Genomic DNA, 46,244 nt, shown 5'->3' with positions numbered 1-46,244 from the left:
GCATCGCCTTCGCTCACGGTCACGTTGTTCAAACCAGCGCCGTCACCAACATGCGTTACAAGAGGGACACCCGGGGTACCGCCATCGTTATCGAGGATAATACCGGTACCGGTAACGCCGCCCACAGCCAAACTGAACTGCTCGGTGGGCTCGGCAAGCGAGTCGTTTAGCGTTGGGACACTGACGGTAAAGCTGGTGACACCAGCAGGTACCACAATGCTGCCGTTGGCGTAGACAACACCACTGGAGAAACTGAGACCGTCGGTGTAATCCACCCCTAATGCCGCACTGCCATCCATTAGCGCGAAAGTCAGAGTCATCGGCGCATTGCTGGCTTGAGACAAGTTGACTGTAAATACGGCAGTGGTCCCCTCCGTAACGGTTACGGAATCTACATTGGGATCATCCCCCCCTACATGAGTAACCGAAGGCTTCAGGTCATTGTCCGTAATGGTGCCAACACCCGTAACCCCGCCCACACTTAAAGTAAACTGCTCCGTTGGCTCGAAAACGCTGTCATCCACTGTAGGCACAACGACCTGAAAACTCACCACTCCTGGGGGTACCGTCACCAGGCCAGTGGCCGCGTTGTAGGTCACTCCGTTGCTAAAGGCCATTTCCCCCGTGAAGTCCGCCCCCATCAGAGCGGTCCCTCCTGCCAGAGTTAGAGCAAAGGTACTCGGAGTGCTACTGGCATTGGAGAGGCTCACGGTAAATGCTGCGGCCGCTCCTTCCGGCACCGTCACCGAATCGATACTGCCCCCCGCCCCACCCACATGGGTCACTACCGGCGCTTCATCATTGTCAGTGATCGTACCAATGCCAGTTACCCCCCCCACCTGGAGGTTGAAGGTTTCCGGCTGTTCGTAGATGGTGTCGTCGGTGGTCGGCACCGCTACCGTGAAGCTGGTGACGCCAGCGGGCACAGTGATCTTGCCGGTGGCCGCATCGTAGCTGACGCCGTTGCTGAAGCTCAGGGCATTGGTGAAGTCCAGGCCCAGGGTGGCCGTGCCACTCGTCAGGTTCAGGTCGAAAACCGTATCCAGCAGGCTGGGGTTGGACATCTCGACGGTGAACACCGCCGTCGTCCCTTCGGGCACCACCACTCCATCCAGAGCCGGATCGGCGGCTCCCACCCGGATGATCGCGGGGATATCGGCGTCATCGACAATGGTCCCCGTACCGGTCACGCCGCCCACGGTCAGGCCGAAGGTCTCATTGCCTTCATAGACATTGTCGTCCAGGGTCGGCACACTGACGGTGAAGTCCGCCACCCCCGGAGGAATGGTGATCAGGCCGGTGGCCGGATCAAAAGTCACCCCGTTGGAAAAGCTCATGCCTGCAGCGTAGTCGCTACCCAGTAAAGCAGATCCATTCACCAGAGACAGGGCAAATACGGTAGGGGTGCTACTGGGATTGGAAAGGGTCACCGTAAACACGGCTACATCGCCCTCAGGCACCAGCACCCCGTTGATGGCGGGATCGCTACCGTCGACACTGACCACCTCGGGAGGCGCATCGTTGTTCACGATGGTCCCCGTGCCGACCACGCCGCCCACCGTGAGGGTAAGCCCTTCATCGGGCTCGAAAACATTCTCTTCCACGGTCGGCACCGACACGCTGAAGCCGTCCACCCCGGCAGGCACGGTCACCAGCCCGGTGAGGGGGTCGTAGGTCACGCCGTTGGTGAACACCAGACTCCCGGTGTAATCCTCGCCGAACGCAGCCGTGATATCGGTCAGCAGCAGGGTGAATGAGGTCGGCTCCCGTGTCTCGCCAGACAATGTCACCAGGAACACCAGATCTTCCCCCTCCAGGGAGATCGGGCTAGACACCCCTTCTACAACGATAGGCGGGATATTTTCCACCGTCGCAGCGAGCTGAGCTTCACCCGTCCCCCCCGGGGTTTCAAACTGGAACTCCAGGGGATCCACCGTTTCCGTGATGCGCATCAGGCGCACGAAGGAGTGGCCGCTGTCCCCGGCGCTACCGGCGGCACCCGCCGCCGTATCCTCGACCACGGCATCCAGGTCGCCACCTTCATTCAGGGCCTGGACAATCTTGTCCACATCGCCACTTCCTGCCAGCAGGGCACTGTCCGTCGCATCCGGCTTGGTCTCGGCCGCCACGGAAACATCCAGGAACAGGGTCTGGTTGCTGCCCAGCACCATGTCCCGGCCATCCTCGAAAGCCACCTGCACCTGGGCGCCACTGCCCGTCACCAGGGTTTCCCCCTCGCGCAGCGGCTCTCCCGCACGGGCCCGGCGACTGTTGCCGGCTCCATCACGGATGAATGCTTCACCGCTGACGAAAACGATTTTTGCGATGACTTGGGCCATGACCATGCTCCAGATACAGGTTTAGGAATTTGCAGTATAGGCAGCCCCGTCCCGGCAAACATCGCACCAAAGTACAGGTTCGACGCTGCCGGACGAACGGGACTGAATCAGGGCCAGAGGCCGTTGATCTTGAGGGAAAGCTGCAGCCGGTCGCGCACCTGCAGCTTGCTGAAAATAGTGCCCAGATGGGCCTTGACGGTCCGCTCGGTGATGCCCAGGCGGGAGGCGATTTCCCGGTTGCTGGCGCCGGCGGCCACCAGCCGGGCCACTTCCAGCTCCCGCTCGGTCAGCGCGTCCAGCTCTTCCGCCCCGGTGGCACGGGGCTGCTGCCGGGCCAGCAGGGTGGCGGCGCTGCCCATCAGGCGTTGCAGCAGGTCGGCGCCCAGCCACAGCCCCCCCTGGGCCACCACGGCGGCAATCTGCTGCAGCACGGCCGGTGCGGCGTGGGTATTGCAGTAGCCGGAAGCTCCGGCGGCCAGGCAGGCGGCGGCCTGGGATTCGCACGGCTGGTCACTCAGCACCACCAGAGGGGCAGGGCTGGCCTCCCGTACCTGACGCAACAGCAATTCCACCCCCTGGGCCGGCAGGCGCAGCCAGAGGATGCCCGCGGCCAGGGTCTCCTGCCCCAGGAACGCAGCAGAAATCTCCCGGCTGTCCGGGAAGGCTTCCCGCCAGGTGCTGACCGGCGCAACAGACGAATTGATGAAGAGATGTGTCATGGAGGAGACGCCGAGCTCAAGGATTTAGGAAACCATCCAGCCCCCGAGTGTAGGAAACCCGGCCCTCCCTGAACATTGCACAAAAGTACAAGCATATGACCTTGGGCATATCAGCGCTCCGACAGGGCATAGGCTTTGGCCCGCAGGATGGGCTTGAGCAGGTAGGAGAGCACGCTCTTCTTGCCGGTCATGATATCCACGTCGGCCACCATGCCCGGCATGATGGCCAGGTTGGCATTGCCGAAATCCGGCCGGGTGGTGCGCACCCGCACCACGTAGAAGGCGTTGCCCTCATCATCGGTCACCGTGTCGGCCCCGATGTGCTCCAGGGTGCCCTCCAGGCCCCCATAGACGGCGAAGTCATAGGCCGTAAACCGCACCAGGGCATGCTGCCCGGGGCGCAGGAAGGCGATGTCCTTGGGCTGGACCCGGGCCTCCAGCAACAGGGCATCCTCCACCGGCACGATCTCCACCACCTCCTTGCCCGGCTGCACCACGCCCCCCACGGTATTGACCAGGAGCCGCTTCACCGCCCCCTTGACCGGGGAACGGATGGCTGAATGCTTGACCCGGTCGGACAGCCCCACCTCGGTCTCGGAGAGGGCATTGAGCTTGCCCATGGTTTCCGAGAGCTCCTTGCCCGCCTCGTTGCGGAAGGTCAGCTCCCGTTCCTCGATCTTGCGCTGGGCCTCGCTGATGGAGGCCTGGATGCGGGCGATCTGGGCCCCCGCCATGTCCCGCTCCCCCCGGTAGCGGACCACGTCCCGCTCCAGACGCAGCAGTTCCACCTCGGACACGGCGCCGGACTGAATCAGGGGGCGGGTCACCGCCAGCTCCTTGGAAGTCAGTTCATAGCCCTGGGCCGCCTGATCCCGCTTGGCCCGCACCTCGGCCAGCTCCTGCTGGCGCTGGGCCAGCTGCTGCCGGGCGATGGCGATCCCCGCCTCCAGCTCGCTGCGCCTGGCCTCATAGAGCTGCTCCTCCTGATGTACCGTTTCCGGGTCCTCCTTCAGGACATCCTCGGGCGGCACGAAGGGCAACCCGTCGGCCAGGGCCCGCAACCGCGCCGCCCTGGCTTGCAAGGACAGGTACTGGGCCCGGCTCTCGCGCACGGAAGACACGAATCGGGTCTGATCGATCTGCATCAGCAGTTGATCCTGCTGCACCAGATCTCCTTCCTTCACCAGGATCTCCGAAACGATGCCCCCATCCACGCTCTGGATGATCTGCACCTGCCGGGAGGGAATCACCTTGCCGGAACCCCGGGTCACCTCGTCCACCTGGGCCAGGGCGGCCCAGACCAGGAAGATTCCTATGGCCCAGGCGATCAGGCGGATCAGGATGCGGGCCCGCAGGGGTTCCTGCTGCAGGATGGCGGCTTCCCCATCCCGACTGAAATCCACCAGCCCCACCTCCTCTTCCCGGGGCAGGCGTCCGAGGAGCCGCTCCAGCAGGGGATCGGCCAGACGCTGGAGCCGTCCCAGCACCGCCTTGAAGAAATTCACCAGCGCCATCATCCGGCCCTCCCCACCCGGCCGCTCTGCAGGGCCTGGATGACCTGATCCCGGGGACCGTCAGCCACCACCCGGCCGTCGTCGATGACGATGATCCGGTCGGCGATCTCCAGCAGACTGTTGCGGTGGGTGACCACGATCACCGTCTTGTGGGCCCCGTGGCTGCGCAGGCGCTGCTTGAAGGCCTGCTCGGTGGAATGGTCCATGGCGCTGCTGGGCTCGTCCAGCAGCAGGATGGGCGGGTCCATGAGCAGGGCGCGGGCAATGGCCACACCCTGGCGCTGGCCCCCCGAAAGGGACTCGCCCCGTTCGCCGATCAGCATGTCGAAGCCCTGGGGATGACGGTTCACGAACTCGGACAGCCCCGCCACCTCGGCGGCCGCGACGATAGCCGAATCGTCCGCATAGGGCGCCCCGATGGCGATGTTGTCCCGCAGGGTGCCGTAGAACAGCACCACGTCCTGGGACACATAACCCACATTGCGACGCAGGTCGGCGGGATCCAGCTGGCGCAGGTCCACCCCGTCGATGGAAACCGCGCCCCCGGTGGGTTGATAGAGGCCCAGGAGCAGTTTCTGCAGGGTGGTCTTGCCCGAACCGACACGGCCGATCACCACCACTTTCTCCCCGGCCTTGATGCGGAAGCTGACCCCCTTCAGGGCCGCCACCTGCTGCTCCGGATAAGCAAACTCCACATCCCGGAACTCGATGTCGCCCTTGAGCTCGGGCCGATGCACGAAGCTGGCCTCGGGAGGCCGCTCCACCGGACGCTGCATCACCTCGTTGAGGGAATGCAGGGCGGTCTTGCTGCCCTGGTACTGCATCAGCAGCCCCACCAGCTGCCCCAGGGGCGCCACGGCCCGGCCGGACAGCATGGTGCAGGCGATCAGCCCGCCCATGGTGAGCTCCCTGGCACTGATCAGATAGACCCCGATGATGATCACCACCAGATTCACCAGCTGCTGCATCTCCATGGCCCCGTTGGTGACGCTGGCCGAGAGCAGGCGCATCTTGCGCCCCACATGGCTGAGGAAGGCCGAGCTCTTCTCGAAGCGGGCCTGCATCACCCCTTCGGCCCCCTGGGTCTTGATGGTCTCCAGGGCCGTCAGGCTTTCCACCAGGGTGGCGTTGCGCAACGCCCCGGCCCGGTAGGAGGTTTCGGACAGGGCGTGCATCTTGTGCTGCACCACATAGGCGTAGAGCCCCACCACCAGGCCCACCGCCAGCACAGGAAAGATCAGGGGCCAGGAAATGAAGGCGATCACCAGCAGGAACAGCAGGGCGAAGGGCAGATCGATCAGGGCCGTCATGGTGGCCGAAGTGATGAAGTCCCGCACCGATTCGAAGGAGCGCAGATTGGAGGCAAAGGCCCCCACGGCCTGGGGCCGGGCCTCCATGCGCAGCCCCATGACCCGCTCCATGATCAGGGCGCTCAGGCGCAGATCCACCCGGGCCCCGGCCATGTCGATGAAGTAACCGCGCAGCAGCCGCAGCACGAAATCCAGCAGGATGACGAGTCCCACCCCCAGGGCCAGGACCCACAGGGTCTCCACGGCCCCGTTGGGCACCACCCGGTCATACACATTCATGGTGAACAGGGGCATCACCAGGGCGAACAGGTTGATCAGCAGGGCCGCCCACAGCACATCCTTGTACAGGGGCCACTGCTCGGCCATGGCACCCCAGAACCAGTGGCGCTGGGGAATGTCGCCGATTTCGGGGGTGCGCTGATCGAAACGGAAATGGGGGCGGGTGAAGATGGCCACCCCCTGGTAGCGGGCCTCCAGGTCCGCCCGATTCAGGCTGACCCGGCCCTGGCCGGTCTCGGGAAAGAGGCAGGAAGCCTGCTCCCCGGCAGCATCCCAGCCCAGCAGTACACAGGCCTGGTTGTCCTTGAGCAGCAGGATCACCGGCAGCAGGGAGGCATCCATCCGGCCCAGCTCCCGCCGCACCACCCGGCTGGCCAGACCGGCCCGGCTGGCGGCCCGGGCAAAAAGGCTGGGGGTAAGCCCCTCCTTCTCCACGGGCAAACCGGCCACCAGGGCCGCCCGGGTATTGGGGCGCCCCTGGATGCGGCTCACTTCGACGAGGCAATCCAGCAAGGGGTCGCAGTGCAGGACATCCTCCCGCAAACGCCCTCCCGCCTCCCCGACAGGGCTCTCACCAGACTCGATCATGGCGTCTTTCTTCTAGGCAATAAGCCCGGATTCTAACGCTGAACCAGACCCCGTTCCGGCGAAAGCTCTCTCAAAAACACTCACATCATCAAGGGCACGATCATCAGGGCCACGATGTTGATGATCTTGATCAGGGGATTCACCGCCGGACCTGCCGTGTCCTTGTAGGGATCCCCCACCGTGTCACCGGTCACGGCCGCCTTGTGGGTATCGGAACCCTTGCCTCCATAGTGACCATCCTCGATGTATTTCTTGGCGTTGTCCCAGGCACCGCCGCCGGTGGTCATGGAAATGGCCACGAACAGGCCGGTGACGATGGTGCCCATCAGCATCCCGCCCAGGGCCTTGGGGCCCAGCATCAGGCCCACCAGCACCGGTGCCAGCACCGGCAGCAGCGAGGGCACGATCATTTCCTTGATGGCAGCCTGGGTCAGCATGCCCACGGCCCGGGAATAATCGGGCTTGGCACTGCCGTCCATGATGCCCTTGACCTCCCGGAACTGGCGCCGCACCTCCTCCACCACCGAACCGGCGGCCCGGCCCACGGCCTCCATAGCCATGGCCCCGAACAGGTAGGGAATCAGGCCGCCAATGAAGAGGCCGATGATCACCATGTGATCGGAGAGATCGAAGGCCAGCTTCTGGCCTGCCGCCTCCAGGGCATGGGTGTAGTCGGCAAACAGCACCAGGGCCGCCAGACCGGCAGAACCGATGGCATAGCCCTTGGTGACGGCCTTGGTGGTGTTGCCCACCGCATCCAGGGGATCGGTGACGGCGCGCACCGACTCGGGCAGCTCCGCCATCTCGGCAATGCCCCCGGCATTGTCAGTGATGGGCCCGTAGGCATCCAGGGCCACCACGATGCCGGTCATGGAGAGCATGGCCGTGGCAGCGATGGCGATGCCATACAGCCCCGCCAGGTTGTGGGCCACCAGAATCGCGGCGCAGACGGACAGCACCGGCAGGGCGGTGGACTTCATCGACACCCCCAGGCCGGCGATGATGTTGGTGGCGTGCCCGGTCTGGGAGGCCGAAGCCACGTGCCGCACCGGGCCGTAGTTGGTGCCCGTGTAGTACTCGGTGATCCAGACCAGGGCGCCGGTCAGCACCAGGCCCACGGCTGCGGCCCCGAAGATGGCGCCGGAGCTGATCATGCCCCCATCGGGCAGAGGGATTCCGGCCCCCAGCATCCAGGTGGTGACCGGGTAGAAGGCCAGCAGGGCCAGCCCCCCGGCCACCGCCAGGCCCCGGTACAGGGCCGCCATGATCCGTCCCCCCTGGGAGGCCTTGACGAACAGGCAACCGATGATGGAGGCGATGATGGATACCCCGCCCAGGGCCAGGGGATACACCACCAGCCCGTCGTCGGCGCCGGGCATGGCCTTGAGCATCAGCGCCCCGAGCACCATGGTGGCCACCACGGTCACCGCGTAGGTCTCGAACAGGTCGGCCGCCATGCCGGCGCAGTCGCCCACGTTATCGCCCACGTTGTCGGCGATCACCGCCGGGTTGCGCGGATCATCCTCGGGAATGCCGGCTTCCACCTTGCCCACCAGGTCGGCCCCCACATCGGCCCCCTTGGTGAAGATGCCGCCCCCGAGGCGGGCGAAGATGGAAATCAGGGAGCCCCCGAAGGCCAGCCCCACCAGGGGCTCCACCAGATGGTGGATATCGGCCGCGGGACCGGCCTGAGCCTTCAGGAAGGCGTAGTAGCCCGCCACCCCCAGCAGCCCCAGCCCCACCACCAGCATGCCGGTGATGGCGCCGCCCTTGAAGGCCACGTCCAGGGCCGCGGCGATGCCCTGTCGGGCCGCCTCCGCGGTGCGCACATTGGCGCGGACGGAGACATTCATGCCCACATAACCGGCCATGCCCGAAAGCAGGGCTCCGATCAGGAAACCGATGGCCGTATTCCAGGCCAGGGCGAAACCGATCAGGAAGAACAGCACCGCGCCGACCAGGGCGATGGCGGAGTACTGCCGGTTGAGATAGGCGGATGCCCCCTGCTGGATAGCCTGGGCAATCTCCTGCATGCGGGCATTGCCCGCCGGCAGGGAAAGGATCCATTTGCTGGAAACGGCGCCGTACAGCACCGCGATGACGGCGCAGACCAGCGCCAGAACAAGACCTGAAGACATAGTGACTCCCTCTTGCTAAGCAGGCCGAAGTTATATCCACCCGGACCCGGGCGGGCTTCGGTCAGAAACATCAAGCCAGGGGAGCCACCGGCAGCACTACACGGCAAACTCCCCCAGCTTCCGGACCACGGACTGATTGCGCAGCCGGACATAATCGGGCAGGCCCTGACGGAACGGCGGGAAAGCCTCGCCGACGATCAGGGGCTGGAGATAGCGGCGGCAGGCCTCGGTAATGTGGAAGCCGTCCGGGGTGATGAATTCCCGGGGCATCTTCTTTTCCACATTGGCCACTTCCCCCAGGTCCGCCACGGCCACCTCCCAGGCATAGGGATCGTCCGCCAGGCGCCGGATGGCGGGCATCACCGCATTACGGCCCGCCAGGGCCAGCTCCACCGCTTTCACCCCGACAGCATACGCCTGCTCCAGGTCGGTGCGCGAGGCCAGATGCCGGGCCGAACGCTGCAGGTAATCCGCCAGGGCCCAGTGATACTTGTGCCCAAGCCGGTCCTTGATGAGCTGGGCGATGATCTGCCCCACCCCGCCCAGTTGGGCATGGCCGAAGGCATCCTGGCTGCCCATGTCGGCAATCAGGCGGCCATCGGCCGCGTGCAGCCCCTCGGAGACGGCCACGGTGCAGTAACCGTAGCGCTCCACGCAGGTCTGGACCCGGGCCAGGAACGCCTCGGGATCGAAGGGAATTTCGGGAAACAGCAGGATGTGGGGCGCCTCTCCCTCGGCCTCGGCGGCCAGGCCGCAGGCGGCGGTGATCCAGCCCGCGTGGCGGCCCATGACTTCGAGCACGAAAATCTTCGTGGACGTGCGGGCCATGGAGGCCACGTCGTAACCCGCCTCGCGCATGGAAGTGGCCACGTACTTGGCGACGGAGCCGAAGCCCGGGCAGTTGTCGGTGACGGCCAGGTCGTTATCCACGGTCTTGGGGATGCCGACGCAGACCAGGGGGAAACCCATGCGCTGGGCCAGCTGCGACACCTTCCAGGCGGTGTCCATGGAATCGTTGCCGCCGTTGTAGAAGAAGTAGCCGATGTCGTGAGCCCGGAACACCTGCATCAGGCGCTCGTACTGGGCCCGGTGTTCGTCCAGGGACTTGAGCTTGTAGCGGCAGGAACCGAAGGCGCCGCCGGGCGTGTGCTTCAGCCGGGCGATATCCGCATCCGTTTCCAGAGAGGTATCGATGAGATCCTCGGTCAGGGCGCCGAGGATGCCGTCCCGGCCGGCCAGCACCTTGCCGATCCGGTCCGGATGCTGCCTGGCGGTCTCGATGAGGCCGCAGGCAGTGGCATTGATGACGGCCGTCACGCCCCCCGACTGCGCGTAGAAGGCGTTCCGGGCCGTCATGGGGACTCCTTACTTCAGGGCGTCGAAGGCGCGGGTGGTGATTTCTTCCACGCTGCCCACGCCGGCGATCTTCTTCACCTTGGGAGCCTTGGCATCGCCGGTGGCGGCCCAGTTGCCGTAGAAGGTCACCAGGGGCTTGGTCTGGGAGTGGTACACCTCCAGACGCTTCTTCACGGTTTCTTCCTTGTCGTCGTCCCGCTGGATCAGGTCCTCACCGGTCTCGTCGTCCTTGCCTTCCACCTTGGGCGGGTTGAACTTGACGTGATAGGTGCGGCCGGAGGCCAGGTGCACCCGACGCCCCGCCATGCGGGTGATGATGTCCTCGTCGGGCACATCCACCTCGAGCACGAAATCCAGGGCCACACCGGCTTCCTTCATGGCTTCGGCCTGGGGAATGGTGCGCGGGAAGCCGTCGAACAGGTAGCCGTTCTTGCAGTCGTCCTGATTCAGCCGGTCCTTGACCATGCCGATGATCACGGCGTCCGGGACCAGACCGCCGGCATCCATGTGTTTCTTGGCCTCCAGCCCCAGGGGGGTGCCGGCCTTGACCTGAGCGCGCAGCATGTCACCGGTGGAAATCTGGGGAATGCCGTACTTCTCGGTGATGAATTTGGCCTGGGTCCCCTTGCCGGCGCCGGGAGCGCCCAACAGAATCAGTCGCATGTGTAGTCCTCGTTGGTTTTATAGGGTGAAGCTAGGGTGATGAACTGCGGTGAATTTGTCTCGTATGGTTTTTTTGTGCGGGGTGCCTTGCGCCCACCTGCATCGGCGAAAAATTACCCGCAATCGCCGGGCCGGTCAAACAGTTTGCGCATGCGCTCGGCGTCCTCGGGGGTATCCACCCCCGGGGGCGGCGCCCCATCCACCTCCAGGACCCGGATCCGGTAGCCGTGCCACAGGGCCCGCAACTGTTCCAGGGACTCGAACTGTTCCAGGGGTGAGGGCGCCAGATCCGCATAGGCCTTGAGGAAGGCGGTGCGGTAGGCATAGAGGCCCACGTGGCGGAACAGGGGCAGGCCCGGCGGCAGCGCCTCCCGGGAAACGGCGAAAGCGTCCCGGGCATAGGGAATGGGGGCCCGGGAAAAATACAGGGCATCCCCGTCGGCCCGGCACACCACCTTCACCACGTTGGGGTTGAAGCAGTCCGCCGCACTCGTCAGGGGATGGGCCAGGGTGGCGATGTCGGCGCCGCTATCCACCAGGCAGGCAGCGGTACGGGCGATCAGTTCCGGCTCGATCAGGGGCTCATCGCCCTGCACATTCACCACCGGCACCTGGGGGCCCCAGCCGCGCAGGGCGGCCACTTCCGCCAGACGGTCGGTGCCGCTCGGATGGTCGGTGCGGGTCATCAGCACCGGCAGCCCATGGGCCTCGGCGGCAGCGCGCACCGCCTCGTGATCGGTGGCCACCAGCACCTCCTCGGCCCCGGAGGCCAGGGCCCGCTCGGCCACCCGCACCACCATGGGCTTCCCCCCCAGGTCCAGCAGGGGCTTGGCTGGCAGACGGCTGGAAGCGTAGCGGGCCGGAATGACGACCTTGAAGGGGATCATCCCTGGCTCCTGTTCCGGAGGAAAGGGAGCCGGAGCATCAGAGCTCGTCCGCTTTCAGGGGACGGGCCTCTTCTTCCAGCATCACGGGAATGTCGTCCCGGATCGGGTAGGCCAGCTTGCAGGGCTTGCAGACCAGTTCCTGCTCGACCTTCTTGTAGATGAGCTCCCCTTTGCACAGGGGGCAGACGAGAATATCAAGGAGCCTTGCGTCCATTCAGTATCTCCAGCAGGACTTCGATCAGTTCCGGCGGCAGGCAGGCCTCCACCGGCAGGACCCAGGCTTCGCCCAGGTTGAGGCGGGCGCATTTTACCGCATCCTTCTCGGTCATCAGGATCACCTCTCCGGCCGGAAAGGCCAGCTCGTCGGCGCTGTAGGCATGGTGATCGGGAAAAGGATGAGGCACGAACGCCAGCCCCAGCTGCTCCAGGGTGCGGAAGAAACGGCCCGGGTCGCCGATGCCGGCCACCGCATGCAGCCGGCGCCCGGCCAGCTCCGCCGCCGTGCAGCGCTGCTGGGGCTGGCCCAGCCGGTAGAAGGAACCCGGCTCCAGGGTCATGCCGTAATCGGGCAGGCTGGGGGCAGCGCGCAGCACCCGGTGGTCCGGAGCCCCGTTGAAGACCAGGGCCTGGACCTGGCGCACCCGTCCCAGGGGCTCGCGCAGGGGACCCAGGGGCAGCAGACAGCCGTTGCCGGCACCGCGCCCATCGAAGATGGCCACCTCCACGTCGCGCCGCAGCCGGTAATGCTGCAGCCCGTCATCGCAGAGGAGCAGGTTCACTTCCGGGCAGGCTTGCAGCAGGGCCCGCCCCGCTGCCACCCGGTCCCGCCCCACCCATACGGGCAGGCCGCTGCGGGCGGCCAGCAGCACCGGCTCGTCGCCCACCTGCTCCGGGGTCGCCGCCGCCGTGACCGGTTGGGGCTCGGCCTGGCTGCCGCCATACCCCCGGCTGACGATGCCCGGCCGCCAGCCCCGCCCGGCCAGGGCCTGGGCCAGCCACAACACCAGGGGCGTCTTGCCGGCGCCGCCGACGGTGAGATTGCCCACCACGATCACCGGCACCGGCAGGGCCTGGGAGGCCAGCCAGCCGCGCCGGTAGGCCAGGCGACGCAGGGCCGCCAGGAGGGCGAACAACAGGCTCAGGGGCGCCAGGGGCCAGAGGGCCGGGGACAGCCTACGGGCGTACCAGCGCGCCTGCAACCATGCCATTACTGGGAGGTTTGGGACTGGGTCGTGAAGGAAATGCGCGGATAACCGGCGGACTGGGCCGCCTGCATGACGTCCACGACGCTTTGATGGGTCGCCTTGGCGTCGGCGCTGATGATGATCACCGGATCGGCCCGGCCTTCCGCCGCCCGGGTCAAGGCCTCGCTGATGAAGCGGACCTCGCTGTTCTGCAGAGGCTGCTGGTTCACCACCACCTGCCCGGCTGCGGTCACTGCCACCTCGATCTCGTTGGGCAGCTCGTTGCGCTGGGCCGCATCAGCGGAGGGCAGATTGATCTCCAGCCCGGAATAACGGGCATAGGTGGTGGTCAGCATCAGGAAGATGATCACCACCAGCAGCACGTCGATCAGGGGAATCAGGTTGATTTCCGGCTCTTCCCGGCCACGGCCCCGGTTGAAATTCATGATCTGGACCCCGGCTTACTTGCGCTCGCCATGGATGACTTCCACCAGGCGGATGGCCTGCTGTTCCATATCCACGACGAAGCTGTCGATCAGGGCACGGAAATGGCGCCAGAAGATCATGCAGGGAATGGCGATCAGGATGCCGAACCCGGTGTTGTACAAGGCAATGGAAATGCCGTGGGCCAGCTGATGGGGATCGGCGCTGCCGGGCACCTGGGCGCTGAACATCTCGATCATGCCCACCACGGTGCCGAACAGGCCCATCAGGGGAGCGATGGAGGCGATGGTGCCCAGGGTGGTCATGTAGCGTTCCAGCTGATGGGTGACGGCACGGCCCACCTCTTCGATGGACTCCTTCATCACCTCCCGGGAAGTCCCTGCATTGCGCAGGCCGGCGGCCAGCACCTGGCCCAGGGGGGAATGACGCTCCAGGTCATTGACCAGTTGTTCATTGGCGCTACCCTTGCGGTACTCCGCCACCACCCGCTGCAACAGTCCCTGGGGCACGATCCGGGAACGGCGCAGGGCCACGGAACGTTCGATAATCAGGGCGACCGCAATCACCGATGCAAAGAGCAAGGGCCAGATGGGCCAGCCCGCAGCCTGAACGATAGCAAACACGCAACCTCCGCTGGTTTCTAATAGCCGGACATTCTGCATCCAGCCCCCATCCCAGAGCAAGCCCGGGCACAAAAAAACCTTGCATACGGCATTAATCCAGCAACGGCGCGGCCCCCGGCGCTTATCCACAAAAGCTGTGGATAACTTTGTGGAAAGCCTGTCACAAAACGGACAAAATCCAGGCGGGACAAGGGTTTTCCTTACCCTGCCCAGAAACGAGGCAACCTTTCAAAACCATTAAAAATCAACAACATGAAAACAAACACCCCCTGTCAACAGGGCGACGCAGAAATTTGCATCCATGACGCCGGCGCCCCCTCCCGGCTTGTGGAGTAAACTTCGCCCCCATGCTTGACAACCTGCCTCCAAACCGTTCCAACCCGGTCCTCAGCGTCACAGAACTGAATCAGGTCGTGCGCGGCCTGCTGGAAAGCCAGCTGCCCCTGACCTGGGTGGCCGGGGAAATCTCCAATCTCACCCGGGCCGCCTCCGGGCACATCTACTTCACCCTCAAGGACCCGGGCGGCCAGGTGCGCTGCACCATCTGGCGCAACAAGGCCCAGCTGCTGGGCTTCCGCCCCGAAAACGGCCAGAAGGTGGAGGCCCGGGCCCTGGCCACCCTCTATGAAGCCCGGGGCGACTACCAGCTCAATGTGGAAACCCTGCGTCTGGCCGGCCAGGGCCGGCTGTTCGAACGCTTTCTCGAACTGAAGGCCAGGCTGGAACAAGAAGGCCTGTTCCGCCCCGAGACCAAGCGCCCCCTGCCCGCCTTTCCCCGCCGCATCGCCATCGTCACCAGCCCCCAGGCCGCCGCCCTGCGCGACGTGCTCACCACCCTGGCCCGGCGGGCGCCCCAGGTGGCCCTCACCCTGTTCCCCACCCCGGTCCAGGGCGAAGGGGCCGCGCCCCAGATCGCTCAGGCCCTGGCCCAGGCCTCTGCCGCCGGGCCCGACCTGATCATCCTGTGCCGTGGCGGCGGCAGCATGGAGGACCTATGGGCCTTCAATGACGAAGCCGTGGCCCGGGCCATCCGCGCCTGCATTCCCCCGGTGGTAAGCGGCATCGGCCACGAAACCGACTTCACCATCGCCGATTTCGCCGCCGACCTGCGCGCCCCCACCCCCACTTCCGCCGCCGAACAGGCCTGCCCCGACCGGCAGGCCCTAGCAACCCGCCTGGAAAACCTGGCCCGGGGCCTGCGCCGTCCCCTGGAAAACCGCCTGCGCCAATGGGAGCAGCGGCTGGACAACCTCGCCGCCCGACTGCCCTCCCCGGGCCGCCAGCTGGCCACCCGCCGGGAACGCCTGGACGAACTGGCCCAGCGTCTGGTCCGGGCCCGGCGCCAGCACCAGGAAACCCGGCTGCGCCAGCTGCAGCACCTGGCCTATCGCCTCGACCATCAGCGCCCGGAGCTGGGCGCCCGCCGGGAAGCCATGGACATTCTCGCCCTGCGCCTGGGGCACGCCTGGCAGCAGCGGCAGCAGCACTGGGCCGGGCGACTGCAGCAGGCGGCCCAGGGCCTGCGCCAGCTGGACCCCCATGCGGTCCTCGCCCGGGGCTATGCCATGGTTTTCGACGCCGCCGGCCAGGCTGTGCGCGATGCCGGGGAACTGAACAGCGGCGACAGGCTCCAAGTGGTTCTTGCCCGGGGCGAGGCCCAGGTTCAGGTGACCCAGGTTGCCCCTCCCCGGGAAGCCCAATAGAATCCTCTGGCTCACAACCCTAATAAACGGAGAAACATAAGATGGAACATCAACTGCCCGCTCTGCCCTACGCCCAGGACGCCCTGGCGCCGCACATCTCCAAGGAAACCATCGAATACCACTACGGCAAGCACCACAACGCCTACGTGGTGAACCTGAACAACCTGATCAAGGGCACCGAATACGAAGCCCTGGATCTGGAAGCCATCGTCAAGAAGGCCCCCGCCGGCGGCGTCTATAACAACGCCGCCCAGGTCTGGAACCACACCTTCTTCTGGAACTGCATGAAGCCCGCCGGCGGCGGCGAGCCCAGCGGCGCCCTGGCGGCTGCCATCAACGCCAAGTGGGGCTCCTACGAAGAATTCAAGAAGGCCTTCCAGGCCTCCGCCGTGGGCAACTTCGGCTCCGGCTGGACCTGGCTGGTGAAGAAGGCCGACGGTTCCGTCGACATCGTCAACATGGGCGCCGCCGGCACCCCCCTGACCACCGGCGACAAGGCCCTGCTCTGCATCGACGTGTGGGAACACGCCTACTACATCGACTACCGCAACCTGCGGCCCAAGTTCGTGGAAACCTTCCTGGCTTCCCTGGTGAACTGGGACTTCGCCGCCAAGAACTTCGCCTGATCGCCAGCTTCAGGCCCCAGCAAACCCCGGGATGCGTCCCGGGGTTTGCTGTTTTCAGGCATGACAAAACCATCCCCCCGAGGCAAACCGGGGGAAATCAGCGAAAATACCTGGCCCCACGGCATCCCCGAACAAAACCAGCCTCGCCCATGACCCAGGAAACCAACAACCTCGCCGCCGACTTGTGGACCCTCGCCGACCTGCTGCGTGGCGATTTCAGGCAAAGCCAGTACGGCCGCATCATCCTGCCCTTCACCCTGCTGCGCCGGCTCGAATGCGTCTTCGCCGCGAGCAAGGCCGCCGTGCTCAAGCAGCTGCCGGTGGTCGAGGCCATGAAGCTGCCGGAAGAGGCGCAGGAAAAGATGCTGCTGCGCGCCACCAACGGCCTGGCCTTCTTTAATACCTCGCCGATGGACCTCGGCAGCCTCGGCGAAGCCGGCATCAAGGCCAACCTGGAACGCTACATCCAGTGCTTTTCCAAAGACGCCCGCGAAATCTTCGATCACTTCAAGTTCGCCGAATTCATCGGCCTCCTCAACGACGCCAACCTGCTCTACAAGGTCGTGCAGAAGGTCCGCACCATGGACATCAGCCCGCAGGCCGTTTCCAACTACGAGATGGGCCTGGTTTTCGAGGAACTGATCCGGCGCTTTGCCGAAAGCTCGAACGACACGGCGGGCGAGCACTTCACCCCGCGCGACATCGTCCGCCTCACCACCTCGCTGGTGTTCATGGAAGACGACGCGGTGCTGACCAAGCCCGGCATCATCCGCACCATCTACGACCCGACCGCCGGCACCGGCGGCTTCCTGTCGGCGGGCATGGAATACGTGCATGAGCTGAATCCGCAGGCGGTGATCCGCGCCTACGGGCAGGAGCTCAACCCGGAAAGCTACGCCATCTGCAAGGCCGACATGCTCATCAAGGGCCAGGAAGTCGGCAACATCAAGCTCGGCAACACCCTGTCGAACGATCACCTGTACGCCGACAAGTTCGACTACATGCTCTCCAACCCGCCCTTCGGCGTGGACTGGAAGAAGATCGAAGGCGACATCGTCGACGAGCACACCCTCAAGGGTTACGACGGCCGCTTCGGCCCCGGCCTGCCGCGCGTCTCCGACGGCTCGCTGCTCTTCCTGCTGCACCTGCTCAGCAAGCTGCGTGACGTCAAAGACGGCGGCTCGCGCATCGGCATCATCCTCAACGGCTCGCCGCTGTTCACCGGTGGCGCCGGCTCCGGCGAATCGGAAATCCGCCGCTACATCCTCGAAGCCGACCTGCTCGAAGCCATCGTCGCGCTGCCCACCGACATGTTCTACAACACCGGCATCGCCACCTACGTCTGGGTGCTGTCCAACAAGAAAACCGCCGAGCGCAAGGGCAAGGTGCAGTTGATCAACGGTGTGAACCTCTGCGGCAAGATGCGCAAATCCCTGGGCAGCAAGCGCAACGTGATGGACGAAAGCGACATCGCCACCATCACCCGCTGCTTCGGCAACTTTGAAACGGTCGATGCCCGCCCGCTGGACAAACCCGCCGAGCAGAAGAGCAATCGCGGCCGCCAGTCAGCCAACCCGAAGGCCGAAGCGCCCAAGACCTTCGCCGCCAAGATTTTCGCCACCCACGAATTCGGCTACCGCCGCATCACCGTCGAACGGCCGCTGCGCCTCTCCTGGCAGTTCAGCGACGAGCGCATCGCCACGCTGCGCTTCCCGTCCGGCGCACTCAATGCCGCCATGCAGTGGATCTACGCCGAATACGGCGCGCCCTACTGGCGCGATGACGCCGACTGCGAGGACTACGGCCAGCTCGCCGACTACGCCCAGGAAATCCGCGCCCACTTCAAGCGCCACTTTGCCGACCTCAAGGAAAAGCAGATCAAGGACCTGCTCGACGCCGACACCTGGCTCGCCCAGAAGCGCGTCCTGCTCAAGGCCCGGCAACTGCAGCAGGTGATCGGCAAGGCGCAGCACGACGACTTCAACACCTGGGACGACGCGCTCAAGGCCGCCGCCAACCTGGCCGGCATCAGCCTCGACGCCAAAGAGAAAAAACAGATCGCCGACGCCGTCAGCTGGAAGAACCCGGCCGCAGAAAAGGTCGTCAAGAAACTGCACAAGGGCAAGCCGGCGCCGCTTTATGGCCTTTTCCCGGTCGGCAAGGAGATCGTTGAATACCAGGCCGACGGCGAGCTGCGCGACTTCGAGAACATCGCCCTCGACCCCAGCCGCCCGGTCAGCGAAAGCATCGAAGCCTATTTCCTCAAGGAAGTGCAGCCGCACGTGCCCGACGCCTGGATCGACGCCGGCAAGCGCGACGCCAAGGACGGCGAAATCGGCATCGTCGGCTACGAAATTCCCTTCAACCGCCACTTCTACCAATACCAGCCGCCGCGCCCGCTGGCAGAAATCGACGCCGACCTCGACGCCGTCAGCGCCGAAATCATGGCCCTGCTGCGCGAGGTGCATTCATGAGCGCATTAACGCCGGCGACGCCCGACTTCGCCGAAATTACCCGGCTCATCGAAGCCGCCCGCCAGCGCGCCTACCAGGCCGTCAACACCGCGCTGATCGACCTCTACTGGCAAGTCGGCGCCTACCTCAGCGGCAAGATCAAGGCCGCCGAATGGGGCGAGGGTGTCGTCGAACAACTGGCGCAGCACCTGGCCAGCACGCAGCCGGGGCTGAAAGGCTTCACCCGCGCCAACCTGTTCCGCATGCGGCAGTTTTACGAGGCCTACCAGGCCCAGGAAAAAGTCGCACCACTGGTGCGACAATTGCCCTGGACCCATAACCTGATCATCCTCAGCCGCAGCAAGCGCCCGGAAGAACGCGAGTTCTACCTGAACATGGCGGCGCAGGAAAAATGGAGCAAGCGCGAGTTGGAGCGGCAGTTCGACACGGCGCTTTTCGAGCGCGTCGTCCTCAACCCGGCAAAAGTGTCACCGCTGGTGACACAAATCCACCCCGACGCGGCCAGCGTGTTCAAGGACAGCTACCTGGTCGAATTTCTCGACCTGCCCGCCGCCCACCTCGAAAGCGAACTGCAGCGCGGCCTGCTGGCGCAATTGCGCCAATTCCTGCTCGAACTCGGCCGCGACTTCTGTTTCGTCGGCAGCGAATACCCGTTGCAAGTCGGCCAGCAGGATTTCGCGCTCGACCTGCTCTTCTTCCACCGTGGCCTCAACTGCCTGGTCGCCATCGAACTGAAGACCACCCGCTTCTCGCCCGAACACCTGGGCCAACTCAACTTCTACCTGGAAGCCCTCGACCGCGACCACAAAAAGCCCCACGAAAACCCGGCCATCGGCCTGCTGCTCTGCGCCAGCAAGGACGACGAAGTGGTCGAATACGCCCTCAGCCGCAGCCTGTCGCCGGCCCTGGTCGCGCAATACCAGACCCAGTTGCCGGACAAGAAGCTGCTGCAGGCCAAACTGCATGAGTTTTACTTGGCCAATCTGGGCGAGGAGGGCGCGGCATGAGTCGGTACAAGGCTTATCCGGCGTATCGGGATTCGGGGGTGGAGTGGGTCGGAGAAATTCCGAAGTCGTGGCAAGTGACGCCTTTATTCTCAGTGGCTTCCACTGGCGTCGAAAAGAACGACGACGGTGCTGAAAGCAATGTGCTGTCACTCAGTTACGGAAGAATCATTCGGAGGGACGTTGAGGACAATCACGGGCTTTTACCCGAGTCTTTCAATACCTATCAGATCGTCGATTCGGGAGACATCATTCTTCGGCTGACCGACTTGCAGAATGACAAACGCAGTCTGCGGGTAGGGATGGCGAACGAGAAGGGAATCATTACTTCCGCCTACTTGAAACTTACCGCGAAAGCGCAGTTTCTCGACCGCTATCTTTATCGCTTGCTCCACTCCTATGACACGACCAAAGTTTTCTATGGCATGGGTGGTGGGTTGCGGCAGTCGATGAAATTCGAGGAGATGCGGCGGCTGCAAATGCTGTGTCCGTCATTGGATGAGCAGAAGCAAATCGCCGCCTTCCTCGACCACGAAACCGCGAAGATCGACGCGCTGATCGAGAAGCAGCAGCGGCTGATTGAACTGCTCAAGGAAAAGCGCCAGGCAGTCATCAGCCATGCCGTGACCAAAGGCCTCAACCCCAACGCCCCGATGAAGGATTCCGGGGTGGAATGGCTGGGCGAGGTGCCAGCGCATTGGGTGGTTCGTCGGTTAAAACACTCAGCCAGCCTGCAATCCGGAATTCCCAAGGGTAAGGACTTAACAGGCAAAGTTACGATTGAAGTGCCCATGTTGCGCGTGGCCAATGTTCAGGACGGCTACCTTGATTTGTCTGAAGTTGACTCAATTCAAATAGAGCCATCGGAGCTTGGAAGATACGCTTTGAAATATGGCGATGTGCTGATGAACGAGGGTGGCGACAATGACAAACTTGGTCGGGGAGCCGTCTGGAAGTCCGAAATAACTCCTTGCATCCACCAGAACCATGTTTTTTCAATTAGACCTGCTGACATTGAGCCGGATTGGCTTGATTTGGTAACTCGTGCCAGCTATGCCAAATATCATTTTTATCGAGTGGCAAAACAGAGCACAAACCTAGCTTCAATTTCCTCGACAAACATCAAGGAAACCCCGTTGGTAATTCCGCCAAAACAGGAACGAAAACAAATTTTCTCGCATATAAACGAGCAACTTCGGAAGTTTGATCTGCTTGAGAACAACGCAAATGTGCAGATTGAGCTGCTTCAAGAGCGCCGCACCGCCCTAATCTCCGCCGCCGTCACCGGCAAGATCGACGTCCGCGACTGGCAGCCTGCCGCTGCCTGATTTCTTCCACTCTCCGACCCGAACCCAGCCATGAGCGACCAAGCCAGCGAACGCATCTTCCAAGACGAAATCATTCGGCAATTGCAGGCCAATGGTTGGTTGCTCGGTACTCAGAAGGGTTACAACCAAGCACTTGCTCTTTACTCCGAGGATGCGCTGGCTTTCGTGCAGGAGACGCAGCCGGCGCAGTGGCAGCGTTTCTGCGCCAATCACCCGAAGGATAGCGACGAGAAATTCCTCGAACTCGTCGCCGGCCAGTTGGCCAAGGCCGATCCGAACGCGACCAACGCCGACAGCCGCCGTTTCGGCACCCTGGGCGTGTTGCGCCATGAGCTGCGCGACCGCAATGCGCGCCTTTCCCTGTGCCAGTTCAAGCCGGAACACGACCTGAACCCGGATACCCTGGGCCGCTACGCGAAGAACCGCCTGCGCGTGGTGCCGGAGCTGGTCTATAGCCCGTGGGCGTCGGCGGCGCAGTTGGCGGAAACCGGTAGCAAGGCCAAGGCCTGGCGCATCGACCTGGCGTTGTTCGTCAATGGCCTGCCGGTGGCGACGCTGGAACTGAAATCCGAGTTCAAGCAGTCGGTGGACCGCGCTATCCGCCAGTACAAGACGACGCGGCTGCCGGTGGACCCGGTGGCGAAGAAGGCCGAGCCGCTGTTGAGCTTCAAGCGCGGCGCGCTGGTGCATTTCGCGGTGAGCCAGTACGAGGTGCATATGGCGACGCGGCTGGAGGGGGCGGAGACGGTTTTCCTGCCTTTCAACAAGGGCACGGCCGATGGCGGCGCCGGCAACGACGTGCCGGAAGACGTGAACCGCTACGCCACCGACTACCTGTGGAACGAGGTGCTGCTGCCGGACAACCTGCTCAACATCCTCGCCCGCTTCGTGCATTTGCAGATCGACGACAAGGAAGACTGGGAAGGCCGCAAGTACAAGAAGGAAAGCCTGATCTTCCCGCGCTATCACCAGTGGGACGTGGTGAACAAGCTGCTCGCCGCCGCCCGCCGCGAGGGGCCGGGGCAGCGTTACCTGATCCAGCACAGCGCCGGTTCGGGCAAGTCCAACTCGATTGCCTGGGTGGCGCACCAGTTGTCGGCGCTGTACAAGGCCGACGGCGGCAAGCAGTTCCAGTCGGTGATCGTCGTCACCGACCGCACAGTGCTGGACGATCAGTTGCAGGACACCATCTACCAGTTCGAGCATACCGACGGCGTGGTCGGGCGCATCAACAACAAGGAAGGCGACGGCTCGAAGTCGGAAAAGCTCGCCAGCGCGCTGGAAAACGCGCAGCCGATCATCATCGTCACTATCCAGACCTTTCCCTTCGTGCTCAAGGCCATCGAGAACAGCGTCAGCTTGAAGGAGCGCTGCTACGCGATCATCGCCGACGAGGCGCATTCCTCGCAGAGCGGTTCGACGGCGCGGCAGTTGAAGGAAGTGCTGATGAAGGAGGCGGGCGAGGATGATGAGGTGGCGCTGGACAGCGACGACATCATCGCCGCTACCGTGGCTTCGCGCCGCGCTTCCGGCAACCTGAGCTTCTTCGCGTTCACCGCAACGCCCAAGGCCAGGACGCTGGAACTGTTCGGCCGCCGCCCGCGTCCGGATGAAGTGGCGTCGATCAACAACAAGCCGGCCGCTTTCCACGTCTACAGCATGCGCCAGGCCATCGAGGAGGGTTTCATCCTCGACGTGCTGAGGAATTACACCAACTACAAGGTGGCCTACAAACTGGCGCTGAAAATCCAGGAAGCCGACCAGGAAGTGGACAGCAAGCGGGCGCGGGTGCGGCTCAACCAGTGGGTGCGGCTACACGACCACAACATTGCGCAGAAGGTGAAGCTGATCGTCGAACACTACCGCGAGCACGTCTTCGGCCTGCTCGGCGGCCAGGCCAAGGCGATGGTGGTGACCAGTTCGCGCAAGGAGGCGGTGCGCTACAAGCAGTGTTTTGACAGCTATATCAAGGATCACGGCTACCAGAAGATCCACGCCATGGTTGCCTTCTCGGGTGAGGTGACCTTCACCGACAAGGACCCGAACGCCGACGCCCTGGTTGGCCAGCAGTTCACCGAGAGCAACATGAATCCGGCACTGAAGAAGCGCGACATGCGTGTTGCCTTCGATTCCGACGACTATCAGGTGATGATCGTCGCCAACAAGTTCCAGACCGGTTTCGACCAGCCCAAGCTGTGCGCCATGTACGTGGACAAGAAGCTGGCCGGCGTCGAATGCGTGCAGACCCTGTCGCGACTGAACCGAACCTACCCGAACAAGGCCGAGAGCGGCACCTTCGTGCTCGATTTCTTCAACGAACCGGAAGACATCCTCGGCGCCTTCCAGCCCTATTACCAGACGGCGGAACTGGCCGACGTTTCCGACCCCAACCTGATCTTCACGCTGCACGACAAGCTGCGCGCGGCAGGCATCTTCACCGGCCAGGAAGTCGAGCAGTTCTGCGCCGCCTACTACGTGAAGAACAAGAGCAACGCCGCCATCGCCAATATCTGCAAGCCGGCGGTGCAACGCTGGCAGCAGCGCTACAAGTCTGCGGTCGACGCCTTCAAACAGGCAAAAGTGATGTTCGAGCGCACCAAGAAGACTGCGGATGCCGTGCTCATCGCCAACGCCGAGAATTGCCTGAAGGACTGCCAGAAGGAAAAGGACGCGCTGGAGATTTTCAAGAAGGACCTCGGCACCTTCGTGCGCTTCTACGAATTCATGTCGCAGATCGTCGATTACGACGACACCGGCCTGGAAAAGCTCGCCCTCTATGCCCGCAACCTGCGCCCGCTCTTGCGCGAAAGCCTGCTCGACGAGGACGACGTCGATTTGAGCAACGTCGTCCTCAGCCACTACCGCGTTGCCAGAATCCGCCAGCAGGACTTGCTGCTCAAGCAGGATAGCGCCGAGTACAAGCTGGAACCGGGCGAAGGCCTGGGCACGGCGAAGCCGAACGACAAGAAGGAAGAATTCCTGTCGCAGATCATCAGCCGCCTGAACGAGATTTTCGTGGCTGACCAGCTGACCGACAGGGACATGGTCAATTACGCCTACACCATCCGCGACAAGGTCGGCGAGAACGCCGCGGTGATGCAGCAGATCGCCAACAATTCGCCGGAGCAGGCGCTGCTCGGGGATTTCTCCAAGGCGGTCGACGACGCCATCATGGACAGTAGCGCCGCCCACCAGAACCAGATGCTGCAATTGCTGGCCGACCCGCAGAAAGCCGCCGGCTTCGCGCGGGTGGTGTTCGATCTGCTGCTGGCGGGGAAGGGGAATGCTGGCCGCTGACCGGCCAACAGCATCAGCAATACACCGGGTGAAGTCGGCACAGGTCCCTGACGTTTTCCCTGACCCGGGCCGCGATGGCGGCGTAACCACCGTTCTCCCGCGCGTCAAGGCCCCGGTCCATCACGACCGGACTTCGACGCGACCGCGCACTAGTGGGAAACGCTGCCAACGGTCTTCCACTCCCTTCCAACCCGGTAGCCGGCTCGTTTCAGAAATCGTCCTCCACCACCGGCAGCCCCACGGCCTCCCAGGTCAGCATGCCGCCCCGGTAGTAGCGCCAGTTGGCCGCCGGGAAACCGGCACGGGTGGTGGCGCGGATGGCGGTGGGGGTGAAGGGGCAGACCGGAGAGCTGCAGAAACCATAGACGATCCGGGCCTGGCTGCAGTCCCACTGGTCCGAGCCCTGGGGCGGCTTGCGGCAGCCCAGTTCCTCCATGCGCTGCACGATCTCGGTGTAAGGCATGGAGACCGAACCCGGAATCGTGCCCTTGACCCGGTCCTTGATTTCCCGGGTATCCACCACGACGGCATTGGGATCGTTGAAAGCGGCCAGGAGTTCGATCTCGGTCACCATCACCACACCGGGCACGGGCTCCGCCGGCTGCAGCACTCCCTGGGCCCCCAGAAAGCGGTTGAAGGGAAGCGGCAGGCGACGCTCGAAGACCTGCTCCCCGGCCTTGACGCTGCGCGCCTCACCGATGATCTTGAGGGGTTCGGAATATTCCTGGGCCAGGGTGGCTCCGGAGGCCAGCCAGGCTGCCAGCAGGGTCATCATCTTCCACATGGTCTTGCATTCCTTCGACATGAAGACCGGCATTATCCCCAAGCCCCGCAGCACCTTCTTGATCCAGAGCAGAACCCGGACACGCCCCGCTCACAAAGAACGGCAATGCCGCCATAAATAATCGCGAAGCCACGCCCGGCCGGAGCCCGCTCCGGCGCTGCTAGACTGCAGCATCAAAAAAACATGGAGACAAACATGGGCGTGGTGTTCAGGAAGACGCCGAAAGGCCAGGAGGAAATCCAGCACCGGCAGGGCGGGCTCAATCCCCGCATCCGGCGGCTGCTGATTCTGGTGGATGGGCAGCGCAGTGTGGCGGAGCTGCGCGCCATGGTGGTCATGGATGACCTGACCCACGCCCTGGGCCAGCTGGAAGAAGAGGGGCTCATCGAGGTGGCGGGCCTGCGCCTGGAGGATGGGAGCCTGGGTCCCGCCAGCGAGCCGATGCCGCCGGTACACGGCTTCCGGGAGCTACCCCCCGACCCGGTGACCAAGGATCTGGACCGGGCCCGGCATTTCATGATCAACACCCTGAAGACCTTCTGCGGCCCCCATGTGCATGTGAGCCTGATGCACGACATCTTCGATGCCCCCAGCCACGAGAAGATCCGCGAGTATTTCGGTCCCTGGTACCGGGCCATCATGGAAACCCGCCAGGGGGGGCGGCGGGCGGATGAGCTGCGGGTGGAACTGCTGACGGTGATCTGAGGCAGAAAGCAAAAGGGGCGACCCCAGGCCGCCCCCTTCATGCCAAGCCGGAAAGGCTCAGTCCTTGATGCGGAAATCGTCGTGGCAGGCCTTGCAGGAGCCGCCCACCTTGCCGAACTGGGCCTTGACGGCAGCGGCGTCGCCGGTGGCAGCGACCTTGGCCAGCTCATTGGCTTCCTTGTTGAAGGCCATGGCCAGCTTGCCCACTTCCTGCTGCTTCTGGAAGAACTCGGGCTTGACCCGGGTCTTGACGCCGTTTACGTCCTTGTCGGAGCCGGGCACGTACAGGGCGCCCATGCCGGAGTTGGCGATGGCGGCGATGGTGTTGGCGGCGGCAATCACCTGATCCTTGTTGTAGGTGCCTTCCAGGTTGGCCTTGATCTTGCCCATGGACCAGCCCATGTAGGAATAACCGGCCTGACGGTACTTGATGGCGTCCTCGGGCTTCATGCCCTGCTGGGCAAAGGCGGCGCCGGTCACGGCCAGGGCAGCAACAGCAAGGGTGATCTTCTTCATCATGACTTTTCTCCGTTTCTAGGTTGGTTTGACCCCGAACAAGCCAGGGGTGGCCGGATTATAGGCCGGCAGCATGGCATTCCTGTGTGACCCAGGTAACCCAGTTCCCGTTTTTACAAGTGCTTACACGGCAAAAACATGCTTGGCGCGCAGAGCCGGGGCGCCCGCCTCGATCTGCAGCAGCCGGTCGATGTTGGGGTGCTTGCCCGGGTTCAGGCGGGCATCCTCGCTGTGCTCGGCATAGATTTCCAGGCCCTTCTTCGCCGCTTCCGGGGTGATGGAGCCGTAGGTCTGGGCCAGGTGGTTGTACACGGCCACGGAGCCGGCGCTGCCCGGTTTGTTCTCGATCAGGGCCACTTCCTGCCCCTCGGCGTCCAGGAGCTGGATCGCGGCCAGGTGGGAAATCCCCGGGAGTTTTTTCAGGTTTTCGGCAAACGACATGTTGTTATCCTCGTAAAAAAGGCCGGTCCGCCTGGGCGGCCGGCCGGGTACGGTGTTCAGGCGCTTAGATGCGCTTGGCCAGTTCGGCAGCCTTGCCGGTGTAGTCCCAGGGCGTCAGCTTCAACAGTTCGGCCTTGGCGGCTTCCGGGATTTCCAGGGACTGCACGAAGGTCTGCATGCCTTCGCGGGTGACGCGGGTGCCCCGGGTCAGTTCCTTGAGCTTCTCGTAGGCCTGGGGCACGGCGTAGCGACGCATCACGGTCTGGATCGGCTCGGCCAGCAGTTCCCAGTTGGCGTTGAGGTCGTCGTGCATGGCCTGGGCATTCACTTCCAGCTTGTTCAGGCCGCGCAGCAGGGAATCATAGCCGAGCAGGGCGTAGCCGAGGCCGACACCCATGTTGCGCAGCACGGTGGAGTCGGTCAGGTCGCGCTGCCAGCGGGAGATGGGCAGCTTCTCGGAGAGGTGCTTCAAGACGGCGTTGGCCAGGCCCAGGTTGCCTTCGGAGTTCTCGAAGTCGATGGGATTGACCTTGTGCGGCATGGTGGAAGAACCCACTTCGCCGGCCTTCACCTTCTGCTTGAAGAAGCCCAGGGAGATGTAGCCCCAGACGTCCCGGTCCAGATCGATGAGGATGGTGTTGGTGCGGGCGAAGGCGTCATACAGTTCGGCCATGGCGTCATGGGGCTCGATCTGGATGGTGTAGGGGTTGAATTCCAGGCCCAGGCTCTCGACGAAGCGCTTGGCGAAGCCTTCCCAGTCGAAGCCGGGGTAGGCGGCCAGGTGGGCGTTGTAGTTGCCCACGGCGCCGTTGATCTTGCCCAGCAGGCCGACCTCGGCGATGCGGACGCGGGCCCGGTTGAGGCGATAGACGGCGTTGGCCAGTTCCTTGCCCATGGTGGAGGGCGTCGCCGGCTGGCCGTGGGTGCGGCTCATCATGGGCACCTCGGCCAGTTCATGGGCCAGGTCGCGCAGGCGGCCGATGACCTTGTCCAGGGAGGGCAGCATCACCTCGTCCCGGGCGGCCTTGAGCATGAGGGCGTGGGAGAGGTTGTTGATGTCTTCGGAGGTGCAGGCGAAGTGGATGAATTCGGTGACCTTGGTGACTTCGGCGTTGGCCTTGGTCTTGTCCTTGATCCAGTATTCCAGGGCCTTCACGTCGTGGTTGGTGGTGGCCTCGATGGCCTTCACCTCGGCGGCCTGTTCGGGGCCGAAACCGGCCACCAGGGCGTCCAGCTCGGCCACAGTGGAGGCGGAGAAGGCGGGGATTTCGGCGAAATGGGGTTCAGCCGCCAGGGCCTTCAACCATTCGATTTCCACCTGGAGGCGGCGGCGGATCAGGCCGTACTCGGAGAACTGGGGACGCAGGGCGTCCACCTTGCCGGCATAGCGGCCATCGAGGGGGGACAGGGCCGTGAGGGCGTGCAGAGACATGGAGAAGTCCTTGAAAAACAAGGGCGCGATTTTACCCGCCGGACCCCGGGGGAGCAACGCAAATCCCCAAGGGGCAAGGCATGCCGACGAACGGCAAGCATTGACGCCCCTCCCCTGGGATATAATCGATTCACTCCAACTCACGAGAAACTGATGAAGCTCATCGGCTCACTGACCAGCCCCTACGTGCGCAAGGCCCGCATCGTGCTGGCAGAAAAGAAGATCGAATACGACCTGGACATCCAGTCCCCCTGGGACGAAGACTCCGTCGTACCCGACTACAACCCCCTGGGCAAGATTCCCGTGCTGGTGCTGGATGACGGCACCCCCCTGTTCGACTCCCGCGTCATCGTCGAGTACATCGACAACGTCACGCCCAACAACAAGCTGTTCCCCGCCCCCAACCGGGAGCGCACCGAGGTCAAGCGCTGGGAAGCCCTGGCCGACGGACTCCTGGACGCCGCCGTGGCCGCCCGCCTGGAATCCCAGCGCCCGGCCGGGGAACAAAGCAAGACCTTCATCCGCCGCCAGCGGGAAAAGATCATGAGAAGCCTGGCCTTCATGGCCCGGGAGCTGGGGGAACAATCCTTCTGCATGGGCACCCCCATGACCCTGGCGGACATCGCCGTGGGCACCGCCCTGGGCTACCTGCTGTTCCGCTTTCCCGACATCGAATGGGGCCAGGCGCACCCCAACCTGGCCCGGCTCTACGACAAGCTCTCTCAGCGCCCCTCCTTCCAGGATACCCTGCCCCAGGAATGAGCCCGGGCGGCAACGCCCGCCCCTGCTCGTTTCAAGCCCTTCCGGCCGCCCCCTGGGCGGCCTTCGTTTTCCTCTCCTGCCCGCCTCCGCCCCCGCCTTTCCTGGCCTTCATGTCCAAGGCATGAAATAATTCCGAAGGAATTGCGCCTTCAGCATCAGTCACGGCATCAACCACAGAGAGAGAACGCATCCGGCAGCGGCTGCGTCACAAAAAAATGGCAAAAGAATTCACCTGGTCCGACAGTTACAGCGTCGGCATCCCGGAAATAGACGAACAGCACAAAGCCCTTTTTGAACTGATCGAACGCCTGCACAGGGCCATCGTCGCCCGCCAGGGCTCGGCCGCCTGCGCCGAGATCCTCAAGGAGCTGGTGGACTACACCCGCATCCATTTCGCCCTGGAGCAGAGCCTGATGCATCTGGGGGGCTACCCCGATTACGACGGCCACTGCCTGCTGCACAAGAACCTGGTGGCCGAGGTGGAAACCCTGCAGGAGAAAATCAACTCCGGCACTGCGGCCATCAGCTTCGAACTACTGCACTTCCTGCGTAACTGGCTGACCAAGCACATCCTGGGGGAGGACATGAAATATGCCGCCTTCTTCCAGAAAAGCGGCCACAAACAGTTCGACCACTGGGCCCAGAAATCGGAACAGGCCCTGCGCTCCCACAAGCGCAAGTGGTGGAAATTCTGGTGAGGCGCCCCCTCAGCAGATGACGCCGCCCCCCAGGCACACCCGGCTTTCATAGACCACCACCGACTGCCCCGGCGTCAGGGCCCACTGGGGCTGGGCAAAGCGGATTTCACAACCCTTCCCATCCACCCGCTCGATCTCGCAGGGCGCATCTTCGCTGCGGTAACGGGGTTTGGCGGTGTACACCCAATGGGTCCGGGGCGCCTCGCCGGCCACCCAGGAAAGCTGGTCCGCCAGCAGGACTTCCTGCTGCAGGGCCGGATGCTCATGCCCCTGGACCACGTAAAGGACATTCTTCTCCATGTCCTTGCCGGCCACGAACCAGGCCTCGTGATCGCCGCCACCGGGCTGGCCCTTTTCCTTCAGGCCGCCGATATGCAGTCCCTTCCGCTGCCCGATGGTGTGGTACATGAGGCCGTCGTGTTCGCCCAGCACCTTGCCGTCGTCCAGACGGCGGATTTTCCCCCGCTTGGGCGGCAGGTAGCGGGAGAGGAAGTCCTTGAAGGGGCGCTCGCCGATGAAGCAGATGCCGGTGGAGTCCTTCTTGGCGGCCACGTGCAGACCGGCCGCCTCGGCCATCTTGCGCACCTCGCGCTTGTAGAGATGGGCCAGGGGAAACAGGGTTTTCGAGAGCTGGGCCTGGTTCAGACGGTAGAGGAAATAGCTCTGGTCCTTGGTGCCGTCCTCGGCCTTGAGCAACTGGTAGCGGCCGTCGAATTCCCGCACCCCGGCATAATGGCCGGTGGCGATGTAATCAGCCCCCAGCTTCAGGGCGTGCTCCAGGAAGGCCTTGAACTTGATTTCGGAATTGCACAGCACATCCGGGTTGGGGGTGCGGCCCGCCTGGTATTCGCGCAGGAACTCGGCAAACACCCGGTCCCGGTACTCGGCGGCAAAGTTGACCACTTCCACGTCGATGCCGAGCACATCGGCAACGCTCATCACATCGATCAGATCCTGGCGGGAAGAGCAGTACTCCTCGGTATCGTCGTCCTCCCAGTTCTTCATGAACATGCCCACCACGTGGTAACCCTGCTGCTTCAGGAGCAAGGCCGACACGGATGAATCCACGCCCCCCGAGAGGCCCACCACCACGGTTTTCTTATTCGACATCAGGACCTTCCCCTTCCATCCAGGCATCCAGCGGCAGGATCACCGCCGGCTTGCCGTTATCCACGAACCAGCTGTCCACCACGTAGCGCGGCGGCTCCTGCCGACCCTGCGCCGCCACCGGGAGTTCCTCGATGACAGCAGAGAAATGTTGAAACACCACCCCCCGCACCCGCCGCGCCGGCTCCAGCACCCGGTGCCAGCGCAAGCCTCCCCGCTGCTCCAGGAGCTTCAAGAAGGCAGTGGTGGTGGTGGAATGATCGATGCAATCCATGCGCCCGAAAGCCGTATCGTCGGCATAGTTGCCGCCCCGGTCCCGGCCGATGGGCGTCTGTTCCGCTGCCTGGGCATACAGTTCGCCGATGGCCAGGGCCAGGAGCTGGCGCTCCCCGGCGGCGCTCTCGGCCCGCTCCAGCATCAGCAGCACTCCATCCAGGCGCAGGGGCTCGAACACCACCGGCCAGCGGCTCAGACAACCGTAATTGAAGCACACCTCGACCCGGGCCTCCCGGGACTCCGCCACCGCGCTGGCGCACCAGGCCAAGAGCAGGACGAGGAGGACACGGCACTTCATCCGTAATGGACGATGGCATCCAGGGGCAGGCGCCGGCCCGCCAGGCAGTCTTCGGCGCAGCGCAGGATCAGGGGGCTGCGGTGCATGGCCGTGGAGGCCCGCAGGGTATCCACGTCCAGCCAGCGGGGGCCGATGATGCCTTCGTCCAGGGGGCGCTCCGGCTCGTAACCGCGCAGTTCGCCCCCGAAGGCAAAGCGCAGGTAGGTGATTTCCCCGTCCGGCCGGGGCCACTGGTAGATGCCCACCAGGTACTGGGGCACGAAGTGGTAGCCGGTTTCCTCCAGGCACTCCCGCACCACGGCCTGGACCAGGGATTCGCCCCGCTCCAGGTGGCCGGCGGGCTGGTTGTAGCGGATACCCGCCTCGGTTTCCTCCTCCACCAGCAGGAACCGGCCATCCCGCTGCACCAGGGCAGCCACGGTAACATTGGGTTTCCAGAGACGTTCGGACATGGGCAAAGACGGGCCATCAAGGATCAAGGGCGTTATTCTAGCGGACGAAATCCGCTAGAATGGCAAGCTTTGACGCAGCTGGCTAAATAGAAGGAGAGTGGCATCATGTCCATGGCGGATCGCGACGGGTTTATCTGGTATGACGGCAAACTGGTGCCGTGGCGGGATGCCACGACCCACGTCCTCACCCATTCCCTGCACTACGGGATGGGCGTCTTCGAAGGCGTGCGCGCCTACAAGACCGAGACCGGCACTGCCATCTTCCGGCTCCAGGAACACACCAACCGCCTGTTCAATTCCGCTCACATCTTCCAGATGGCCATGCCCTTCGACAAGGACACCATCAACGAAGCCCAGAAGGAAGTGATCCGCGCCAACAAGCTGGAATCCGGCTACCTGCGCCCCCTGGCCTTCTACGGCTCGGAAAAGATGGGCGTTTCCCCCAAGGGCGCCAAGGTGCACATCATCGTCGCCGCCTGGCCCTGGGGCGCCTACCTGGGTGAGGACGGCATGGAGCGCGGCATCCGCGTCAAGACGTCCAGCTACACCCGCCACCACGTGAACATCAACATGGTGCGCGCCAAGGCTTCCGGTGCCTACATGAACTCCATCCTGGCCAACAACGAAGTGACCGCCGACGGTTACGACGAGGCCATGCTCCTGGATCCGGAAGGCTACGTGGCCGAAGGCGCCGGCGAGAACCTGTTCATCGTCAAGCAGGGCAAGCTGTACACCCCTGACCTGACCTCCTGCCTGGAAGGCATCACCCGGGCCACCATCCTCACCCTGGCCGCCGAACTGGGCATCCAGGTGCAGGAAAAGCGCATCACCCGGGACGAAGTGTATTGCGCCGACGAGGCCTTCTTCACCGGCACCGCCGCCGAGGTCACCCCCATCCGGGAACTGGACAACCGCACCATCGGCGCCGGCAAGCGGGGCCCCGTCACCGCCCTGCTGCAGCAGAAGTATTTCGATGTGGTGTACGGGCGCTCCCCCGACCACAAGGACTGGCTCGCCTACGTGTAAGAGAAAGGGAATCCGGACATGGCTGATCAAAACCGCACCGTCGAAATCACCGCTGGCGACCTGCCCCTGCATTGCCCGCCCCCTGGCGCCGAACTGTGGTGCCAGCACCCCCGGGTATTCCTGGACGTAAGCCACGGCGGCGAAGCCGTCTGCCCCTACTGCGGCACCCACTACGTCTTCAAGGGCGAGCTGCCCAAGGGCCATCATTAGGGTGCCCCCGGTGGCACGGGCCCTGATAGTGGCCCCGGCCTGGATCGGCGACGCCATCCTGGCCCAGCCCCTGTTTGCCCGCCTCAAGGCCCGCCACCCCGGACTGGAGCTGGATGCCCTGGCTCCCTCCTGGGTCGGGCCGGTGCTGGCGCGCATGCCGGAAATCTCCCGCATCGTGGACAATCCCTTTGCCCACGGGGAGCTTTCCCTGAAAAAGCGCTTCGCCCTGGCCAAGGACCTGGCCCGGCAGCATTACGACCAGGCCTACCTGCTGCCCAACTCCCTCAAGTCGGCCCTGATCCCCTTCTTTGCCGGCATTCCGCAGCGCATCGGCTTCACTGGCGAAAGCCGCTTCGGCCTGGTGAACGTGCGCCACACCCTGGATAAGACCGCCCTGCCCCTGATGGTGGAGCGTTTTGCCCAGCTGGCGGAAACCCCGGGCGCGCCCCTGGAGCGCCCCATCCCCCATCCCCGCATCAACTCCAGCCGGGAACAGCAGGATGCCACCCTGGCGGCCCTGGGCCTGGAACGCCCCGAGCGGCTGGTGGTGCTCTGTCCCGGGGCCGAGTACGGCCCCGCCAAGCGCTGGCCGGTGAACCACTTTGCTGCCCTGGCCCGGGTGCTGGTGGAACGGGGTCACCCGGTCTGGCTGCTCGGCTCGGGCAAGGACAAACCCGTGGGGGACGCCATTGTCGCGCAGACCCCTGGCGGCTGCCGCAACCTTTGCGGCATCACCCACCTGGCCCAGGCCATAGACCTGATTGCCCAGGCCCAGCTGGTGGTCTGCAACGACTCGGGCCTGATGCACGTGGCCGCCGCCCTGGACCGGCCCTGCATCGCCCTGTTCGGCTCCTCCACCCCCGAGTTCACCCCGCCCCTGTCGGAGCAGGCCACGGTCCTGCGACTGGGCCTGCCCTGCAGCCCCTGCTTCAAGCGGGATTGCCCCTTCGGCCACACGGACTGCCTGACCAAGCTGGAACCCGCCCGGGTCCTGGATGCCTGCCTGAGCCGCCTGGGTAGCAGAGAGAACTGATCATGAACCCGCCTGCCCCGCCCCTGTTTGCCACCCCGGAAGACGCGGAATCCGCCTTCTACGACGCCATCGCCAGAGGCGACCTGGAGGCCCTGATGGCCGTCTGGTCCGAAGACGAGGAAGTCATCTGCACCCACCCCACCGGCCAGCAACTGCAGGGCCTGGCGGCGATCCGGGAAAGCTGGCGCCAGGTCCTCGCCACCACCCGGCTGCAGATCAACGGCAACCGCATCGCCCAGTGGCAGGGCATGCTGCTTTCGGTGCACCAGATCGTCGAACACCTGCAGGTGGGCGAGGAAATCACCGGCCCCCTCCAGGCCACCAACGTGTTCACCCGGGGCCCCCATGGCTGGCGCCTGGTCTGCCGGCACTCTTCCGCGGCTGCCGAACCCACGGTGAGCGAAGGCGAACACCGGGTGCTGCACTGACCCCCTCTGCTGCCGGTGCCGATGCTGGACGCATGGCACCAGTCCCTTTACACTCCGCCCCCTATTCATGACGAGGCAATGATGCACCAGCTCCCCGCCGAAATCTTCAAGGCCTATGACATCCGCGGCATCGTGGACAAATCCCTGACGCCGGACGTGGTCCGCCTGGTGGGCCAGGCCCTGGGCTCCCTGGCCCGGGAACAGCAGCAGACCGCCATTGCCGTGGGCCGCGACGGACGCCTGTCCGGCCCCAGTCTGGCCGGCGCCCTAATGGAAGGCATCTGCGCCGCCGGGGTGGACGCCATCGACATCGGCTGCGTGCCCACCCCCCTCACCTACTTCGCCGCCTACGAGCTGGGCTGCCACTCCTGTGTCTCCGTCACTGGCAGCCACAACCCCCCCGACTACAACGGCCTGAAAATGGTCATTGGCGGCACCACCCTGGCCCTGGATGCGATCCAGCAACTGAAGGCCCGCATCGAAGCCGGCAACCTGCTCAGCGGCCAAGGCCAACGCCGTAGCGCCGACGTGCAGGCAGCCTACCTGGAACGCATCGTCACCGACGTGAAACTGGCCCGCCCCATGAAGATCGTCATGGACTGCGGCAACGGCGTCGCCGGCGGCATCGCCCCCGAGCTGTTCAAGCGCCTGGGCTGCGACATCGTGCCTCTCTATTGCGAAGTGGATGGCAACTTCCCCAATCACCATCCGGACCCCTCCAAGCCGGAAAACCTGGCCGACGTGATCAAGGCCCTGCAGGAGACCGACGCCGAGATCGGCATTGCCTTCGACGGGGACGGGGACCGGCTCGGCGTGGTCACCAAGGACGGGGAAATCATCTACCCGGACCGGCAGCTGATGCTGTTCGCCGCCGACGTGCTATCCCGGGTCCCGGGCGGCCAGATCATCTACGACGTGAAGTGCACCCGCCTGCTCGCCCCCTGGATCCGCCAGCACGGCGGCGAGCCCCTGATGTGGAACACCGGCCACGCCCTGGTGAAAGCCAAGCTCAAGGAAACCGGCGCCCCCCTGGCCGGTGAGATGAGCGGCCACACCTTCTTCAAGGAACGCTGGTACGGCTTCGACGACGGCCTCTACACCGGCGCCCGCCTGCTGGAAATCCTCTCCCGCAGCGCCGACGCCAACCCGGTGCTGCAGGCCCTGCCCAAGGCAGTCTCCACCCCCGAGCTGAACATCAAGATGGCCGAGGGCGAGCCCTTCGCTCTGGTGGACAAGCTCAAGGCCGAAGCGCAATTCTCAGGGGCCCTGGAGCGCATCACCATCGACGGGGTACGGGTCGAATACGCCGACGGCTTCGGCCTGGCCCGTCCCTCCAACACCACCCCCGTGGTGGTGCTGCGCTTCGAGGCCGACGACGAAGCCGCCATCGCCCGCATCCAGGCCGACTTCCGCCAGGCCCTCCTGGCCGTCTGGCCGGGACTCACCCTGCCTTTCTAGCCGCCCTCCATCGCCATGGCCAGTTCTCCGATCTACCTGGGCCGCCAGCCCATCCTCGACCGGCAGGGACAACTCCATGGCTACGAACTGCTGTTCCGCTGCGCCCAGTCCCCGGACCGGGCCCTGGTCCTGGACGACAGCGCCGCCACCGCCACGGTGATCACCAACGCCTTCTCCGAGCTGTCCCTGGGCAACGCCCTGGACGGGCGCAAGATGTTCATCAACGTGGGCGAGGAGCTGCTGTTCTCCGAAGCCGTGGAATTCCTGCCCACCGCCCAGGTGGTGCTGGAAATCCTGGAAACCATAGAAGTCACCCCGGCCGTGGTGGAGCGCTGCAAGGCCCTGAAGGCCCGGGGCTTCGCCCTGGCCCTGGATGACCTGCTGGAAATCACCCCGGCCAACCAACCCCTGCTGAGCCTGGCCGACATCATCAAGGTTCCCTTGCTGCACGACTGGGAAAACCAGGCCGCCTTGCTGGCCCATCAGCTCCAGGCCTACCCGGTGCAACTGCTGGCCGAACGGGTGGAGACCCTGGACCAGTACCGCAAGTGCGCGGCCCTGGGCTACCAGCTGTTCCAGGGTTATTTCTTCGCCCGCCCGGCCCTGCTCCAGGGGCGCAAGCTCAACCAGGACCGCCTGACCCTGGTGACCCTGCTGAACCAGATCCTCGACGACGCCGACACCCCCGTCCTGGAGCGCACCTTCAAGACCGCCCCCGGCCTCTCCGTGAACCTGCTGCGCCTCACCAACTCCGTCGCCGCGGGCTGCCACGCCCAGATCGCCTCCCTGCGCCACGCCATCACCCTGCTGGGGCGCAAGCAGCTGCAGCGCTGGCTGCAACTGCTGCTCTTTTCCGGCCCCCACACCCAGAACCTAGCGCGCAATCCCCTGCTGCAACTGGCCGCCACCCGGGCCCGGCTGATGGAAACCCTGATGCTGGCCCAGACCCCGCCCGACCGGAGCCTGGCGGACCAGGCCTTCATGGTGGGCATCATGTCCCTCACCCCGGCCCTGCTGGAAATGAGCATGGAAGAAATCCTCACCCAGCTCTCCAACCTGCCCCCCCTGGTCCGGGAGGCCCTGCTAGCCCACACCGGCCCCCTGGGCAAACGCCTGCGCCTGGTGGAAGCCCTGGAATGGGATGAAGAAGAGCGCCTGCCGGCCCTCCTGGCCGACCTGCCCGGACTGCGCCAGGAAATGCTCAACGACCTGCTCTGCAGCGCCATGGCCTGGGCCGCCACCCTGGGACAACCAGCGCCCTCAGGGGAAGACTGAAGCGACTCATCCGGCAAGCTTGCCAGCCACGGGCAAGCCAAAACATCGGCATAGAATGACGGCACAACAACAGCCGCCCCCATTCATGCCGCAAAAAATTCTCTTCGCCGTTACCGGTCTGTCGCCTCAGATCATCACCGCAACCCTGTACGCCCTGTGCGTCAGCCGTAGCCCTCGCTGGATCCCCGACAGCATCCACCTATCACCAGCCAGGAAGGCGGCGAACAGGCCCAGCTGGCGCTGCTTGATCCCGCACACGGCCAGTTCCATGCCTGCTGCCGCAAGCTTCCAGCGCGTACTGCCGCGTACTGCCCAACCAATTACACAGGGTGCCCAAAAGTGGTAAAACAATTGCTTTTACTGCTATAGATTCAAAATCTTGGAAGCAAGGCGGAAAGGGCCGCAAGCTATGTCAAAAGAATTCTCGTCTACGGATTTTCAAGTAATACTTGACGATGAGGAAGGGCTAACATCTCTTTTTATTAGATGGTGTGATGTCGGCGGTTATTTATGTATTGCGCGCGAACAGGACGAGGAAGAGCTGTATTGTGAGTATTGCGATCAGTCGAATGGCTTTTATTCAAAGACGATCTGTTCAAGATGGCTCGGTGAACAAATTGAATTTAAATTAAGTGGCGACGAGTCATTTTCACGAACAGAGAGGGTCCAGACATTAATAATCAGGATGGAAATACAAGGAGAGGAAGTAAGGCAATGTATTGAATTGCTCTTCAAGTCGGGAGCAAACCCAGTCCTCACCGCACCATCGTGAATGCGGCAACGCCCATCGAGTACAGCATCTTCCTGTTCTTGGGCAGCAAACGAGCCCCTGGATGCCTGCCTGGCAGGGGTGGCGAGTCAGATGGAGATGCGGACGGACGATGTGGTTACAGCCCGCCCCAGCGGGGTCTGCAGGAGCGCCTGGGCAAGGCGACCCTACCGGAGGGTATTCAGTGGACGGGCCTGCCGGCGGGACTGAGGCTGATGCCGGGCAGTGACGGATAAACCTAAAAACCTCACCACAGAGACACAAAGACACAGAGAAGCTCAAAAAAACAATGGCTTGCACCATCTTCCACGCTCACCTAGAAAGTGACCAGGCCTTCCAAGACAAGTCTTTGTTTTTCCTCGGCGTCTCTGTGCCTCTGTGGTTTAACTGAGGTTTTAAGGATGAAAGAACAAGCCCGGCCGGATCAGGGCCGGGCTTGCCGGGCAGCTGGATGAGTCAGGGGAGAAAGGCTCAGAGCTTGCCTGCCACCCAGTCCCGCACCCCGGCCAGGGCTGCGGGCAGTTGGGCGGGTTCGGTGCCGCCGGCCTGGGCCATGTCGGGACGGCCGCCGCCCTTGCCGCCCACCTGCTGGGCAACGAAGTTCACCAGTTCGCCGGCCTTGACCTTGCCGGTCAGGTCGGCGGTGACGCCGGCAATCAGGCTCACCTTGCCGTCATTGACGCTGGCCAGCACGATGGCGGCGGATTTCAGCTTGTCCTTGAGCTTGTCCAGAGTCTCGCGCAGGGTGGGCACGTCGGCCCCTTCCAGGGTCGCGGCCAGCACTTTCGCGCCGCCCACTTCAGCTGCCTGAGCGGCCAGATCATCGCCCTGGCTGGCGGCCAGTTTGGACTTGAGGCGCGCCAGTTCCTTTTCCAGGGCGCGCACGTTGTCGAGGATGCCGGCCACCCGCTCGGCCACTTCGTCGGGCTGGGCCTTGAGCAGGGAGGAAATGCCCTGGACCCGGCGTTCCTGTTCCTGCACGTAGCGCAGGGCATTGGCGCCGGTGACGGCCTCCACCCGGCGCACCCCGGCGGCCACGCCGGATTCCGAGAGGATCTTGAACAGGCCGATGTCGCCGCTACGGGCCACGTGGGTGCCGCCGCACAGTTCTTTGGAGGAGCCGATGGAGACCACCCGCACCTCGTCGCCGTACTTCTCGCCGAACAGCATCATGGCGCCGCTCTTCTGGGCATCGTCGATGCCCATGACGCGGGAATCAGCAGCGGCATTGGCGAGGATTTCGGCATTGACCAGTTCCTCCACCTCGCGGATTTCCTCGGCGGTCATGGGGGCGTTGTGGGCGAAGTCGAAGCGGGTCTTGTCCGGATCCACCTGGGAACCCTTCTGCTGCACGTGGTGCCCCAGGACTTCGCGCAGGGCCTTGTGCATCAGGTGGGTGACCGAATGGTTGCGGGCCGTGGCGCCCCGGGCGGCGGCATCGACCCGGGCGGTGACGGCGTCGCCGACGCTGAGCTTGCCGGTCTTCAGCACCCCGTGGTGACCGAACACGGCGGCCTGGATCTTCTGGGTGTCTTCCACGGCGAACAGGCCGCCGGCGCGGATTTCGCCCCGGTCGCCCACCTGGCCGCCGGATTCGGCATAGAAGGGGGTGTGGTCGAGGACGATCACCCCCAGGTCGCCTTCATGGAGCTCCTGGACCGGGGCTCCGTCCTTGTAAAGGGCCAGGATGCTGCCCTTGGCTTCCAGCTGTGCGTAGCCATGGAAGGTGGTCTCGGCGCCGCTGTATTCCAGATTGGCGGCCATCTTGAACTTGCCGGCGGCCCGGGCTTGTTCCTTCTGGCGAGCCATGGCGGCGTCGAAGGCGGCGGCGTCCACGGTGACCTCGCGCTCGCGGCAGATGTCGGCGGTCAGGTCGAGGGGGAAGCCGTAGGTGTCGTGCAGCTTGAAGGCGGTTTCACCGTTGAAGACCTGGACGCTCTTGGCGGCCATGTCGGCCAGCTCTCCTTCGAGGATGGCCATGCCATGCTCGATGGTGGCGAAGAAGCGGTCCTCTTCCTGCTTCAGGGTGGCGCTGACCTTGGCCTGGTTTTCCTTGAGTTCCGGATAGGCCGCGCCCATCTCGGCCACCAGGTCGGGGACCATGCGGTGGAAGAAGGCGGCCCGAGCGCCCAGCTTGTAGCCGTGACGGATGGCCCGGCGGATGATGCGGCGCAGCACGTAGCCGCGGCCCTCGTTGCCGGGGATCACCCCGTCGGCGATCAGGAAGGAGCAGGCGCGGATGTGGTCGGCCAGCACCCGGAGGCTGGGGCTGTCCATGTCGGCGTCACTGGTTTCCCGGGCGGCGGCCTTGATCAGGGCCTGGAACAGGTCGATCTCGTAGTTGGCATGCACCCCCTGGAGCACGGCGGAAACCCGCTCCAGGCCCATGCCGGTGTCCACGCTGGGCTTGGGCAGCGGATGCATGACACCCTGCTCGTCCCGGTTGAACTGCATGAACACGTTGTTCCAGATTTCGATGTAGCGGTCGCCATCCTCTTCCGGGGTGCCGGGCAGGCCGCCCCAGATGTGCTCGCCGTGGTCGTAGAAGATCTCGGTGCAGGGGCCGCAAGGGCCGGTGTCACCCATCATCCAGAAGTTGTCGGAGGCGTAGCGGCTACCCTTGTTGTCGCCGATGCGGATCACCCGGTCGGCGCCCAGGCCCACTTCCTTGGTCCAGATGTCGTAGGCCTCGTCGTCTTCGGCATAGACGGTAACGTAGAGCTTTTCCTTGGGCAGCTTGAAGACTTCGGTGAGCAGTTCCCAGGCGTAGGTGATGGCATCCCGCTTGAAGTAGTCGCCGAAGCTGAAGTTGCCCAGCATCTCGAAGAAGGTGTGGTGCCGGGCCGTGTAGCCCACGTTCTCCAGGTCATTGTGCTTGCCGCCGGCGCGCACGCATTTCTGGGAGGTGGTGGCGCGGCTGTAGGGGCGCTTGTCGAAACCCAGGAAGACATCCTTGAACTGGTTCATCCCGGCATTGGTAAACAGCAGGGTCGGGTCCTCGTGGGGCACCAGGGAACTGGAGGCCACGATCTGATGGCCCTTGGACTCGAAGAACTTGAGGAATTTCTCGCGGATTTCAGCGCTTTTCATGGGCGAATGCCTGTTGAATTCGGTAAAGACGGGATTTTACAAAGAAAAACCCGCCGACGGGCGGCGGGTTTCAGGGCAGAACAGCGACAGCTCAGAAGGAAACGGCCTTCTTCAGCGCCGGCTTGGCGGACAGGACCGCATTGCCACGGCTCACCGCCGTATCCAGGGCGGCCTTGGCAGGCTTCTTGTCGGCCCACACCTGCTCCAGCTCCTCATCCACGATGATGCGCACGGGCTCCAGGGTGGAAACGCGCAGGGGCTGCTCGGCCCCCTTGCCCTGCATGGAGGCATAGGCCACATCCAGCACCTGCTCCTCATCCTTCAGGAGCTTGCTCTTGATCGACTTGCGGACCGTGTCGGTAAGGGGCAGGAAGCCGCCCACCCGGGCCAGATCCATCTGGGTATCCGGGGCCAGGACAAAGCGGACGAACTTGGCCACGGCCTTGTATTCCTGGGGCTTGAAACCACCGCCGATCCAGATGGAGGCACCGCCCGCCAGGGTGTTGCGGGGACCGCCGTAGGCATCGTCGTGGTAAGGCAGGGGGGCCACGCCCAGTTCCACTCCGGGGGCTTCACGCAGGTAGCTGTGGGCCCAGGAGTCGGAAGTCAGCATGGCGCACTCGCCGTCATGGAAATGCTGATCGGCTTCATTGCCCCGGCCGAAGGTGTGGAAATAGCGGGCCTTGTACCAGGTGGCCAGCATGGCCACGTGCTTGACCTGCATCAGGCCGTTGAAGCCCAGCTCCCCCTTCTTGTCGGCCACCGGCACGCCGGAAACGGAACTGACGTTGTCGATATGCACCCACACCGGCCAGGAGGAGGTGTAGGGGCAGCTCACGCCCTTGTCGGACAGGGTGCCGGCCACTTCCTGCATCTCGTGCCAGGTACGGGGCGGCTGATCGGGATTCAGACCGGCCTGGCGGAACACCCGCTTGTTGTAGAACAGCACCGGGGTGGAAAAGGCCACCGGCAGGGCGGTGAGCTTGCTCTTGCTGGCACCAACCAGGAGGTCGGCGGAAAAATCGCTGGCGGGCAGCTTTTCCCGGGTTTCCTTGAGCAGTTGGTGCAGGGGCTTGAAGGCGGAAGGATTGGCGATGAAGTTGGCCACCGTATCGGTGGTCGCCAGGTTCAACTGGGTGGGCTTGCCGTTGGCTTCAGCACGCACCAGCTTGATCTGCACATCCTTCTGCTGGCTGTTGAAGCGGTCCACCAGGGCGGCCAGACGCTCGGCGTTGGTCTTGTTCAACTGGTGGGAAAACTCGATCTCGGTAACTGCGGGGGCTTTGGCTTCGGCCTTGGGGGCGGCCGCTTTTTTGGTTGGCGCAGCCAGGGCCGTCCCGGAACAAGCCAACAACAGGGCCAGGGCAACCGGCTGAATCTTTTGCTGCATGACAACTCCTGAGCGAAACAGAGCGCTGATTATACTGCTGGAAATCCTCCTTTCGCGACCGGGAACGACCCTTTGCCGCAAATGCAAAAATCTCCGCCATGCCCCCGGCCGGGCCCGATTGTGGGAAAATCGCCGGTCATGAAAACCCTGCCCCTGATCCTCTCCACCCTTGCCCTGCCCCTGTTCCTGGGCGGCTGCGACCAGCTGAGCAACAAGATGGGGCTGGAAGACCCGGCCAAGAAGGAAGCCCGGCTGGACGCCGAAGGCAAGGCCGTAGGCGGCGGCTGCCGCCACTCGGGCCGGGCCATAGAGGACTGCTACGCCATCTACACCTGGCTGCCCAAGGAATCCGTATTCACGGGCTGGCGGGAAATGGATGAGTACATGCGCAGCAACAACCTGGAGACCGTGGCACCCCAGCTGCCACCGCCGCCGCCCCCCGACACCGGCAAGAAGAAAAAGAAGGCGCCCGCCCCCCTGCCCGAGGAAACCGCCGGAACCGAAAAACCTGAAGCGGCGGCTCCTCCGGCCGCTACCCAGCCCACCGACAAGCACTGACGCCACCGACTCCGGGTCCGTCCGTCAAAAGCGGAATGAAATCAGGGACCCGCGTATAATCCCCCGCCTATGACCGAGAACACCTTCCCCGCCGGCGACGCCTCCGGCCCCGTCTCCGAGACGAAAGAAATCACCTTTGCCGATCTGGGCCTGGCCCCGGAACTCCTGAAGGCCATCATCGAATCCGGCTACACCCGCCCCACCCCGATCCAGGCCCAGGCCATTCCCCTGGTGCTGTCCGGCAAGGACATCATGGGCGGCGCCCAGACCGGGACCGGCAAGACCGCCGCGTTCACCCTGCCCATCCTGCAGCGCATGCTGCCCTTTGCCAGCCCCAGCCCCTCGCCGGCCCGGCATCCGGTGCGGGCCCTGATCCTGGCCCCCACCCGGGAACTGGCCCTGCAGGTGTTCGAGTCGGTCAAGTCCTACAGCAAGCACACCCCCCTGCGGGCCATGTGCGCCTACGGCGGCGTGGACATCAAGCCCCAGATCGCCGAACTGAGGAAAGGGGTGGAGATCCTGGTGGCCACTCCGGGGCGGCTCCTGGACCACGTGGAACAGAAAACCGTGAACTTCGGTTCGGTCCAGGCCCTGGTGCTCGATGAAGCCGACCGGATGCTGGACATGGGCTTCATTCCCGACATCAAGCGCATCCTCAACATGCTGCCGGCCCAGCGCCAGAGCCTGCTGTTCTCGGCCACCTTCTCGGAAGAGATCAAGCGCCTGGCCGATTCCATGCTCAAGGCCCCCACCCTGATCGAGGTGGCCCGCCGCAACCAGGTGTCGGAAACCATCACCCACCGGGTCTATCCGGTTTCCGAATATGGCAAGCGCCCCCTGTTGATCAAGCTGCTCAAGTCCAGCGAGATCAACCAGTGCATCGTGTTCACCCGCACCAAGCAGGGCTGCTCCCGCCTGGCCCGGGAGCTGCAGCGGGCCGGCATCCACGCGGACGCCATCCACGGGGACAAGAGCCAGCTGGAACGGATCAAGGCCCTGGATGATTTCAAGTCCGGCACCATGACCGTGCTGGTAGCCACCGACGTGGCGGCCCGGGGCCTGGACATCGAGGAACTGCCGCACGTCATCAACTACGAACTGCCCCACACCCCGGAAGACTACGTGCACCGCATCGGCCGCACGGGCCGGGCCGGCAAGCAGGGCAACGCCATCTCCCTGGTGACCGCCGGCGAGGTGGTGTACCTGGTGGACATCGAGAAGCTGATCAAGAAGGAAATCGAGCAGGTGGTGGTGGCCGGTTTCGAGCCCGATGCCGATTTCGAATACCCCCCGGGCAACAAGAAGAAGCGCAGCGCCCCGGCGCCCAAGCCGCCCCTGGCGGAACAGCCCCGGAGCAGCAGCCCCGGACGCCGGGAACGCAGTGGCGGCAAGCGCCCCATGGTGGCGCCGGACGGCTTCGACTTCTCCAAACCCTACGAACCCCGGGGCGAGATTCCCACTTCGCCCCAGGCAACACCGCACCAGGAACCCCACAAGCCCCGCAAGATGGTGGCCGCCCTGCTCGGCGGCCTGGGCCGCAAGCACTGAAAGAAGAACGGGACCCCAGGGTCCCGTTTCTTTTCAGGGGCGCTTCAGGGCTACCTTGGGTAGCGGCTCCTTGGGCACTTCCAGGAATTTCAGCAGGGCCACGGAGATGTTGTCCCCCTCCCCGGCGCCCCGCCCCCGGGCCAGTTCGATCAGTTTGGCCGCCACTTCCCGGGCCGTGCCCGTGGTCACCAGGGCGCCCAGCTCCTCGTCGGTGAAGTAGGCCCAGAGCCCGTCGGAACAGAGCAGGAAGCTGTCGCCGGCCTGCAGTTCGTCCATGCCGCCGAATTCCACCTTGGGTTCCTCCCGCCCCCCCAGGGAGGTGAGCAGGATGTTGCGGTTCGGGTGGGTCTCGGCCTCTTCCGGGGTGATCTTGCCGATGCGCAGCAGATGCTCCACATAGGAGTGGTCGATGCTGCGGGTGCGCAGATGCACGCCCCGGAAACAGTACAGGCGGCTGTCGCCGCAGTGGGCCCAGACGCTGCGGTTGCCGGGCAGCAGCATGAGCACCACGGCCGTGCTGTGGGGGTCCTTTTCATTGATGAAGCGGGAAGCCTTGATCATGGTGTGAGCTTCCTGCAGGCTGCTTTCCAGCAGTTGCCGGGGCTCCTCGCCGCTACCCCAGTGCTGGAAATTGGTGCTCACCGTGTGGATCACCTGCTCGGCCGCCAGGGCGCCCCCGGTATGGCCGCCCATACCGTCGGCCACCACCGCCAGGGCCACGCCGGGAACCCGGCCGTGGGCCACCAGGGCCACCCGGTCCTGCTGCTCCTTGCGGTCGCCCTGGTGCTGGGCGATGCAGGCATCCAGCTTCAGCGCCATGGGGCCTCCGTCACTCCGCCGAATACGCCCGTACTCACTGGGGAATGCTGCTGCGCAGCTCCGAGGGATGCTTGAGATGCCCGCTTTTGCCCGGATTCCGTTCGATGTAGACCCGATGCGCCGCCACCACGATGGCGTGCACATCCTCGCTGGAAAGCTGGGGGAAGTTCTCCCGCAGGACCCGGAAGGCCAGGTGTTCCAGGGAGTGTCCGCCCCAGCCGGCATTGGGATCGAAGAAGGGCTCGATCATCACGTAGGCATTGTCGAAAATCTCCCGCAACTGGAGATTCTGGCGCCGCTCGGTCTGAATGAAGGTATTCACGATGCAATCCTGAAAAAGGTTCCGGGAGATTCTATACGACGGGTTCCGCCTGGGCGTGGAAGCGCTCGAGTATTTCATCGATGAACTCGGGCAGGGCATCCCCGTGGATGCCCAGCTCGGCAATCACCTCGTCCTGGACGGCGGCCCACTCGGGATTTTCCACCCGCTGTTCCCGGTAGTAGAGCTCCATGGCCAGCTGCAGGATGGCCACCATGGTGCGGGCCGCATGCATGCCCATGGAGGCAATCTCGTGGTGGCAATGGACGGCGTCGCAGATGAATACCGGCAGGGACCAGTGTCGGGCCAGCAGGTAACCCACGGCGCAGTGGTCCAGGTTGAACTTGCGGTCTTCCTCCTGCAGGTCTATCCAC

Annotated in this window: 42 protein-coding genes (1 of these 42 only partly in view); 17 read left to right on the top strand and 25 right to left on the bottom strand. The window is 64.2% G+C overall.

The genetic code is table 11. The annotated features are described in order from the left end of the window. From G474_RS22160 to G474_RS0113430, 12 genes are all read right to left on the bottom strand, one after another. Positions 1 to 2,339: retention module-containing protein (locus tag G474_RS22160; protein ID WP_026687443.1), on the bottom strand; the 2,339-nt coding region annotated here is incomplete at its 3' end. A 107-nt stretch (positions 2,340 to 2,446) separates the two neighbouring features. Then, positions 2,447 to 3,058 carry a helix-turn-helix transcriptional regulator gene (locus G474_RS0113480; protein ID WP_026687442.1) on the bottom strand — a complete coding sequence of 204 codons (612 nt, stop codon included), beginning with the start codon at positions 3,056 to 3,058 and terminating at the stop codon, positions 2,447 to 2,449. Between the two features lie 110 nt (positions 3,059 to 3,168). Beyond that, positions 3,169 to 4,575 (bottom strand): HlyD family type I secretion periplasmic adaptor subunit, encoded by a 1,407-nt coding sequence (locus tag G474_RS0113475; protein ID WP_043464396.1) that lies wholly within the window; start codon positions 4,573 to 4,575, stop codon positions 3,169 to 3,171. Continuing rightward, positions 4,572 to 6,749, bottom strand: coding sequence for a type I secretion system permease/ATPase (locus tag G474_RS0113470; RefSeq protein WP_051282283.1), 2,178 nt, complete (start codon positions 6,747 to 6,749; stop codon positions 4,572 to 4,574). The genes G474_RS0113475 and G474_RS0113470 overlap by 4 nt, the downstream gene beginning before the upstream one ends. Positions 6,750 to 6,829: 80 nt before the next feature. After that, on the bottom strand, positions 6,830 to 8,887 hold the full coding sequence (locus G474_RS0113465; RefSeq protein ID WP_026687439.1) for a sodium-translocating pyrophosphatase: 2,058 nt from the start codon (positions 8,885 to 8,887) through the stop codon (positions 6,830 to 6,832). Positions 8,888 to 8,983: 96 nt separating this feature from the next. Further along, complete coding sequence (locus G474_RS0113460; RefSeq protein ID WP_026687438.1) at positions 8,984 to 10,243, bottom strand: 6-phosphofructokinase; 1,260 nt, start codon at positions 10,241 to 10,243, stop codon at positions 8,984 to 8,986. A gap of 9 nt (positions 10,244 to 10,252) precedes the next feature. Beyond that, positions 10,253 to 10,906, bottom strand: coding sequence for an adenylate kinase (gene adk / locus G474_RS0113455; RefSeq protein WP_026687437.1), 654 nt, complete (start codon positions 10,904 to 10,906; stop codon positions 10,253 to 10,255). A gap of 113 nt (positions 10,907 to 11,019) precedes the next feature. Further along, positions 11,020 to 11,793 carry a 3-deoxy-manno-octulosonate cytidylyltransferase gene (gene kdsB, locus G474_RS0113450; RefSeq protein ID WP_026687436.1) on the bottom strand — a complete coding sequence of 258 codons (774 nt, stop codon included), beginning with the start codon at positions 11,791 to 11,793 and terminating at the stop codon, positions 11,020 to 11,022. Positions 11,794 to 11,830: 37 nt separating this feature from the next. Next, positions 11,831 to 12,007 carry a Trm112 family protein gene (locus G474_RS0113445; RefSeq protein WP_026687435.1) on the bottom strand — a complete coding sequence of 59 codons (177 nt, stop codon included), beginning with the start codon at positions 12,005 to 12,007 and terminating at the stop codon, positions 11,831 to 11,833. Then, positions 11,988 to 13,001 (bottom strand): tetraacyldisaccharide 4'-kinase, encoded by a 1,014-nt coding sequence (gene lpxK / locus G474_RS0113440; RefSeq protein WP_026687434.1) that lies wholly within the window; start codon positions 12,999 to 13,001, stop codon positions 11,988 to 11,990. Before lpxK ends, G474_RS0113445 begins: the two co-directional genes overlap by 20 nt. Continuing rightward, the gene (locus tag G474_RS0113435; RefSeq protein ID WP_026687433.1) at positions 13,001 to 13,423 is read right to left on the bottom strand and encodes an ExbD/TolR family protein; all 423 of its coding nucleotides are present in this window, start codon (positions 13,421 to 13,423) and stop codon (positions 13,001 to 13,003) included. Before G474_RS0113435 ends, lpxK begins: the two co-directional genes overlap by 1 nt. Positions 13,424 to 13,438: 15 nt before the next feature. Then, positions 13,439 to 14,044: a MotA/TolQ/ExbB proton channel family protein gene (locus G474_RS0113430; protein WP_026687432.1), complete on the bottom strand. Its 606-nt coding sequence runs from the start codon at positions 14,042 to 14,044 to the stop codon at positions 13,439 to 13,441. Positions 14,045 to 14,391: 347 nt separating this feature from the next. On the opposite strand from G474_RS0113430, the gene xseA reads away from it, so the two are divergent. The 6 genes from xseA (at position 14,392) to G474_RS0113400 (ending at position 24,476) form a co-directional block, all read left to right on the top strand. Continuing rightward, entirely contained in the window at positions 14,392 to 15,747 is a 1,356-nt protein-coding gene (gene xseA / locus G474_RS20790) for an exodeoxyribonuclease VII large subunit (RefSeq protein ID WP_043464392.1), read from the top strand. A gap of 41 nt (positions 15,748 to 15,788) precedes the next feature. After that, positions 15,789 to 16,373 (top strand): superoxide dismutase, encoded by a 585-nt coding sequence (locus G474_RS0113420; protein ID WP_026687431.1) that lies wholly within the window; start codon positions 15,789 to 15,791, stop codon positions 16,371 to 16,373. Between the two features lie 182 nt (positions 16,374 to 16,555). Then, positions 16,556 to 18,847 carry a type I restriction-modification system subunit M gene (locus G474_RS24195; protein WP_245589366.1) on the top strand — a complete coding sequence of 764 codons (2,292 nt, stop codon included), beginning with the start codon at positions 16,556 to 16,558 and terminating at the stop codon, positions 18,845 to 18,847. Then, the gene (locus G474_RS0113410; protein ID WP_026687429.1) at positions 18,844 to 19,854 is read left to right on the top strand and encodes a PDDEXK nuclease domain-containing protein; all 1,011 of its coding nucleotides are present in this window, start codon (positions 18,844 to 18,846) and stop codon (positions 19,852 to 19,854) included. Before G474_RS24195 ends, G474_RS0113410 begins: the two co-directional genes overlap by 4 nt. Next, positions 19,851 to 21,179 (top strand): restriction endonuclease subunit S, encoded by a 1,329-nt coding sequence (locus tag G474_RS0113405; RefSeq protein ID WP_026687428.1) that lies wholly within the window; start codon positions 19,851 to 19,853, stop codon positions 21,177 to 21,179. The genes G474_RS0113410 and G474_RS0113405 overlap by 4 nt, the downstream gene beginning before the upstream one ends. Positions 21,180 to 21,209: 30 nt before the next feature. Next, a complete protein-coding gene (locus tag G474_RS0113400; RefSeq protein ID WP_026687427.1) occupies positions 21,210 to 24,476 on the top strand; it encodes a type I restriction endonuclease subunit R in 3,267 nt (1,088 codons plus the stop codon). Positions 24,477 to 24,684: 208 nt separating this feature from the next. On the opposite strand, the gene G474_RS0113395 is transcribed toward G474_RS0113400, so the two are convergent. Next, complete coding sequence (locus tag G474_RS0113395; RefSeq protein WP_245589365.1) at positions 24,685 to 25,281, bottom strand: rhodanese-like domain-containing protein; 597 nt, start codon at positions 25,279 to 25,281, stop codon at positions 24,685 to 24,687. A gap of 162 nt (positions 25,282 to 25,443) precedes the next feature. Here G474_RS0113395 and G474_RS0113390 point away from each other — a divergent pair, with 162 nt between their 5' ends. Then, positions 25,444 to 25,965, top strand: a complete 522-nt coding sequence (locus G474_RS0113390; protein WP_245589364.1) for a hypothetical protein — start codon at positions 25,444 to 25,446, stop codon at positions 25,963 to 25,965. A 57-nt stretch (positions 25,966 to 26,022) separates the two neighbouring features. Here the strand turns inward: G474_RS0113390 and G474_RS0113385 are convergent, their stop codons facing one another. The 3 genes from G474_RS0113385 to purB form a co-directional block, all read right to left on the bottom strand. Further along, positions 26,023 to 26,484 (bottom strand): c-type cytochrome, encoded by a 462-nt coding sequence (locus tag G474_RS0113385; RefSeq protein WP_026687424.1) that lies wholly within the window; start codon positions 26,482 to 26,484, stop codon positions 26,023 to 26,025. 120 nt (positions 26,485 to 26,604) lie between these two features. Further along, positions 26,605 to 26,922, bottom strand: a complete 318-nt coding sequence (locus G474_RS0113380; protein ID WP_026687423.1) for a DUF2322 family protein — start codon at positions 26,920 to 26,922, stop codon at positions 26,605 to 26,607. A gap of 64 nt (positions 26,923 to 26,986) precedes the next feature. Next, positions 26,987 to 28,354, bottom strand: a complete 1,368-nt coding sequence (gene purB / locus G474_RS0113375; RefSeq protein ID WP_026687422.1) for an adenylosuccinate lyase — start codon at positions 28,352 to 28,354, stop codon at positions 26,987 to 26,989. A gap of 153 nt (positions 28,355 to 28,507) precedes the next feature. On the opposite strand from purB, the gene G474_RS0113370 reads away from it, so the two are divergent. Further along, entirely contained in the window at positions 28,508 to 29,116 is a 609-nt protein-coding gene (locus G474_RS0113370; RefSeq protein WP_026687421.1) for a glutathione S-transferase, read from the top strand. 215 nt (positions 29,117 to 29,331) lie between these two features. Beyond that, positions 29,332 to 29,814 carry a bacteriohemerythrin gene (locus G474_RS0113365; RefSeq protein ID WP_026687420.1) on the top strand — a complete coding sequence of 161 codons (483 nt, stop codon included), beginning with the start codon at positions 29,332 to 29,334 and terminating at the stop codon, positions 29,812 to 29,814. Positions 29,815 to 29,823: 9 nt separating this feature from the next. On the opposite strand, the gene mnmA is transcribed toward G474_RS0113365, so the two are convergent. The 3 genes from mnmA to G474_RS0113350 are packed head-to-tail and all read right to left on the bottom strand — an operon-like array spanning position 29,824 to position 31,947. Beyond that, positions 29,824 to 30,924 carry a tRNA 2-thiouridine(34) synthase MnmA gene (gene mnmA, locus G474_RS0113360; RefSeq protein WP_026687419.1) on the bottom strand — a complete coding sequence of 367 codons (1,101 nt, stop codon included), beginning with the start codon at positions 30,922 to 30,924 and terminating at the stop codon, positions 29,824 to 29,826. After that, the gene (locus G474_RS0113355; protein WP_026687418.1) at positions 30,914 to 31,495 is read right to left on the bottom strand and encodes a hypothetical protein; all 582 of its coding nucleotides are present in this window, start codon (positions 31,493 to 31,495) and stop codon (positions 30,914 to 30,916) included. The genes mnmA and G474_RS0113355 overlap by 11 nt, the downstream gene beginning before the upstream one ends. Next, positions 31,492 to 31,947 carry an NUDIX hydrolase gene (locus G474_RS0113350; protein ID WP_026687417.1) on the bottom strand — a complete coding sequence of 152 codons (456 nt, stop codon included), beginning with the start codon at positions 31,945 to 31,947 and terminating at the stop codon, positions 31,492 to 31,494. The genes G474_RS0113355 and G474_RS0113350 overlap by 4 nt, the downstream gene beginning before the upstream one ends. A 105-nt stretch (positions 31,948 to 32,052) precedes the next feature. On the opposite strand from G474_RS0113350, the gene G474_RS0113345 reads away from it, so the two are divergent. The 6 genes from G474_RS0113345 to G474_RS0113320 all read left to right on the top strand — a co-directional run bounded on the left by G474_RS0113345 (position 32,053) and on the right by G474_RS0113320 (position 37,377). Next, complete coding sequence (locus G474_RS0113345; RefSeq protein ID WP_026687416.1) at positions 32,053 to 32,973, top strand: branched-chain amino acid transaminase; 921 nt, start codon at positions 32,053 to 32,055, stop codon at positions 32,971 to 32,973. Between the two features lie 18 nt (positions 32,974 to 32,991). After that, positions 32,992 to 33,183 (top strand): zinc-finger domain-containing protein, encoded by a 192-nt coding sequence (locus G474_RS0113340; RefSeq protein WP_026687415.1) that lies wholly within the window; start codon positions 32,992 to 32,994, stop codon positions 33,181 to 33,183. Between the two features lie 10 nt (positions 33,184 to 33,193). Further along, on the top strand, positions 33,194 to 34,216 hold the full coding sequence (gene waaF / locus G474_RS0113335; protein ID WP_026687414.1) for a lipopolysaccharide heptosyltransferase II: 1,023 nt from the start codon (positions 33,194 to 33,196) through the stop codon (positions 34,214 to 34,216). Positions 34,217 to 34,218: 2 nt separating this feature from the next. After that, on the top strand, positions 34,219 to 34,644 hold the full coding sequence (locus G474_RS0113330) for a YybH family protein (RefSeq protein WP_026687413.1): 426 nt from the start codon (positions 34,219 to 34,221) through the stop codon (positions 34,642 to 34,644). Positions 34,645 to 34,722: 78 nt separating this feature from the next. Further along, a complete protein-coding gene (locus G474_RS0113325; protein WP_026687412.1) occupies positions 34,723 to 36,102 on the top strand; it encodes a phosphomannomutase/phosphoglucomutase in 1,380 nt (459 codons plus the stop codon). A 15-nt stretch (positions 36,103 to 36,117) separates the two neighbouring features. After that, complete coding sequence (locus G474_RS0113320) at positions 36,118 to 37,377, top strand: EAL and HDOD domain-containing protein (protein ID WP_026687411.1); 1,260 nt, start codon at positions 36,118 to 36,120, stop codon at positions 37,375 to 37,377. Positions 37,378 to 37,503: 126 nt separating this feature from the next. On the opposite strand, the gene G474_RS23455 is transcribed toward G474_RS0113320, so the two are convergent. From G474_RS23455 to G474_RS20785, 3 genes are all read right to left on the bottom strand, one after another. After that, positions 37,504 to 37,647, bottom strand: a complete 144-nt coding sequence (locus tag G474_RS23455; RefSeq protein WP_156919261.1) for a hypothetical protein — start codon at positions 37,645 to 37,647, stop codon at positions 37,504 to 37,506. Between the two features lie 970 nt (positions 37,648 to 38,617). Beyond that, on the bottom strand, positions 38,618 to 41,236 hold the full coding sequence (alaS, locus tag G474_RS0113310) for an alanine--tRNA ligase (protein WP_026687410.1): 2,619 nt from the start codon (positions 41,234 to 41,236) through the stop codon (positions 38,618 to 38,620). Positions 41,237 to 41,327: 91 nt separating this feature from the next. Further along, a complete protein-coding gene (locus G474_RS20785; protein ID WP_051282282.1) occupies positions 41,328 to 42,626 on the bottom strand; it encodes an extracellular solute-binding protein in 1,299 nt (432 codons plus the stop codon). Positions 42,627 to 42,764: 138 nt separating this feature from the next. On the opposite strand from G474_RS20785, the gene G474_RS20780 reads away from it, so the two are divergent. Together G474_RS20780 and G474_RS0113295 are read left to right on the top strand one after the other, a co-directional pair. After that, positions 42,765 to 43,184, top strand: coding sequence for a hypothetical protein (locus G474_RS20780; protein ID WP_051282281.1), 420 nt, complete (start codon positions 42,765 to 42,767; stop codon positions 43,182 to 43,184). Positions 43,185 to 43,313: 129 nt separating this feature from the next. Next, the gene (locus G474_RS0113295) at positions 43,314 to 44,732 is read left to right on the top strand and encodes a DEAD/DEAH box helicase (protein ID WP_026687409.1); all 1,419 of its coding nucleotides are present in this window, start codon (positions 43,314 to 43,316) and stop codon (positions 44,730 to 44,732) included. Positions 44,733 to 44,765: 33 nt separating this feature from the next. Here G474_RS0113295 and G474_RS0113290 read toward each other — a convergent pair whose 3' ends face one another. The 3 genes in view from G474_RS0113290 to G474_RS0113280 are tightly spaced (at most 34 nt apart) and all read right to left on the bottom strand, a layout consistent with a single transcriptional unit that may run on beyond the window. Next, a complete protein-coding gene (locus tag G474_RS0113290) occupies positions 44,766 to 45,551 on the bottom strand; it encodes a PP2C family protein-serine/threonine phosphatase (protein ID WP_026687408.1) in 786 nt (261 codons plus the stop codon). A 34-nt stretch (positions 45,552 to 45,585) separates the two neighbouring features. Continuing rightward, on the bottom strand, positions 45,586 to 45,873 hold the full coding sequence (locus tag G474_RS20775; protein ID WP_245589363.1) for a hypothetical protein: 288 nt from the start codon (positions 45,871 to 45,873) through the stop codon (positions 45,586 to 45,588). A gap of 31 nt (positions 45,874 to 45,904) precedes the next feature. Then, positions 45,905 to 46,244, bottom strand: partial view of an HDOD domain-containing protein gene (locus G474_RS0113280; protein WP_026687407.1) — the final stretch only. Its footprint extends 566 nt past the window's final position; 340 of the gene's 906 nt are visible here — the last part of the coding sequence; its start codon lies beyond the right edge, outside the window — the gene reads right to left on this strand; the stop codon is at positions 45,905 to 45,907.

Origin of the sequence: Azovibrio restrictus DSM 23866 (assembly GCF_000429665.1) — a bacterium.
Taxonomy (GTDB): Bacteria; Pseudomonadota; Gammaproteobacteria; order Burkholderiales; family Rhodocyclaceae; genus Azovibrio; species Azovibrio restrictus.
Note: the sequence above shows the minus strand (reverse complement) of the source record. Positions and strands in the feature narration are given on the sequence as shown.

What these genes read in the sequence shown, in the direction of transcription:
- G474_RS0113480 (WP_026687442.1), bottom strand. Translation starts at nt 3,058, where the DNA reads ATGACACATCTCTTCATCAATTCGTCTGTTGCGCCGGTCAGCACCTGG.
- G474_RS0113475 (WP_043464396.1), bottom strand. Translation starts at nt 4,575, where the DNA reads ATGATGGCGCTGGTGAATTTCTTCAAGGCGGTGCTGGGACGGCTCCAG.
- G474_RS0113470 (WP_051282283.1), bottom strand. Translation starts at nt 6,749, where the DNA reads ATGATCGAGTCTGGTGAGAGCCCTGTCGGGGAGGCGGGAGGGCGTTTG.
- G474_RS0113465 (WP_026687439.1), bottom strand. Translation starts at nt 8,887, where the DNA reads ATGTCTTCAGGTCTTGTTCTGGCGCTGGTCTGCGCCGTCATCGCGGTG.
- G474_RS0113460 (WP_026687438.1), bottom strand. Translation starts at nt 10,243, where the DNA reads ATGACGGCCCGGAACGCCTTCTACGCGCAGTCGGGGGGCGTGACGGCC.
- adk (WP_026687437.1), bottom strand. Translation starts at nt 10,906, where the DNA reads ATGCGACTGATTCTGTTGGGCGCTCCCGGCGCCGGCAAGGGGACCCAG.
- kdsB (WP_026687436.1), bottom strand. Translation starts at nt 11,793, where the DNA reads ATGATCCCCTTCAAGGTCGTCATTCCGGCCCGCTACGCTTCCAGCCGT.
- G474_RS0113445 (WP_026687435.1), bottom strand. Translation starts at nt 12,007, where the DNA reads ATGGACGCAAGGCTCCTTGATATTCTCGTCTGCCCCCTGTGCAAAGGG.
- lpxK (WP_026687434.1), bottom strand. Translation starts at nt 13,001, where the DNA reads ATGGCATGGTTGCAGGCGCGCTGGTACGCCCGTAGGCTGTCCCCGGCC.
- G474_RS0113435 (WP_026687433.1), bottom strand. Translation starts at nt 13,423, where the DNA reads ATGAATTTCAACCGGGGCCGTGGCCGGGAAGAGCCGGAAATCAACCTG.
- xseA (WP_043464392.1), top strand. Translation starts at nt 14,392, where the DNA reads ATGCTTGACAACCTGCCTCCAAACCGTTCCAACCCGGTCCTCAGCGTC.
- G474_RS0113420 (WP_026687431.1), top strand. Translation starts at nt 15,789, where the DNA reads ATGGAACATCAACTGCCCGCTCTGCCCTACGCCCAGGACGCCCTGGCG.
- G474_RS0113410 (WP_026687429.1), top strand. Translation starts at nt 18,844, where the DNA reads ATGAGCGCATTAACGCCGGCGACGCCCGACTTCGCCGAAATTACCCGG.
- G474_RS0113405 (WP_026687428.1), top strand. Translation starts at nt 19,851, where the DNA reads ATGAGTCGGTACAAGGCTTATCCGGCGTATCGGGATTCGGGGGTGGAG.
- G474_RS0113400 (WP_026687427.1), top strand. Translation starts at nt 21,210, where the DNA reads ATGAGCGACCAAGCCAGCGAACGCATCTTCCAAGACGAAATCATTCGG.
- G474_RS0113395 (WP_245589365.1), bottom strand. Translation starts at nt 25,281, where the DNA reads ATGTCGAAGGAATGCAAGACCATGTGGAAGATGATGACCCTGCTGGCA.
- G474_RS0113390 (WP_245589364.1), top strand. Translation starts at nt 25,444, where the DNA reads ATGGAGACAAACATGGGCGTGGTGTTCAGGAAGACGCCGAAAGGCCAG.
- G474_RS0113385 (WP_026687424.1), bottom strand. Translation starts at nt 26,484, where the DNA reads ATGATGAAGAAGATCACCCTTGCTGTTGCTGCCCTGGCCGTGACCGGC.
- G474_RS0113380 (WP_026687423.1), bottom strand. Translation starts at nt 26,922, where the DNA reads ATGTCGTTTGCCGAAAACCTGAAAAAACTCCCGGGGATTTCCCACCTG.
- purB (WP_026687422.1), bottom strand. Translation starts at nt 28,354, where the DNA reads ATGTCTCTGCACGCCCTCACGGCCCTGTCCCCCCTCGATGGCCGCTAT.
- G474_RS0113370 (WP_026687421.1), top strand. Translation starts at nt 28,508, where the DNA reads ATGAAGCTCATCGGCTCACTGACCAGCCCCTACGTGCGCAAGGCCCGC.
- G474_RS0113365 (WP_026687420.1), top strand. Translation starts at nt 29,332, where the DNA reads ATGGCAAAAGAATTCACCTGGTCCGACAGTTACAGCGTCGGCATCCCG.
- mnmA (WP_026687419.1), bottom strand. Translation starts at nt 30,924, where the DNA reads ATGTCGAATAAGAAAACCGTGGTGGTGGGCCTCTCGGGGGGCGTGGAT.
- G474_RS0113355 (WP_026687418.1), bottom strand. Translation starts at nt 31,495, where the DNA reads ATGAAGTGCCGTGTCCTCCTCGTCCTGCTCTTGGCCTGGTGCGCCAGC.
- G474_RS0113350 (WP_026687417.1), bottom strand. Translation starts at nt 31,947, where the DNA reads ATGTCCGAACGTCTCTGGAAACCCAATGTTACCGTGGCTGCCCTGGTG.
- G474_RS0113345 (WP_026687416.1), top strand. Translation starts at nt 32,053, where the DNA reads ATGTCCATGGCGGATCGCGACGGGTTTATCTGGTATGACGGCAAACTG.
- G474_RS0113340 (WP_026687415.1), top strand. Translation starts at nt 32,992, where the DNA reads ATGGCTGATCAAAACCGCACCGTCGAAATCACCGCTGGCGACCTGCCC.
- G474_RS0113330 (WP_026687413.1), top strand. Translation starts at nt 34,219, where the DNA reads ATGAACCCGCCTGCCCCGCCCCTGTTTGCCACCCCGGAAGACGCGGAA.
- G474_RS0113325 (WP_026687412.1), top strand. Translation starts at nt 34,723, where the DNA reads ATGATGCACCAGCTCCCCGCCGAAATCTTCAAGGCCTATGACATCCGC.
- G474_RS0113320 (WP_026687411.1), top strand. Translation starts at nt 36,118, where the DNA reads ATGGCCAGTTCTCCGATCTACCTGGGCCGCCAGCCCATCCTCGACCGG.
- G474_RS23455 (WP_156919261.1), bottom strand. Translation starts at nt 37,647, where the DNA reads ATGGAACTGGCCGTGTGCGGGATCAAGCAGCGCCAGCTGGGCCTGTTC.
- alaS (WP_026687410.1), bottom strand. Translation starts at nt 41,236, where the DNA reads ATGAAAAGCGCTGAAATCCGCGAGAAATTCCTCAAGTTCTTCGAGTCC.
- G474_RS20785 (WP_051282282.1), bottom strand. Translation starts at nt 42,626, where the DNA reads ATGCAGCAAAAGATTCAGCCGGTTGCCCTGGCCCTGTTGTTGGCTTGT.
- G474_RS20780 (WP_051282281.1), top strand. Translation starts at nt 42,765, where the DNA reads ATGAAAACCCTGCCCCTGATCCTCTCCACCCTTGCCCTGCCCCTGTTC.
- G474_RS0113290 (WP_026687408.1), bottom strand. Translation starts at nt 45,551, where the DNA reads ATGGCGCTGAAGCTGGATGCCTGCATCGCCCAGCACCAGGGCGACCGC.